The following is a 54,477-nucleotide window of genomic DNA, read 5'->3' as shown; positions in this document are numbered from 1 at the left end:
ATGTCACGATCGAGATCTCGTCCGGCGCCCCGTCGACGGAGGATCTGCTCCAGAAGCTGTCGTCGTCCTTCGCGGGCGGCACCTATCCCGACATCTCTTACGCATTCGGATCGTGGGCGAGCGAACTGGCGGGTTCGGGACGAACCCTCGACATCACGGATCAGGTGCAGGACGATGCGGAGGTGAAGTGGGACGAATTCTCCGGCGCGGCGCAGGCGACCGCGCAGCCAGAGGGCGGCCCGACGATCGGCTTCCCGGCGGTCGTCGACAACATCTCGCTGATCTACAACAAGACCGTCTTCGACGACGCCGGCGTCGACTATCCGACGGCCGACTGGACCTGGGAGGACTTCCGCGACGCGGCGGCCGACCTCACGGATCCCGCCACGAAGACGTACGGGTACGGATACTCCGTGTCCGGATCCGAAGAGACGACCTGGCAGTTCTGGCCGCATCTCTGGCAGCGCGGCGGCGAGATCCTCGACGGCAGGGAGGCGACGTTCGACTCGCCGGAAGGCGTCGAAGCGCTCACGCTCCTGCAGGAGATGGCCGTCGACGACGGGTCGGTCTACCTCGATCAGACCGATACGAAGTTCGGCACGTTCTTCGCCAGCGACCAGATCGGCATGATCACGTCGGGTCCGTGGATGCTCTACGACCTGCAGACGGCCGGCACCGACTACGGCGTCGTGCAGCTGCCGGGCGTCGACGGCAATCACACGACCATCTCCGGCGCCGACATCTGGGCGATGTTCGATCACGACGATCCGAACCGCGAGTACTGGTCGTACGAGTTCATGAAGTGGCTGACGGCCGCCGAGCAGGACGAGCGCTGGAACGTCGTCTACGGCAACCTCCCGCTGCGGGAGAGCGAGATCGACTCGCCCGAGTTCCAGAAGCAGATCGAGGCGATGCCGGGCATCGAGGTGATGGCCGAGAACACCGCGAACGCGACGATCCCGCGCCCCACGGTATCGGGCTACGTGCAGCTGTCCGAGGCGATCGGCACCGCCATCTCGCAGGTCCTGCAGGGCCAGGCTGAGCCGCAGGAAGCGCTCGGGCAGGCCGCCGACGAAGCGACAGCGGCTCTGGAGGACGAATGACCCCGGCCGCCATGTCGGAGCGCACGCGCAGGTTGCGCGTGCGCCGGATGTGGGACACGGCGACGGGGTGGGGTTTCATCGGGCCGGCGACCATCATCGTGTTGGGCCTGACGATCTTCCCAGCGGTGTGGGCCTTCCTCCTCTCGCTGCAGGAGTGGGACGGTTTCTCGACGCCCGAATGGGTGGGCGGCGCCAACTACGCCGAGATGGCCACGGATGCCGGGCTCGCCGACGCTGTCGTGCACACGATCGTCTACACGGCGATGTTCGTGCCGGCGTCGGTTCTGCTCGGGCTCGGGCTCGCCGTCGCCCTCAATCGAAAAGTCGTCCTCATCGGCGTGTATCGCACGCTCATCTTCCTCCCCTTCGTGGTGTCGGCCGCGGCCACCGGCATTCTCACGACCTACCTGTTCAACCCGCAGTTCGGTCTCGTGAACAACGTTCTGCGCGTCCTCCGCCTGCCGCAGCAGGGGTGGCTCGAAGATCCCTCGCAGGCGATGCTCGTCATCGCGATCATGTCGGTGTGGGGCCAAGCCGCGCTCACGACGGTGATCTACCTCGCGGCTCTCCAAGACATCCCCGCCGAGCTCACGGAGGCGGCGACGGTTGATGGCGCGACCAAATGGCAGGCGTTCTGGCGCGTGGTCTTCCCGCAGCTCGCGCCGATCACGGTGTTCGTCACGATCTGGCAGGGCATTCAAGCGATCCAACTCTTCGACGTGGTCTATACGACGACCAGGGGCGGGCCGCTCGGCGCGACCGAGACGATCGTGTACTACCTGTGGAACGCCGCGTTCCGAGAGTTGGAGTTCGGATACGCATCGGCCGTCGCATACGGGCTGTTCGCCGTCACTCTCGCCATCACCATCTTCGTCGTCGTGCAGCAGCGACGATCAGCCAAGGGAGGAGCGCTATGACGGCTCTCATCGGTCACCGACCGCCCCAACCGCCGCCGGCGCCGCTCGATGCGACGCGAACTCTCACCGTGCCGAATCGCAAGCGTCGCCGTCGCTCGTGGATCCACCTCCTTCTCGTGCCGGTCGCGCTCGTGTTCTCGATTCCGTTCCTTCAGATGTTCCTGACGTCTCTGACGCCGGAATCCGAGATCAATACCTTTCCGCCGTCGTTCATTCCATCGCGTCTGACTCTCGACGGATACGTGAAACTGTTCGAGCAGTCCGACATCCTCCTGTGGCTCGGTAACTCCGTGATCGTGTCCGCTGTCGGCATCGCGTCCCACATCGTGCTCTGCTCACTCGCCGGTTACGGCTTCGCACGCCTGACGTTCGCCGGACGGAACGTGAGCTTCCTCATGATCGTCGCGACGATCATGATCCCGACCCAGCTGCTCATGGTGCCGACGTACGTGATGTTCGCGCGCGTCGGAATCATCGACACCCTCATGGCCGCGATCGTGCCCTGGCTCGCAAGCGTCTTCGGGATCTTCTTGATGCGGCAGTTCTTCATGTCGCTGCCCGTCGAGCTCGAGGAGGCGGCGCTGCTCGACGGCTGTTCGCGGATCGGTACCTTCTGGCGGATCATCTTCCCGCTCGCGCGCCCGGCTCTCGCCACGCTCGCCATCTTCACGCTCCTCGGTTCCTGGAACGACCTCGTCTGGCCGCTCATCGCGATCAACGATCCGAGCGCGTTCACCGTGCAGCTCGGCATCACGAACTTCCAGGGTGCCAGGCGCACCGACTGGTCGCTCCTCATGGCGTCCAACGTCATCGCGACCCTGCCGCTCATCGTCTTCTTCGTCTTCGCGCAGCGCCAGTTCATCGCCACTATGTCATTCTCCGGGGTGAAATGATGACCGATACCGTTCGGCCGATCCTCGTCGTCGGCGACGCGAACGTCGACCTCGTACTCGGCGGCGACGTCGTGCCACGGTTCGGGCAGGCCGAACAGCTGCTCGACCGTGCGGATCTCGTGCTCGGCGGATCCGCGTCGATCGTCGCGTGCGGAACGGCGCACCTCGGCGCCCCGACGTCGCTCATCGCTCGCGTCGGCCGCGACGCCTTCGGCGAGGTCACCCTCGACGCACTCCGCTCGCGCAGCGTCGACGTCGCGGATGTGATCGTCGACGACGCAGCGGCCACCGGACTGTCCGTGATCCTGTCCGCGCCCGAAGATCGCGCGATCCTCACGTCGCTCGGGGCGATCCCCGCGCTCGTCGGCGCCGATGTGCTCGAGCGCCTCGAGGCGTGGGACGGGCCGCCCGGGGTGCTTCATGCGGCGAGCTACTTCCTCCAGCCGGCGCTCGCCGCGGATCTTCCCGACGTGTTCGCCCGCGGGCACAGCCTCGGCTGGACGACGTCGCTCGACACGAACTGGGATCCGGCCGAACGGTGGCGCGGCGTCGCCGACGTCCTGCCGCACCTCGACGTGCTGCTGCCCAACGGCAGCGAGCTTCGAGCCCTTGCGGCGGCGATCGGGGCGGTCGGCGGCGGCGATGAGGACCTCGCGCGCGCCGTGGCCCGACGCGGACCGCGAGTGGTCGTGAAGGACGGCGCTCGCGGCGGATGGTCGATCGGCGACGGCGGAGGCGTCGTGCGGGCGCCGGGACTGACGGTGGACGTCGTCGATACGACCGGGGCCGGGGACAGCTTCGACGCCGGCTACCTCGCCGCCATCGCGCACGGCGTCGACGACGAATCGCGACGGCTGCGCTGGGCAGCGACGTGCGGATCCCTGTCGACGACTCAGCCCGGCGGCACGGCCGCGCAGGCGTCGCTCGCCGAGCTGATGGGGGCGATGGAGGCGTGATCGCGGCGATCGCTCTCAGCCCCTCGCTCGATGTCACCTATGTTATCGAGCGACTTCACGGGATCCAGCGCCCGCTCGAGGTCGTGCGGGTCGCCGGCGGCAAATCGCTGAACGCCGCACGCGTCGCCGTGATGCTCGGCGCGGACCGGGTCGCCGCGTCCGCAGTGTTGGCCGGAGGTGCGGGAACGGACATCGCTGCGCACGCACGCGCCCAGGGACTGCATCTGCGGATCATCGACGGGCACGTCCCGACGCGCACCTGTGTGTCGGTGTTCGATCGCTCGTCGCGCGAGTTGACGGAGATCTATGAGCATGCCGTGGCGCTCGACGACATCGAGGTTGAACATGCGCTGGATGCGGCTGTCGAGGCGATGGGCTCCAAGCGCGGCCTGTACCTGTTGTCGGGCGGACTCTCGGAGGATCATGCTCGGCGAGCCGTGCGCCGCGTGCGCGCCGCGGGCGGCAGCATCGCGCTGGATACTCATGGCACCGCGCTGAGCGGCGGTATCGAAGAGGGACCCGACCTGGTGAAGGTGAACCGGGCGGAGGCCGTCGCACTGCTCGGATACGCGCCCGATGCGCCCCCGGATGAGCTCGTATCTGGCCTGCACGACCGTCTCGATTCGGCTACGGCGAGGGCGGTCGTCACCGACGGCGCCGATGGCGCCTGGTCGTGCGACGGCGCGCAGGTGCTTCATGCGCAGATGGCCGGGCCGATCGGTGGCTTCCCCGTGGGAAGTGGCGACGCATTCCTCGGCGGTCTCGCTAGGGCGTTCGATGCGGGGGAGTCGCTGTCGAACGCGCTCGCTCTGGCCACGGGCGCGGGCGTCGCCAACGCGCAGATACCGGGGGCGGGCCTGCTGGATCCGTCGCTCGCGCGCGAGATCGCGGCACGCGTCGAGGTGCGCGCCTACCGTGCGAACGCGCCGCTCTGACGCTCGCCGTGGGCCTCACGCAGGTAGGGCCGCGTCCGCCACGACCTGCACATCGACTCCAGCCGCGGCGATCGCCGTGAGCTCATCGGGGTCGGCGCTGGAATCGGTCACGAGAACGTCGATTTCGTCGAGGTCAGCGACCTTCGCAAGCGTTGCGCGACCGATCTTCGAGCCGTCCGCGACGACGACGACGCGATCGGCCTGCGCGACCATTGCGTGATTCGTGCGGGCCTCGATCTCGTTGTGCGTGGTGGCACCGCCCCGGGCACTAATGCCGTCGGTGCCGAGGAATGCGGTTCCGACGTTGATTGCGCTGAACGTCTTCTCCGCGAGCACACCGACGGCTTCGAGCGAGTTGAAGCGGATGAAACCGCCCGTCATGATCACCGTGAGGTTGCTGCCGGTCGCGAGCTCGGCGGCGGTCGTGAGGGCGTTGGTCGCCACCGACAGGTCGTCTCGGGACGTCAGCGCGCGCGCGACGGCGGCCGCCGTCGTGCCTCCGCTGATTGCGACCGAATACTGTCCCTCGGGCAGCAGTCTCGCGGCATGTTCGGCAATGCGCAGCTTGGCATCCTTGAAGCGCGAATCGCGGAGCTGGACGGAGACTTCCGTCGCCGGATCGAGGGCTCGCGCCCCGCCGTGCGAGCGGATGAGCAGCCCCTGATCGTCCATGTCCGCGAGATCGCGTCGCATCGTCGCGGTGGATACGCCGAGCTCGTCCGCGATCTCGGTGAGCCGCGCGGATCCGTGTTCGTTGATGTACCTGAGGATGCTCGACATGCGCTGCGCGCGGCGGCGCGACGTTGCGTGCGGTACGAGATCGTTGGTGACCGACATGCGGCGTCCTATCTGCTCGAATCTGGAGTGATGACGAGTTCATTCGATCATAAAACTGATCGAATTGACTCCATCCTACGGTAATTATTGCGCGGAATATGCGCAGTCCGCAATCATGGAGGAATGGTCAACATCGCATTCATTGGTGCAGGAAGTGTCGTTTTCACGCGTCAGCTGGTCGCCGACATCCTGCGCTACCCGGAGCTCGCGGACGTGCGCCTCGTGCTGCACGACATCGACGACGCCCGCCTGGCCGTCGCCGCCGGAACCGCGAAGCACGTGAACGACCGGTTCGGTACGAGTGCCGACGTCACGGCGACGACGGACCGACGGACAGCGCTTGAGGGTGCCGACTACGTCATCAACATGGTTCAAGTCGGCGGCATCGACGCCACGCTCGCGGATCTGCAGATTCCTGCAGCGCACGGTCTGCGGCAAACGATCGGCGACACGACCGGTATCGGCGGCGTCTTCCGGGCGCTTCGCACGTTCCCGGTGCTCACGGCGATCGCCGACGACATGCGCGAGCTGTGCCCCGATGCGTGGTTGCTGAGCTACACCAATCCGATGGCGATGAATCTCTGGTGGCTGTCGGTCGTGGCGCCGGACATCAAGGCAGTCGGGCTCTGTCACAGCGTGCACTGGACGGCGAACGATCTCGCCGAGCTCATCGACGTTCCGTTCGACGAAACGCACTACCGCGCAGCAGGCGTCAACCACCAAGCGTGGCTGCTCGAATGGACGCATCGCGGTGAGGACCTGTACCCGCAGCTGCGCGAGCGCATCCGTGGTGATGACGACCTCGCTCGCCGCGTGCGGGTCGAAATGTTCCAGCGACTCGGCTATTACCCGACTGAGACGAGCGAACATTCGTCTGAGTACCTGTCGTGGTTCCTCCGTTCCGACGAACAGGTCCAGCGCTTCCGGCTCGAACCCCTCGAATACGTCGGCATCAGCCGCGAGAACGTCGCGGAGTTTGAAGCGACGCGCGACGCGCTCGACGCCGGACGCGACCTCGAGCTGCCGGATGACGGGGCGAGCGAGTACGCACCGCAGATCATCCACTCCCTCGTAACCGGCACGCCGCGCGAGGTGCACGTGAATGTGCCGAACCGGGGCCTCATCGACAACCTCCCTGAGGATTGCGTCGTCGAAGTGCCCGCATCGGTCGACGCATCGGGGATCACACCGATCGCGATGGGGTCGATTCCCATCCAGTGCGCCGCGGTCAATATGCCGTACGTGTCGGTCGGCCGACTCGCGGTCGAGGCGGCGCGAACGGGCGACCCTCTGCTCGTGCGGCAGGCCGTGCTGATGGATCCGAACGCGCAATCGACGCTCACACCTGACGAGATCTGGCAGGTCTGCGACGAACTCACCGAGGCCCATGGCGAACTGCTTCCGGGTGCGCTTCGTCATCGCACAGCGGCCGGCGCACAATGACGCTTGCAACGACAGGCGCGCTCATCGCGGACGCCGTACGCGAACGCGGTGCGGTCATTGCCTTCAACGTCATCAGCCTCGAGCACGCGGAGGGGATCGTTGCGGGCCTGGAGAGTTCTGGCGCCCCCGGGATCCTGCAGATCAGCGAGAACGCTATCCGCTATCACGGCGGTCGACTGGCCCCGATCGTCGCCGCAAGTCGTGAGATCGCGGCGGCGTCGTCGTCATCCGTTGCGATCCATCTCGATCACGTGCAGGACCTGTCGCTTGCGCGAGCGGGCATCGCCGAAGCCTGGCCGCTGGGCGTCAGCTCGATCATGGTCGACGCCGCGCATCTCGACTACGCCGAGAACGTCGCTGTGACAGCCGAGCTCGTTGCCGAGGCACATCGCACGTCCCTGTGGGTCGAGGCGGAGCTGGGGGAGATCGGTGGCAAGAACGGTGCGCACGCGCCCGGAACGCGCACCGATCCGTACGAGGCAGCGGCCTTCGTCGCGGAAACCCGTGTGGACGGTCTCGCCGTCGCCGTCGGCAGTTCGCACGCGATGACCACCGCCACGGCCGACCTCGACCTCGACCTGATCGAACGTCTCGCGGAGACGGTGCCCGTGCCGCTCGTGCTGCATGGGTCGTCCGGCGTTCCCACCAAGGTCCTGCGAGATGCCGTCGCGCGGGGGATCCGGAAGATCAACGTGGGTACCGCACTGAACGTCGGGTACACGGATCGTGTTCGCGCCTCGCTCGCCGCAGACGCGCACGTCACGGATCCTCGCCGCTACCTCGCGCCCGCTCGTGAGGCCGTCACGGAGTCCGCAGCTCGGCTCAGCGCGCTGCTCGTTGCGCCCTGATCGGCAGTCTCGCACGATAACGTCGACGAAAGTGACCCCTGCCATGAAGAAACTCACGTCCCTCGGCGGCGCGATTATTGCCGCCTCACTGCTCGTCGCGTGCTCTGCCGGAGCGGCCGATGCTGTGACGCCCGCCAGCGAGAGCAGCGACGTCGCTTTACCGCCGACGAGCGGGGTGTTCGACTACCAGCTCGGCGGGTCGTACGACGAGCTGGATCTCGGGGGAGGTCCCACTGCGATCGACGTCGTCGTGCGCGACGCGACATCCGAGCCGCTCGACGGCGCCTACAGCGTCTGCTACGTCAATGGATTTCAGACGCAGCCCGACGATGCGGAGTTCTGGCTCGAGCGCGAGGACCTGTTGCTGCACGATTCGAACGGTGAGCTCGTCATCGACCCGGAATGGCCGGACGAGTATGTCTTGGATCCCAGCACTTCGGCCCAACGAGACGGCATCCTCGAGATCCTCGGCCCCGTTATCGATGGGTGCGAGGACGACGGGTTCGACGCGGTCGAGATCGACAACCTCGATACCTGGACGCGGTTCGACGAGATCGATGAATCAGGGGCGCACGCACTGGCGGAGGCGTACGTCACGCGCACACACGACGCGGGCATGGCCATTGCGCAGAAGAACTCCGCCGAGATCACGCAGGTCGCACACGACGAGATCGGCTTCGACTTCGCCGTCACGGAGGAGTGCGGTGTGTGGCAGGAATGCGCCGCATACACCGATGTCTACGGCGACCACGTCCTGCAGATCGAGTATCCCGAGGCGCTCGAGAAAGCGGGGATGACGTTCGATGAGGTGTGCGTGCTCGCAGATCGCGCGCCGCTGACGATCCTCCGGGACGTCGAGCTGGTGCCCGCGGGCAGCTCCGGATACGTCTACGACGCGTGCTGAGATGTCCGACAGCATGATCGAACCGTCTGATTCTGCGACGGAATCTGAACTGCTTCTGGCATGCTGGCGGCCGCGCGCGCAGGTGAGCCTGCCGGCGACGCACGTGCATCGTGCGATCGTGCCCGCGATCGACGTACATAATCACCTGGGGCGCTGGCTCACCGATGATTGGTGCGCCCCCGATGTCGCCCGCCTCGTCGATCTCATGGACGAGACCAACCTCGCGGCGATCGTGAACCTCGATGGGCGCTGGGGCGACGAGCTGGAAGCCAACCTCGATCGATACGACCGCGCTCATCCCGGACGTCTCGTCACCTTCTGCCAGCTCGACTGGGATCTGCTGGCCGAGCCCCACGGCGTCGAGGCCATCGAACGTCAGCTTCGAGAATCGGCGGCGCGGGGAGCGCGCGGGGTGAAGGTCTGGAAGAACCTCGGGTTGTCGGTGCGTGGCTCACACGGCGCCCTTGTGCTGCCGGACGCGCCGGAGGTCGTGCACATTCTCAACGTCGCCGGCGAACTCGGCCTGCCCGTGCTGATTCACGTCGCCGACCCGCGTGCGTTCTTCGATCCTCTCGATGAACGCAACGAGCGCATTGACGAGCTCTCCGCGATGCCGCAGTGGTCTTTCGCCGATCGCGCGAGGTTTCCACGATTCGACGATCTCATCGAATCATTCGAGCGGCTGCTGAGCGCGACGCCGGGCACGCAGTACATCGGTGCTCATGTCGGTTGTGTGGCGGAAGACCTTGATCGCGTCGAGCGGCTTCTGAACGGTGCGCCCAATCTGTCGATCGACATTGCGGGCCGCCTCGCCGAGTTGGGGCGTCAGCCGCGCCGATTTCGTCGGCTCGTGGAGAAGTATCCGGATCGCGTGCTGTTCGGCACAGACGCGTTCCCGCTCGACGAACAAGACCTGCACACGCATTTCCGATTCCTCGAGACCGACGACGAGAGCTTCGATTATGCGGCCGGGGAGGACATCCCTCCGCAGGGGCGGTGGGCGATCTCCGGAGCGGACATTCCTCGACGGCTGCTGTCAGGCCTGTATGCCGACAACGCTCGCCGAGTGCTGGGGCTTTGAGGCGGCCTCGTGAGTAGCGAGCACCGGTGATCGTTTCCGGTCGCTCTGTGCGCGTGTGCTCGTTAGGGCTCACGGATCGCGGCCGCGATGTCGACGGGTGAGCCGTGCCACGGCGCGCCGTGACCCGGAAGCACCCACGACGCGGACACCTGGGAGAGCTGGTCGATCGACGCGAGCGCACCAGCGCGGTCATCCGTGAAGGGCGCGAGCTGGGCGCCCGTATGTCCGGTCAGTACGTGCCTGGTCGTAAGCGCATCACCGACGAAGACAGCGTCGACGGCGGGCACGTGCACGGCGATGCTGCCGGGGGAGTGTCCGGGAAGGCCGACGATCCGGGGCGCGCCCGGGAGGTCGAGCGCGTGACCGTCATCGATTTCGACGAGCTCCTCGACATGCCGCGTACGCACTGCGTTCTTGCGCAAACCGTAGGCAAGGAATCCGAGTGTCGGACCGAGTCTCAACGGCCCCATCGCGGTCTTCGGTTTCTCGCTCGTGCGTGCACGGTGCGCGTCCGCAGCATGAATGAAGATCGGAACGCCGGTCTCTCGGCGCAGGCGCTCGGCGAAGCCGATGTGGTCGCTGTCGCCGTGGGTCAGGACGAGTCCGCGAACGTCGGCTAGCGGACGGCCGACCGCGTCAAGTTCCCGCAGAAGGTCGTTCCAGTGTCCCGGGAGGCCGGCGTCGATCAGCGTGATGCCGTCGGGCAGATCGAGCATGTAGCAGGCGACGATGTCGTTGCCGAGGCGGTGCAGGGAGGGGGCGAGCTTCACGGTGATCCCTTCGGTTGACATGCACACGGTATGCACCCATGATGGCTAATGTCAATAGCCAAGGAGAACGGATGCCCGCACCACCGCGCACCACGAATGAACAGGTCATCGCTGCGGCCGGCGCGATCCTCGAGGAGCATGGGATCGAGGGGCTCACGATGCAGGCCGTCGCCGCGCGCGTCGGTGTTCGCGCCCCATCGCTGTACAAGCGCTTCGCCGACAGGGCGGCTCTGGTGGCCGCCGTCGCAGAGGCGTCGGTCGATGCACTCGCGGCGCGATTGGTGGAGGCGGCTCCCGATCCGGTTCTCCTCGCGGAGGCGTATCGCGCATTCGGCCACGCGCATCCCGAGGCCTTCCACCTCATCTTCACTGGTGCGGCTCCCGAAGAAGCGCTGCGACGATCAGCGCAGCCGGTGATCCGCACTCTCGCGGAGATCGTCGGCGACGAACGTGCGCTCGATGCGGCGCGACTGTTCACCGCCTGGGCGACGGGCTTCCTGCAGATGGAGCTGTCGGGAGCGTTTCGACTCGGCGGAGACGTGTCGGGTGCGTTCGACTACGGCGTGCGCACGCTCGTCGCGGGACTCCGCGAATCCGTGTGAGGCATGGCGCCGTCGACCCCACTCCTTACTCGGCGTCCGGCCTCCGACGCGCTTTCTTCGTAAGGGCACGCTGACGTTTTCCCTCCAGGCGACGGCGCTTGGATCCCCGTGTCGGCTTCGTGCTCCGACGCGCGATCGCCGGCATTACGGCCTCCCGCAGCATGTCGGCGAGTCGCTGCCTGGCTGCCTGCCGGTTTCGCCGCTGGGCGCGCTCCTCGGATGCCGTGATCGTGACGATGCCTCCGCTCAGCCGCGGTTCGAGCCGTGCGAGCACGCGTGCGCGCTGTGCGTCGTCGAGAGCCGACGTTGCCGCAACGTCGAAGCTGAGCTGGACGCGCGAGTCCGTCGTGTTGACGCCCTGGCCGCCGGGGCCGGACGAACGGGAGAAATGCTCGACGAGTTCCGCCGCGGGCACACGGATCCCGCGCGGGGCGCCGGGGCCGGGCGGCACTCTCAAGTCATCCATACGTCGATTCTCTCGCGTCTCGCGGGTTCGCGATAATGAGTGGATGCCGCGACACGTGGGACCGATGACGACAATGATCTCCGCGATCCTCGTCGGCGTCGGCGGCGCGCTCGGAACGATTGTCCGCTTTCTGCTGAGCGCCGTGACTCCGAACGTCGCAGGCATCCCGCTCGGAACGCTGCTCATCAATCTCAGCGGCGCCCTCGCGCTCGGTTGGCTGCTGTCCGCGCTCGCCGCGCAGGGCACCGAGTCAGGCCGCCGCGCGCAACTCCGCCTCTTCTTCGGCACCGGCGTGCTCGGGGGGTACACGACGTACAGCGCGCTCGCCGTCGATTCTTTCGAGGCGATTGCCAGCGGATCCGTGGCAGCGGGAATCGTCTACGCGGCCGCATCGGTCGTGCTCGGCGTTGCCTGCGCGGCGTTCGGGATCCTGTTGGGACGACGGTGGCCCGTGATCCGAAGGGCGCGACGATGAGCGTCTTGCTCCTCGCGCTCGCCGTCGGCGCCGCGGGCGGCGTCGGATCTGTGCTGCGGTACCTCGTCGACAACGCGGTGCCGGAGAGGCTGCGTCGCCGGTATCCGTGGGGGATCTTCCTCGTGAACCTCACGGGGTCCTTCGCGCTTGGCGCCATGACGGGCGCCGTCTCGGGCGACTGGTCCACGATCCTCGGAGTCGGTTTGCTTGGCGGGTACACGACGTTCAGCACGGCGAGCGTCGATGCGGCGCGCCTTCTGCTCGAGCGGCGCCTCGCGGCGGGCGCACTCGGATCTGTCGCGACCCTCGCCGCCTGCGTCGCCGTCGCGGGCGGCGGATACGCGCTGTTCGCGTCCTGACCTCGTGGGGTGCGGGACGTTCGTTCCCTGCGTCGGAGCCGCCCGCACAGCACCCCCGAACTGCACGCGGCGCGCGTAGCATCTCTCTATGCAATCGCGCCACGTGAGTATCGTCGTCCCCGCATCCGTCGACGATGTGTACGGGTTCGCATCAGATCCCCGGAACCTGCCACAGTGGGCGGCGGGGCTCGCGCAGAGCGAGGTCGAACTGCGGGGTGAGGACCTCGTGGTGCAGTCGCCGATGGGGGAGGTCTTGGTGCGCTTCGCGCCGCGGAACGCGCTCGGGATCCTCGACCACGACGTGGTGCTCCCATCGGGCACCGTCGTCACGAACCCGCTGCGAGTCTTTTCCCATCCGGACGGCGCCGAGGTCGTGTTCACGGTTCGGCAGATCGAGCTGACCGACGAGGAGTTCGAGCGCGACTGCGGCATGGTCGCGGCCGATCTTGCACGCCTCCGGGAACTCGTGACACGCGGTGCCCCGACGGCGTGAGCGAATATCTGCTCCGTGGGAGTCTCACCATGATGCCCGGAATCGGCCGGGCACTGGTCTGAGATGATAACCGGGTGATGGATGTGGTCCGCGAACCAGGATGGCGACGGCAGGAGATCTCCGCCGGCATCGCCGCATCGCTCTCCGCTGGTCTGGGGCTGTTTCCCCTGGGGATCGCGTTCGGGCTGCTCGTGGCGCAATCCGGGTTACCGCTGTGGGCAGGGCCCGCGCTGTCGATCTTCGGATACGCCGGGTCGCTCGAGCTGCTGCTCGTCGGGCTGATGGCCACAGGAACGCCGCTTGCGACGATCGCACTCACGACGCTGCTCGTGAACTTCCGCCACGTCTTCTATGCGTTCTCGTTCCCGATCGGCGCGGTCCGTCATCCGATCGCGAAGGCATATTCGGTGTACGCGCTGACCGACGAGGCGTACGCGATCACGGCGTCGCACGACGGCCGTTGGACCTCGCCCCGCCTCATCACCCTTCAGCTCGCGCTCCAGGCGTACTGGGTCGGAGGAGGGCTCGCGGGACTGCTCATCGGATCCCTCATGACGACGCCCATCGAAGGGCTCGAGTTCGCGCTGTGTGCACTGTTCATCACCCTGACGCTCGACGCCTGCCGGAAATGGGACCAGGTGCCGTCGCTCCTGCTCGCGGCGTTGAGCTTCGCGGTCGCCGCCGTCGCGGTTCCGGATCAGGCGCTGTTCGCCGCGATGGTGCTCTTCCTTCTGCTTCTCGCGGGTCGTTTCCTGGTCGCGAAGAAGCGAGGAACGATCGCATGATTCCCGGCACCTGGTACATCGTGGCCGTGCTCGCGATCGCGTTCATCATCACCCTCGCGCTGCGCGCGATCCCGTTCGCGATTCTCAAGCCGCTGCGCGAGTCAAAGATCGTGCGGGCGCTCAGTGTCTGGATGCCGGTGGGAATTCTCGCGATCCTCGCGGCGTCGACTTTCCAATCCACGATCATCGACAACGCCCGCTACGTTATGCCAGCGATCGTTGCGGCCGCCGTGACGATCGCCGTGCACCTTGTGTTCGGACGCCGCACGCTGTTGAGCGTCGGTCTCGGCACCCTCACCTTTGTGGTTCTCGTGAACCTGCCGCTGTAGTCTCGGCGCATGAGCCGGATCCATGCGATGACGTTCGCGTCCGTATACCCGATGTACGTGGCGAAGCTCGAGCGCAAGGGCCGCACCGAGACCGAGCTGCGCGAGGTCATCAGATGGCTCACCGGCTTGGACGACGCGGCGATCGACGCCGAGCTCGCGTCCGAGAGCACGTTCCCAGATTTCTTCGGTGCCGCCACGCTGAACGAGAATGCGTCGTTGATCACGGGGTCGATCTGCGGAGTCAAGGTGCAGGAGATCGAGGACCCGCTGGTGCAGCAGGTCCGGTACCTCGACAAGCTCGTCGACGAACTCGCGAAAGGTCGCCCGATGGAGAAGGTGCTGCGGGGCTGATCCCGGATATCCTCTTGCCGTCGACGATCGGCGGCAACGACGAGTTCGACCTGATGGAGTTCCGCGCGGCGAGCGATCTCGCACGTCCCGAGACGCCGTACATGTACCACTGCCACATGTTGCTGCACGAAGACCAAGGAATGATGGGGCAGTTCGTCGTGATCGAGCCGGGTCAGGAGCACCTCGTCGGGGCAGCCCCCGGCCACGACCATCATGTAGACTGAACTGCTCGGGAGAGATCCCGAACACCCGTGCGAGAGCACGATGGTAACTCCACAGCGTGCGTACGCGGTTCCCTTCGAAAGAAGGATCAACGGGGCTGATCGGTTTCGACAGTGGCTGCTGATCTGAGAGAAGCGGGCCGAGGATGCAGGGTTGTCTCGTAAACGCCCCCTGCAAAACTAATAAGTGCCAACTCTAAGCGCACTGACTTCGCCCTCGCTGCTTAAGCGAGCCCGATAGTCCGTCAGGCCGTGGGTGATCCCGACACGGTTCCTGGCGTCATTTAGGGATCTTGCTGTGACGTGGCGTCGTGACGCGTTATGGGACTTTTCCGCGACTGGGCTCGTCGATCTATGTGTCTGTGCTAAAGATCGGAGCCGAGTAGAACGTCTTCACAGACTGCGCCCGGAGAAAACCCAGTGACCCAGTACTGGACGGGGGTTCGATTCCCCCCAGCTCCACCGGTCGCGTACGCACGCTGTGAACCCGCCCCGTGGGCACAGCGATACGGCCCCCGCCGAAGCAGGGGCCGCACATCGATCAGCTGCTCAGTCGAGCGCCTTCTTGATGTTGTCCTTGACGTCTTCGATCTTGCTCTTGATGTCGCCCTTGGTCTGATCTGCCTTGCCCTCGGCGACCTTTTCGTCGTCGTTGGTGGCCTTGCCAACGGCTTCCTTCGCGTTGCCCTTGGCCTTGTCAGCAGCGGCCGAGATCTTGTCATCCAGTCCCACGATTGCCTCCTTCGATCGACGGTCAGTTACCCCTCCGACACTTGCACGCATGCAGCCGCGACGCAAGCCTCTCGGGGTCAACCGCGCCAGGTGACGAGGTCGAGGCCCGACTTGGTGTCGGCCAGCGCGACCCACCCGTCCGCGAACTGGTAGGTGATGCCGTACTCGCCCTCTTCGAGGTACCCGATGAGGTTCGGATCCTCCGTGAGGTACACGTAGTGCTCGCCGTCTTCGCGCACCCAGCCGTTGTCCTCGAGGTAGTTCTGCAGCTCGGCGGCCTGGTCGGCATCGATCGGCGCCCACCCGTACATCTGGGCGAGGTCGGTGCCGCTCGAGAGGTCGCCCCAGACGCACTGCACGCCGCCCGCGACCTCGTGCTCGCCGATCTGGAACGGGCGCTCCTGGGCCGACCAGCCGAGCTCCGACAGCTCATCGACGAACGACGGGCGAAGGATCGACTCGCACGTCGGGGTGCTCGGCTCTTCCGACGCGGTCGGCTGCTGCGCATCCGCATCGGGGGATCCGCTGCACGCGACGAGCAGGGCGCCCGCGGCGAACAGCACGCTCGCCGTCGTCGTCGCTCGCCGCGTCAGTCTCACTCGGCGGCCTCGGCAAGTGCCTCGAGAACCGCGGTGTGCAGGTGGCCGTTCGTCGCGATCGCGGAGAGCGTGTCGAGCTGATCGGATCCCTCGAGGGAGGTGAAGCGACCCCCGGCCTCTCTCACGATCGCGGCCGCCGCGGCGATGTCGTACTCCTTGACGTCGAACTCGCCGACGATGTCGAGGCGGCCCTCGGCCAACAGCATGTAGGCCCAGACGTCGCCGTACGCGCGGTCGCGCCACACGCGGTCCTGCAGGCGCAGAAGTTCGTCGAGGTGCCCGGCGTCGCGCCACTGACCGATCGACTGGAAGCTGAGCGAGGCTTCGCCGAGCGTCTCAACGCCGGACACAGCGATCCGTCGCGGTTCGCTGCCGCCGCCGGTCCATGCGCCGAGTCCATCGGCCGCCCACCACCGGCGGCCGAGCGCCGGCATGCTCACGACGCCCAGCACGATGGATCCGTCGATCTCGAGCGCGATCATCGTGCCCCACGCCGGCACACCGCGCAGGAAGTTCGCGGTGCCGTCGATCGGGTCGAGGATCCAGCGGCGCGCCGCCTGCGCGGTCTGTCCGTACTCCTCGCCGAAGATCGCGTCGGATGGGCGCTCCTGCTCGAGGAGCGCCCGGATCGCGCGCTCGGACGCGAGGTCGGCCTCGGTGACGTGCGAGCGGTCGGCCTTCAGTCTGACCGCGAGATCGGCGCGATCGAAGCGGGCCATCGTCTCGGCATCGGCGGCGTCGGCGAGACGCAGAGCGAGCGAGAGATCGTGGGCGAGCGACGCGGCAACCGTGGGCATACGACCAGGCTACCCGCGGGACGGCCGGGCCACGGGTGAGCGCGCGGGCGGCGCCCCGATGGCGACAACGAAAGAAGGCCCGCCGTCCGCATTGCGCGGAGCGACGGGCCTTCTTCCGTGTGGTGCGCCCCCCGGGACTTGAACCCGGAACCCATTGATTAAGAGTCAATTGCTCTGCCTATTGAGCTAGAGGCGCATGATCGCGGAGAGAAAATAACTCGCCGGGAACGAGAATTTACATTACCCATTTTCGGCGCGCTGCGCCAATCCCTCGCACGTTCTGGCGTGTCTGAGCGCATGCTGGAAGCCGCGTTAGGGTGAGAATCATGTCGATCACGAGACCCCCGTCGATGGCCGACGTCGCCGCGGCGGCGGGCGTCTCGCACCAGACGGTGTCTCGCGTGCTCAACGGGCACGCCTACGTCAAGGACGATACGCGCGAGCGCGTGCAGGCCGCGATCCGTTCGCTCGGCTATCGGCGGAACCAGGCCGCGCGCACCCTCGTCACGACCCGCAGCGCCACGATCGGCGTCGTCGCGACGGGCATGGCGCACCACGGTCCCGCGAGCACCGTGCTCGCGATCGAACAGGCGGCGCGCCGTGCCGACCACTTCGTCTCGCTGGCCGCGATGACCTCCCGCGACGCGGACGCCGCGGCGCACGTGCTCGACCGCCTCATCGACCAGGGGGTCGATGGGATCGTCGTCGTCGCGCCGACCGCAGACGTCGCGCGCCGCGTGGATGAGGTGGCGCCGCAGATCCCGGTGGTCGTCGTCGCGGCACGACGCGATGCCCCGAGTCAGTCCGCGGCCGTGTACGTCGCGGTCGACCAGTACGCGGGATCGGCGCGAGTCGCCGAGCACCTCGCGGATCTCGGCCACGAGCGCGTCGTGCACATCGAGGGGCCGGCCGGCTGGTTCGACGCCATCGAGCGCTCGCGCGGGTTCGCCGATGCGGCCGAGTGCCGCGGGGTCGCCGCGCGCGTCGTGCACGCCGACGACTGGGGTGCGGAGCACGGGTACGCGGCCGGAACATCCCTCGTGCAGGGTGTGGAATCGGGACAGGTCACCGCGGTCTTCGCGGCGAGCGACCACCTCGCGCTGGGCGCGATCCGCGCGTTCTGGGAGGCAGGGATCCGGGTGCCCGACGACGTGTCGGTCGTCGGGTTCGACGACGTGGACGGCAGCGGTTTCTTCGTGCCGTCGCTGACGACGGTGCACCAGCCATTCGACAAGCTCGGCGACGCGGCCGTGCGTCGACTGCTCGCCCAGCGCGACGCGAGCGCGACGACGGGAGAGCCGATGATCGATCCCGAGGTCATCGTGCGGGGGAGCACGGCGCCCCCGCGCCGATGAAGGTTTCGCACACGACCTGTGAGCGCTAACATATGGTGAGTGCCCGCACCGCGGGACGCACACGACGAACGGAGACCGCGATGGGGCAGTTGCATACGGACGAGGTGCGGCGCGCGATCGCCGACGGGCGCACGGCCCTCGGCATCGAACTGGGATCGACACGCATCAAGGCGTGCCTCACGACGCTCGACGGCGACACGCTGGCCTCCGGCGGTCACGACTGGGAGAACTCGCTCGTCGACGGGCTCTGGAGCTACTCGCTCGATGACGTGCACGCGGGGCTGCGTGCGGCCTTCGCCGCGCTTGCGTCCGATGTGAGCGACAGGCACGGCGTCGCGCTCGACCACACGGGCGCCATCGGCGTATCAGCGATGATGCACGGCTATCTCGCCTTCGATGGTGCGGGCGAGCTGCTCGTCCCGTTCCGCACCTGGCGCAACGTCAACACGACCCGCGCCGCTGAGGCGCTCTCGGAAGCGCTCGACGTCAACATCCCGCTGCGCTGGTCGACCGCGCACCTCTATCAGGCCGTCCTCGACGGCGAGCAGCACGTCGCCGACATCGCGCGCATCACGACGCTCTCGGGCTACGTGCACGAGCTGCTCACAGGCGAGCGGGTGCTCGGCGTCGGTGATGCGTCCGGCATGTTCCCGATCGATCCCGCGACCGGCGACTACGACGCGGCGCGCCTCGAGACCGCTGACGCGATGTTGAGCGAAGCGGGGGCCGCCCACCTGCGCCTCACCGATGTGCTGCCGCGCGTGCTGACAGCGGGCGAATCAGCGGGCCGCCTCACCACGGACGGCGCGCGGGTGCTCGACGAGTCCGGCGCGCTCCAGCCCGGCGCCGTCGCCGCGCCGCCCGAGGGCGACGCCGGAACCGGCATGGTCGCGACCAACTCGATCACGCCGCGCACCGGCAATGTCAGCGCCGGCACGAGCTTCTTCAGCATGATCGTGCTCGAGCGCCCGCTCCGCGCGCGCCACGAGGAGATCGACGTCGTGACCACGCCGTCGGGCGATGCGGTCGCGATGGTGCACTGCAACAACGGCGCCAGCGAGATCGGCGAGTGGGCCGGCGTGTTCCGCGAGTTCGCGGACGCGATCGGCGCCGATGCGTCGGCGGACGACGTGTTCGCCGCGCTGCTGTCGGGCGCGCTCGAGCGCGGATCCGACGACGGGCTGCTCGCCTATAATCACCTGTCCGGCGAGCCGATCGCCGGCCTCGACGAGGGCCGCCCGATCATCGCGCGCACGCCGTCGTCGAAGCTCAGCCTCAACGGCCTCATGCGCGCGCAGGTGCGCGGATCCTTCGCGACGCTGAGCCTCGGCATGCGCACCCTCGCCGAGGAGAACGTGGAGATCGACGGGATCCGCGCACACGGCGGCATCTTCCGCACGGCCGGTGTGGCGCAGCGGCTCCTCGCCGACGCGCTCGCGGCACCGATCACGGTCGGGGCGACGGCCGGCGAGGGCGGCGCCTGGGGAATGGCGATCCTCGCCGCCTACGCGCACGCCGCGTCCGAATCGGCCCAGCCCGCGCTGACCGATTGGCTCGACCAGCACGTGTTCGCCGAGGAGCAGGCGACGACGATCGTCCCCGAACCTGCAGACGTCGCCGAGTACGCACAATTCCTTGACCGGTGGGAGGCAGGCCTCGACATCGAGCGCACCGCCGTCCACGCCATGAAGTGACTGAAGGAGCACGAATGACCTCCGCCGCACAGGTGCCCCCGGCGATGCGCGAGGCGGTCGACGCCGCCCGAGAGCGCGTCGCCGACCTGCACGCCGAACTGCCCCGATGGGATCTCGTGGCCTGGACCGCCGGCAACGTCTCCGAGCGGGTGCCGGGCGTCGACGGGCATCCCGACCTGCTCGTGATCAAGCCGTCCGGCGTGAGCTACGACGAGCTCGACGCCGCCTCGATCGTCGTCTGCGACCTCGACGGCGCGCTGGTCGAAGGGGAGCGCAAGCCGTCGTCCGACACGGCGGCGCACGCGTACGTCTACCGCCACATGCCGGACGTCAACGGCGTCGTGCACACGCACTCCACCTACGCGACGGCCTGGGCCGCGCGCGGCGAGGAGATCCCGTGCGTGCTCACGATGATGGGCGACGAGTTCGGCGGCCCCATCCCCGTCGGCCCGTTCGCGATCATCGGCGACGATTCGATCGGTCGCGGCATCGTCGAGACGCTGAAGGACCACCGCTCGACCGCCGTGCTCATGCAGAATCACGGGCCGTTCACGATCGGCGGCACGGCGAAGTCGGCCGTCAAGACGGCCGTGCTGCTCGAGGAGGTCGCCCGCACGGTGCACATCTCGCGCCAGCTCGGCGCGCCCCTGATGATTCCGCAGGACAAGATCGATTCGCTGTACGACCGCTACCAGAACGTTTACGGCCAGTAAGGCCCGAGGAGTGCCCACCATGACGAAGCCATACGCAGACAAGCAGATCTGGTTCCTCACCGGCAGCCAGGGGCTGTACGGCGAAGAGACGCTGCGCGAGGTCGCCGAGCAGTCGCAGGGCGTCGCCCAGCTGCTCGACGAGAACGAGCAGACCCCTGCCCCGATCGTCTGGCGCCCGGTTCTCACCGACGCCGACGCCATCCGCCGCGCCATGCTCGACGCGAACGCCGATGACAGCGTGCTGGGCGTCATCGTGTGGATGCACACGTTCAGCCCCGCGAAGATGTGGATCAAGGGCCTCGAAGAGCTGCGCAAGCCGATGCTGCACCTGCACACGCAGGCCAACGTCGAGCTGCCGTGGGGCGACATCGACTTCGACTTCATGAACCTGAACCAGGCCGCGCACGGCGACCGCGAGTTCGGCTACATCGCCACGCGGCTCGGCACCTCGCGCAAGACCGTCGTCGGCCACGCGAGCGACCCGCGCGTCGTCTCCGAAACCGAATCGTGGATCCGCGCCGCGGCCGGCATCGCCGAGGCGAAGAGTCTCAAGGTCGCGCGCTTCGGCGACAACATGCGCTTCGTCGCGGTCACCGAGGGCGACAAGACCGAGGTCGAGCAGCGTCTCGGCACCGAGGTCAACACCTGGGGCGTCAACGAGCTCGTCGAGAAGGTCGAGGCCGCCACTGCGGCACAGGTCGACGCCCTCGTCACCGAATACCTCGAGCAGTACGACGTCGCCGAGGAGCTTCTTCCGGGCGCTGACCGCCACGAGTCGCTGCGGGATGCCGCGGCGATCGAGGTCGGCCTGCGCGCCTTCCTCGATGAGGGCGGCTTCAAGGCGTTCACCGATAACTTCGAAGACCTCGGCGCGCTCAAACAGCTGCCGGGCATCGCCGTGCAGCGCCTCATGGCCGAGGGATACGGGTTCGGCGGCGAGGGCGACTGGAAGACCGCCATCCTCGTGCGCCTGTCGGCCGTCATGGGCGCGGGCCGCGCGGGAGGCGCGAGCCTGATGGAGGACTACACGTACGACCTCACGCCGGGCGATGGCAAGATCCTCGGCGCCCACATGCTCGAGGTGTCGCCGTCGCTGTCGAGCGCGAAGGCCCGTGTCGAGATCCACCCGCTGGGCATCGGCGGCAAGGCGGATCCCGTGCGCCTGGTCTTCACCGCGGACGCCGGCCCGGCCGTCGTCGTCGCGCTGAGCGACATCCGCACGCGCCTGCGCCTGACCGCGAACGTCGTCGAGAACATCACCCCGCCCGACCTGCCGAACCTGCCGGTCGGCCGCGCCGTGTGGCAGCCGAAGCCCGACCTGCCGACGTCGGCGGCCTGCTGGATGGCTGCGGGAGCCGCGCACCACACCGTCATGTCGACGGCCGTCGGTGTGGAGACCTACCGCGACTTCGCCGAGATGGCGGGCATCGAACTGCTCGCGATCGACGAAGACACGACGCTTCGCGGCTTCCGCAACGAGCTGAAGTGGAACCAGGTCTACTTCCACATCGCCGAGGGTCTCTGACCCGCGCGCCGGGATCGCCGCACCATGACGGACGAACGCAACTGGGCCGAGAACCTCACGTACTCGGCGCGCCGTCTGGTGCGCCCGCGCACACCGGATGAGCTCCGCGACGCGGTGAGCGGCTCGGAGCAGATCCGGGTGCTCGGGTCGCGGCACTGCTTCAACGACATCGCGGACACGACCGGCACCCTCATCTCGCTCGCGGACATGCCGCGCGAGATCGAGGTCGCCGGCGACACGGTGCGGATCTCCGGCGGCGTTCGCTACGGCGACGTCGCGCCCGAACTGGAGAAGAGTGGGAGGGCGCTGTCGAACCTGGCATCCCTCCCGCACATCTCGGTCGCCGGCGCGATCGCGACCGGAACCCACGGATCCGGCGACCGCCTCGGTTCGCTCGCCACGGCCGTGCGGTCGGTGACGCTGCTCACGACGTCGGGCGAGGAGAAGACGATCTCGCGCGGCGACGACGAGTTCGGCGGCGTGCCCGTGCACCTCGGCGCGCTCGGTGTGGTCACCTCCCTGGTGCTCGACACCGAGCCGACGTATCGCGTCGCCCAATACGCGTACGACGGTCCGCGCTGGGAAGCGATCCTTGCCGATTACGACGCGGTGACCTCCCTCGGCGACAGCGTGAGCATCTTCACGACCTGGGACGACGCGGAGCGTGCCGACCAGCTCTGGGTGAAAACGCGCGCGGAGGACGTGGACGAGAGGATCGTCGCCGGACTCGGGGCGCGACCCGCGGACGGCCCGCGCCACCCGATCCGCGGTGTCGACGCCGCGGCGTGCAACCCTCAGCAGGGCCTCGTCGGGCCCTGGTTCGAGCGGCTTCCGCACTTCCGCATGGACTTCACACCGAGCGTCGGTGCGGAGCTGCAGAGCGAGTTCCTGGTCGATCGCGCGCATGCTCCGGCCGCGATCGACGCGGTGCGGCAGCATGCGGGCCGGATCGCGCCGCTGCTGCACGTGTGCGAGATCCGGTCGGTGGCGGCCGATGACCTCTGGCTGAGCCCGTCGAACGGCCGCGACTCGGTCGCCCTGCACTTCACCTGGCATCGCGACGAGGCGCGGGTCCGCGAGGTGCTCGCCGTGCTCGAGGGCGCGCTTGAGCAGTTCGACGCCCGCCCGCACTGGGGCAAGGTCTTCACGCGCTCTGGGGGGGAGGTCGCCTCGCAGTACCCTCGCTTCGACGAGTTCCGCGAGCTGCGCGCGAGAATGGATCCGTCCGGGCGACTCGCGAACGCGTACACGGGCCGCCTCGGGGTCTGACGCGCTACTTCTTCTTGTTCTTCTTCTTGTCGTTCTTGCGCTTCTTCTTCAGTTCTTCGGCGTCGGCGCCCTTGGCGTACTTGTACTCGCTGCCCGCGATGGGGGAGTCGTCCGGCACCGCGCGACCGTGCGAAGCCTTGCGCACGTCGAGGATCATGCCGATCGAGAGCGAGAAGGTGATCGCCCAGCTGAGCCACGCGAGCGCGACGCGCCACGTGAATGCCTGCGATTCGGATCCGCGCAGCAGCGACCAGCCGCTCGTGATCGCGCCGATGATGCCGGTTCCCAACAGGTATTTCCGCATGGATACACCGTAACGCGAACGTGACCGCCGCGCCCGCCCGTGCCATAGGGTGGCATCAAAGAAGGAGTGCGAATATGACTCGAGCAGACCTCGTCATCGTCGCCAACCGCCTGCCCGTCGATCGGATCGAGGGACCCGACGGCGAACCGGCTTGGCGCAGATCCCCCGGAGGGCTCGTCACCGCTGTCGAGCAGGTGATGCAGGGCATGGACGGCGCTTGGGTCGGATGGGGCGGCCAGCCCGACCTCGACCTCGAGCCGTTCGTCTTCGACGACACGCTCCTCGTTCCGGTCTCGCTCAGCCGTGAGGACCTTCGCGACTACTACGAGGGGTTCTCGAACGGCACGATCTGGCCGCTCTATCACGACGTGATCGCGACGCCGGAGTTCAAGCGATCGTGGTGGGACGCGTACGTGCGGGTGAATCGGCGCTTCGCCGAGGCCGCCGCGGAACACGCCGCGGACGGCGGGTTCGTCTGGGTGCACGACTATCAGCTGCAGCTGGTGCCGCAGATGCTCCGCGAGCTGCGGCCCGACGTGACGATCGGCTACTTCCACCACATTCCCTTTCCGGCATACGCGCTGTTCGCCCAGCTGCCGTGGCGGCGCCAGGTGCTCGACGGCCTGCTCGGCGCCGACGTCATCGGCTTCCAGCGCGTCGCGGACGCGGGCAACTTCCAGCGCTCGATCCGCCGCCTGCTGCGGTACCCGACGAAGGGCGACACCGTCACGGTGCCGACGATCGATACGACGCCGCGCACGGTGATCTCGAAGGCCTATCCGATCTCGATCGACGCCGATCAGTTCCTCGAGCTCGCACGCCGCCCCGATGTCATCGCGCGCGCCGCGCGCCTGCGTGAACAGATCGGATCCGAGAAGATCATGCTCGGCGTCGACCGCCTCGACTATACGAAGGGCATCCGCCACCGGTTGAAGGCGTACGGCGAGCTGCTCGCCGACGGCCTGATCACGGGCGAGCACGTCACGCTGATCCAGGTCGCGAGCCCCTCGCGGCCCGGCGTCGAGGCGTACCAGGATCTGCGCGACGAGATCGAGATCACCGTCGGGCGCATCAACGGCGACTATTCGACCGTCGAGACGACCGCGATCCGGTACCTGCACCAAGGGTTTCCGCGCGAGGAGATGGTGGCGCTGTATCTCGCCGCCGACGTGATGCTCGTCACGGCGCTGCGCGACGGCATGAACCTCGTCGCGAAGGAGTACGTCGCCGTCCGCCAGGACAATACCGGCGTGCTGCTGCTGAGCGAGTTCGCGGGCGCCGCGGATGAGCTGGGAAGCGCCCTCCTCGTGAACCCGCACGACATCGAGGGCATGAAGGACACGATGATGCGCGCCGTGAGCATGCCCGTGGCCGAACAGACGCGGCGCATGAAGACCATGCGCCGCAAGGTGATCGAGAACGACGTCGCGAAGTGGGGCAAGAAATTCCTCGCCGACGTGAACGCGCTGCGACCGCGCGAGGTGGGGGAGTGACCCCGACGATCGACGAGCGGATCCGCGAGGTCGCGGCCGCCGAGAATCTGCTCGTCGCGCTCGATTTCGACGGCACGCTCTCGCCGCTCGTGGCGGATCCCATGGCGGCGCGCGCGACGCCCGACGCCAAGCGCGCGCTCGAGCGCCTCGCCTCGTGCCGCGGCGTGACGGTCGCGCTCGTCTCCGGGCGCAGCCTCGTCGACCTGCGCATCATCGCGGAGCACGATGACGACTCACCGTTCTGGCTCGCGGGATCGCACGGCGCCGAGCGGTGGCGACCGGCGGGCGCGCCGCCCGTCGATGAGGTAGTCGGCGACGCGGGGGACACCGGTGTCGCCGTCGCCGCCCGCGCGGCTGCCGACGGGTTCGAGGGGGCATGGATCGAAGACAAGCAGTTCGGTTTCGCGCTGCACACCCGCACGTCGCCCGACGGGGTCGAGCCGAGGGCCCAGCGCGCGGTCGATGAGGTCGTCGAGCGACTGGCGCCCGACTGGCGTCGCCGCGGGGGAAAGCACGTTCTGGAGTTCTCGTGGCGGCACGAGGGCAAGGACGGAGCCGTCGCGGAGCTGCGCGCCCAGACCGGCGCCGACGCCGTGATCTTCGCCGGCGACGACGTGACCGACGAGGACGCGCTCCGGTCACTCGAGCCGGGCGATCTCGGGATCCGCGTGGGCCCCGGCGACACCGCCGCGGCGCTCACGGTGGCCGACACGCCCGAGCTTGCCGCAGTGCTTACTCGCGTTGCGGAACTGCGCGCATCCTGACAGGTGGATTTCGGCTCGGTCAGCATAATGACGGCGAGTTCGGGGCGATCGCGCGCGGGGAATAGACTGCGATGGTGACTGATAATGCAGCGCCCGGAATCGACATCAAACCCCGCAGCCGTGTCGTTACGGACGGGATCGAGGCCACGACGTCGCGCGGAATGCTCCGCGCGGTCGGCATGGGCGATGACGACTGGGTGAAACCCCAGATCGGCATCGCATCGAGCTGGAACGAGATCACGCCGTGCAACCTCTCGCTCGACCGCCTCGCGCAGGGGTCGAAGGAGGGCGTGCACGCCGGCGGCGGGTACCCGCTGCAGTTCGGCACGGTCAGCGTCTCCGACGGCATCTCCATGGGCCACGAGGGCATGCACTTCTCGCTCGTGAGCCGCGAGGTCATCGCCGACAGCGTGGAGACCGTCGTGATGGGCGAACGGCTCGACGGCACGGTGCTCCTCGCCGGCTGCGACAAGTCGCTCCCCGGCATGCTGATGGCGGCCGCGCGTCTCGAGCTCGCGAGCGTCTTCCTGTACGCCGGATCGATCGCGCCCGGCTGGGTCAAGTTCGACGACGGCACCGAGAAGACGATCACGATCATCGACTCGTTCGAGGCCGTCGGCGCCTGCAAGGCCGGTCAGATGAGCGAGTCCGACCTCAAGAAGGTCGAGTGCGGGTTCGCGCCCGGCGAGGGCGCCTGCGGCGGCATGTACACGGCGAACACGATGGCCTGCGTCGCCGAAGCGCTCGGCATGAGCCTGCCCGGATCGTCGACGCCCCTCAGCTCGGACCGTCGCCGCGACATGTACGCGCACCGCTCGGGCGAGGCCGTCGTCGAGCTGCTGCGCAAGGGCATCACGACGAAAGACATCCTCACCAAGAAGGCGTTCGAGAACGCCGTGACCGTCGCGATGGTCCTCGGCGGTTCGACGAACGCCGTGCTGCACCTGCTCGCGATCGCGCACGAGGCGGGCGTCGAGCTCAGCCTCGATGACTTCACCCGCATCGGCCAGCGTTCGCCGCACCTCGCCGACGTCAAGCCGTTCGGCCAGTTCGTCGCGCAGGACTTCGACCGCGTCGGCGGAATGCCCGTCGTGATGAAGGCGCTTCTCGATGCCGGTCTGCTGCACGGCGACGCGATGACGGTGACCGGCAAGACTCTTGCCGAGAACCTCGCGGACATCGACCCGGCGCCGCTCGACGGCACCGTCGTGCGAGACCTCGACAACCCGATCCACGCGACCGGCGGCCTGACGATCCTCAGCGGATCCTTCGCGCCCGAGGGCGCCGTGGTCAAGACCGCGGGCTTCGACGCCGAGGTCTTCGAGGGCCCCGCTCGAGTCTTCGAGCGCGAGCGCGCCGCGATGGACGCGCTCACGAACGGCGAGATCCAGCCGGGCGATGTCGTCGTCATCCGGTACGAGGGCCCGAAGGGCGGCCCGGGCATGCGCGAGATGCTCGCCATCACGGCAGCCATCAAGGGCGCTGGGCTCGGCAAGGATGTACTACTCTTGACTGACGGTCGATTCTCCGGCGGCACAACTGGCCTGTGCATCGGCCACATCGCTCCCGAAGCTGTGGACGCAGGTCCGATTGCCTTCGTGCGCGATGGAGACCCGATCCGGGTCAACGTCTCCGCTCGCACTCTCGACCTACTCGTCGACGAAGCGGAGCTCACCTCCCGCCGTGAAGGCTGGGAGCCTCTGCCTCCGCGATACACCCGCGGCGTTCTCGCCAAGTACGCGAAGCTCGTGCGTTCCGCCGCACTGGGCGCCGTCACCGGCTGACCCAGTCCGTTGCTGAATAACGTTCGACCGAATCAGGGAAGCACTATGCCTGCAGAACCCACCGCCGTTCCCCGGCCGCCAGCCGCCTCCGCCTCCAGCACCCCGGTGCTGACCGGTGCCGAAGCCGTCGTCCGCTCACTCGAACTCCTCGGCGTCGAAGACGTCTTCGGACTGCCCGGAGGAGCCATCCTCCCGGCGTACGACGCGCTCATGGGCGCGAACTCTCTCAACCACATCCTCGTGCGCCACGAGCAGGGCGCCGGCCACGCGGCCGAGGGCTACGCCTCGGCCAGCGGCAAAGTCGGCGTCGCGATCGCGACGTCCGGACCCGGCGCCACCAACCTCGTGACGGCGATCGCCGACGCCCACATGGACTCGGTCCCGATCGTCGCGATCACGGGACAGGTCTTCTCCACCCTCATGGGCACGGACGCGTTCCAGGAGGCCGACATCGTCGGCATCACGATGCCCATCACGAAGCACTCCATCCTCGTCAAGCGCGCCGAGGACGTGCCGGGCGCGCTCGCGCAGGCGTTCGAGATCGCGTCCACCGGTCGCCCGGGCCCCGTGCTCGTCGACATCACGAAGGACGCCCAGCAGGCCGAGGCGCCGTTCGTCTGGCCGCCCAAGTACGACCTTCCCGGCTACCGGCCGGTCACGAAGGCGCACGGCAAGCAGATCCAGGCCGCCGCGACGCTCATCGCGGAGGCGGAGAAGCCGGTGCTCTACGTCGGCGGCGGCGTGATCCGCGGTCGCGCTTCGGCCCAGCTGAAGACGTTCGCCGAGACGACCGGAGCGCCCGTGGTGACGACGCTCATGGCGCGCGGGGCGTTCCCCGACTCGCACGAGCAGCACCTCGGCATGCCCGGCATGCACGGTGCCGTTCCGGCCGTGCTGGCGCTGCAGGAGAGCGACCTCATCGTTGCGCTCGGCGCCCGCTTCGACGACCGCGTGACGGGCAACACGTCGCTCTTCGCGCCGAACGCGAAGGTCGTGCACGTCGATATCGATCCGGCCGAGATCGGCAAGATCCGCGCCGCCGAGGTGCCGATCGTCGGCGACGTGGCAGAAGTGCTCGTCGACCTCGACACGGCGTTCCGCTCGACCGTCGGCGCCGAGGTTCCCGAGTACGCGGAGTGGTGGCAGTACCTCAATGGGCTGCGCGACCAGTTCCCGCTCGGCTACACGGCACCGACCGACGGCCTGCTCGCACCGCAGCAGATCATCTCGCGCATCGGCGAGCTGACCGGACCCGAGGGCGTCTACGTCGCCGGCGTCGGCCAGCACCAGATGTGGACGGCTCAGTTCATCAAGTATGAGCGCCCGAACTCATGGCTCAACTCCGGCGGCGCCGGAACGATGGGGTACTCGGTTCCCGCCGCGATGGGCGCGAAGGTCTCGCAGCCCGACCGCGTGGTGTGGGCGATCGACGGCGACGGCTGCTTCCAGATGACGAACCAGGAGCTCGCGACGTGCGTGCTCAACAACATCCCGATCAAGGTCGCGATCATCAACAACTCGTCGCTCGGCATGGTGCGCCAGTGGCAGACGCTGTTCTACGACGGTCGCTACTCGCACACCGACCTCAACACGGGTCACGACTCGAAGCGCATTCCCGACTTCGTGAAGCTCGCGGACGCCTATGGCGCCCTCGCGATCCGCGTCGAGAAAGAAGACGAGATCGACGACGCGATCAAGCTCGCGCTGGAGACGAACGATCGCCCCGTCGTGATCGATTTCGTGGTCTCGAGCGACGCGATGGTCTGGCCCATGGTTCCGCAGGGCGTCAGCAACAGCTACATCCAGTACGCCCGCGACAACTCGCCGGCATTCGATGAGGAGGCATAACATGTCGACGCACGTTCTGAGCCTTCTCGTCGAGGACACCCCCGGCCTGCTCACCCGCGTCTCGGGCCTGTTCGCTCGTCGCGGCTTCAACATCCACTCGCTCGCGGTGGGCGTGACCGAGGTCCCCGGCCTGTCGCGGATCACCGTCGTCGTGGACGTCGAGGCGCAGCCTCTCGAGCAGGTGACCAAGCAGCTGAACAAGCTGATCAACGTCGTCAAGATCGTCGAGCTCGACCCGTCGGCCTCGGTGCAGCGGCATCACATGCTCGTCAAGGTGCGCGCCGACAACTCGACCCGCACCAACGTGATCGAGGTCGTGAACCTGTTCCGCGCGAGCATCGTCGACTACGCACCCGACTCCGTCGTGATCGAGATCACGGGAGACCGAGGCAAGGTCGAGGCCTTTCAGCGCGCGGTCACGCCGTTCGGCATCAAGGAGATCTCGCAGTCGGGCCTGGTCGCACTCGGCCGCGGTGCGAAGTCGATCTCCGAGCGCGCGCTGCGCTGATCCGTCATATTTTTTGCAAACCCCGCCAATCTAAGGAGTAACCCCGTGGCAGAGATCCTCTACGACCAGGACGCAGACCTCTCGATCATCCAGTCGAAGAAGGTGGCCATCGTCGGCTATGGCTCGCAGGGCCACGCCCACGCGCAGAACCTTCGCGACTCGGGCGTCGAGGTCACCGTCGCACTGCGCGACGGTTCGAAGTCGGCGCAGAAGGCGACCGACGACGGCTTCGCCGTGAAGAACGTCGCCGACGCGACCGCGTGGGCCGACGTCATCATGATCCTCGCGCCGGACCAGAACCAGCGCTCGATCTACGCGGACAGCATCAAGCCGAACCTCACCGATGGCAAAGCCCTCGCGTTCGCGCACGGCTTCAACATCCGCTTCGGCCTGATCGAGGCGCCCGAGGGCGTCGACGTGATCCTCATCGCCCCGAAGGCTCCCGGCCACACGGTGCGCCGCGAGTTCGCCGCGGGCCGCGGCATCCCGGACATCATCGGTGTCGAGAAGGATGCCTCGGGCTCGGCCTGGGCTCTCGCGCTCAGCTACGCGGCCGGCATCGGCGGCACCCGTGCGGGCGTCATCAAGACGACCTTCACGGAGGAGACCGAGACCGACCTGTTCGGCGAGCAGGCCGTGCTCTGCGGTGGCATGAGCCACCTCGTGCAGGCCGGCTTCGAGACGCTGACCGAGGCGGGCTACCAGCCGCAGATCGCCTACTTCGAGGTGCTGCACGAGCTCAAGCTCATCGTCGACCTCATGTGGGAGGGCGGTATCGCCAAGCAGCGCTGGTCGATCTCGGACACGGCCGAGTACGGCGACTACGTCTCGGGCCCGCGCGTCGTCGACCAGCACGTCAAGGACAACATGAAGGCGATCCTCGCCGACATCCAGTCCGGTGCGTTCGCGAAGCGCTTCATCGAGGACCAGGACGCGGGCGCGCCCGAGTTCAAGAAGCTCCGCGCCGAGGAGGAGCAGCACCCGATCGAGACGACGGGCCGCGAGCTGCGCTCGCTCTTCTCCTGGCAGAACACGGATGACGATTACACGGAAGGCAGCGCCGCGCGCTGACCTCTCGCGAACGAAGAACCGCCCCCGCCATTCTGCGGGGGCGGTTCTTCGCGTCTAGGGTGTCGGCATGGACGATAAACGCAGTGCCGAGTTCCGGGATCTCCTGGAGGAGCATCGCGAGCGCGTGCTGCACGCGAAACGGCGCGGCGACGCAGACCTGAGCGACCTCGCGTCGGCACGGTCCGCGGCGACCGCGGACGACGAGCACGATCCCGAGGGCGCGACGCTCTCGGAGGAGTGGGCGCGGCTCGCCGGCCTCGACGCGGAGGCGGAGGCGGAACTGCTCGCCATCGACCGCTCGCTCGGGCGCATCGACGACGGAACGTACGGCGTGTGCGCCGACTGCGGCAAACGGATCCCCGTGGCGCGCCTGCGCGTGCGCCCGACGGCGACCAAGTGCGTCGACTGCGCGTCGAAGTCGTAGGCGGTTATCCACAGATCGCGCCGCGTCGCGATTTCTCTTCACAATCGGGGCCTTCCGCATCACGCGCGTCCGCCGTCTCGATCAGGCTTGCGGCATGACTGATGACGACACGATCTACGCCCTCGCCCACCGCCCGCTGACGAACGACCACGACCTCACACGCCTCGTGACCGCGCTGCTCGAGAAGGCGCGCGCTCGGCGGGTATGGCTCATGCTTCTCGACGACGAACTGCGTTCGACGGACGTGATCATCCCGATCGACGATCTGCCGCCCGACCCGTCAGAGCCCGTCGCGATGCCCATCGACGGCGCGGTGACCGCCTCGACCGGCTTCGGCGCGCGGGTCGCCCAGATCGTCGACCAGACGCCCGCCGAGGCGGTCGTGGTCGTGTGGGAGAGGCCAGGCGCGGCGGGAGCCGACCCGGACACCCTCGCATGGATCGACGGCATGCGCCGGGCGTTCACGGCCCATCCCGACGCGCTGCGCGCCCAGCTCATCCTCTCCGAGGACGGCGCCCACCTGATCGGCGAGCCGGCGCAACGGCGCGCGGCGTGAGGCCGATCAGATCCACCCGCGCTCTTCCGCGATGATCACTGCCTGCTGGCGGGTCTCGACGTGCAGCTTGCCGAGCGCCGACGACACGTGATTCCGCACGGTGCCGGGGGCGAGATGCAGGGCGCGCGCGATCTGAGTGTTGGTCTCGCCTCGGCGGCCGGCGTGCAGCACATCCCGCTCGCGCTGGGTGAGCGGGCAGCGTGCATCGGTGAGCGCATCGGCAGCGATCTCCGGGTCGACGTACCGTTCCCCAGCCGCGACTCGCCGGATCACCATCGCCACCTCGTCGGCACCGCGCGATTTCGGCAGAAACCCGGCGACGCCCGCGGCCAGTGCGCGTCGCAGAACCCCGGGACGCGCGTGCCGGGTGACGATCACGCACCGCGTGCCCTGGCCGCGGAGGCGCTCGGCGACGCCGACTCCGTCGAGGCCGGGCATCTCCAGATCGAGCAGGCAGACATCCGGCATCACCCGCTGCGCCTCGGCGACGGCCTCCGTGCCGTCGGCGCACTCTGCCACAACGTCGATGTCGTCCTCGAGGCGCAGCAGAGTCGCGAGCGCCGAACGGATCATGGCCTCGTCGTCTGCGAGCAGCACACGGATCATGCGGGGCCTCCAGTCGCGGGCACGGATACGGTCACGGCGAAACGGGCTCCGTCCTGGTCGACGTCGACGCCGCCGCCCGCCTCGGCGGCCCGCCGGGAGATCCCCTCGAGGCCGGATCCGTCGATCGCCGGGGCGCCCTGCGATGCGCGATCGTTCGCGATCTCGTAGCGCCAGACGCCGCCGTCCGAGAGGGCGAGCGACAGCGTCGCCCAGGATCCGCCGCCGTGACGCAGGACGTTGGTCGTCGTCTCGCGGATCACGGGGCCGAAGACGTCCACGGGCGCGTCAGAGGAGCGTGCGTCGACGTGCACCTCGGTGCGCACTCCCGCCGCCTGCAGCAGATCGGCCGCATTGGCGATCTCATCAGCGAGGGGCACGGTGCGGAACCCGCGTGCGAGGTCGCGCGTGCCCTGCCGCGCGTCGTCGACGCTCTCGCGGGCGATGCGCACGTGCTCGCGAGCGGCAGCGGGATCCCTCTCCCAGAGGCGATCGATGAGTTCGAGCTGCAGCGCGATGACCTGCAGGTGATGTCCCTGGAGGTCGTGCAGGTCGGTGGCGATCCGCAGCCTCTCCTGCGCGGCGCTGGTGCGCGACTCCGAGAGCCGAGCGGTGTCGAGCATGAGGAGGATGTCCCACCACCAGAGGGTGAGCACCGTCATCGCGGGCGTTGCCACGGTGAAGAACGCGAACGTCGCGGAATTGGTATCGACGTGCCGCTGCACGTCGATGAACCACAGCGCGGCGAGCAGGATCGTGATCGCGATGACGATCCTGACGCGCACGCCGCGCGGCCAGTCGAGCATCACGATCGGCTGAGCGATCGCGAACACGGTCGCGACCCACATCCCGGTGACGAGCCATGCCCCGGCGCCGCACAGGGCGCACACGAGCAGCAGGGCCAGCGTGCGTCCGCGCACCGGATCCGTCTCGTCGCGGCCGCGATAGGCGATCAGGAGCGGCACCGTCGCGGCGACCCAGATCGCGCTTCCGATCGCGACGAGGGCGACCTCGAGCCCGGAGTCGGTCAGCGACGCGGACACGCTGACGATCAGCAGCGCCATGATCACCTCGAACGCGAGTACGCCCGCCACCGTGTACCACCATGCGGCCGTGATGCGTCCGCGCATGCGGCGGCCCCCTGTCGCGAATCTCGCCGCATCGAGCGTCGTCATGAACTCAAGCTTAGGTCCGTGACAGATGTCACCCACCGCCATGCGCAACGTCCGGTGAGCGGTGACAGGGCGCCACTTCTGCGGGCGGCCGGACTCGAGTGAACTGGTCAAATCAGGCGGGGATCCCGCCCGAAACGATCGGAGCCACTCCATGAACCTCATCGAGACCTTCCAGAACCTGGTCGCACAGGTGCCGGATCTCATTCAGCCGCTGATCGTCGCCGCCGCGGCGGCTGTGCCGTTCATCGAGGGGGAGGGCGCGGCCGCGATCGGCATCGTCGGCGGGATCCACCCGGTCATCGCCGCCATCGCCGCCGTCGCGGGCAACTTCCTGTGCGTGGCGCTCGTCGTCCTCCTCGGCGCGGGTGCGCGGCAGGCCGTCGTTGCCCGCGCCGGGGCGCGCGGGGGAGAGCCGGAGTCGGTGGACGTCGCTCCTCGGTCGGAGGCCCGGCGCGAGAAGTTCGCCCGCGCCTTCGCACGATACGGCGTGCCCGGGGTGAGCCTGCTCGGCCCGTTACTGATCCCCACCCAGTTCACGGCGGCGATGCTCGCCGCGTCCGGCATTGGCAGGACCCGCATCCTGATCTGGCAGCTCATCGCCATCATCGGGTGGACGACGGCTGTCACCCTGATCCTCACGGGCGTCATCACCGCATTCTCGTGAGCAAGCGGCGGTACCGTGGAGGCGTGAAAAGACTCCTCTCCGGTGCCGCCGTTGTCCTGTCGATCGCGGCTGTGACCGCCTGCTCCTCCGAGCCCGACGTGACGCCCACCGGCGAGACGACGACCGTCACCGTACAGGTCAACGGCATGCACTACACGCCCTCGGAGATCGAGGTGCAGGTCGGCGACGAGCTCGTCGTCGAGTTCGAGAACACGGGCACCGACCTGCACGATATGGCGTTCGGCAACGGCGAGACGTCAGAGCGGATCAACCCGGGACAGACCACGGCGATCGAGGTCGGCGTGGTGGGCGAGGACATGGAGTTCTGGTGCTCGGTCTCGAACCACCGCGAGATGGGGATGGAAGGAACGATCGTCGCCACCTCGTGACACGAAAAAGACCCGGATCCGATCGGATCCGGGTCTTTCCACTTGGTTGCGGGAGCAGGATTTGAACCTACGACCTCTGGGTTATGAGCCCAGCGAGCTACCGAACTGCTCCATCCCGCGCTACATCAATTACTTTACCAGCCGTTCACGCAGAGGCAAATTCAGGCGGCCCGGAACCCGGTGCCGGGCGTGTCTGTGGAGGAGCTGTATGGGTGGCATGATGGCGTCATGACGACTCATGCTCCGGTTGGCATCGCGGTTGTGCAGTTCGTTCCGACTGCGGATACCGACGCGAATCTCACGGCCATCGCCGAGCTCGTGGCGACGGCGGCCGAGCGCGGAGCGCGCGTGGTCGTCGCCCCCGAGTACTCGAGCTACTTCGTGAACCCGTTCGACGCCTCGCTCCTCGACAACGCACAGGATCTCGACGGCCCGTTCGCGCTCGCTCTCGCGACGATCGCGGCGCAGCACGATCTGACGATCGTTGCGGGCCTCGTCGAGCGCGGCACGGGCGATCGCGTGCGCAACGCCGCCGTCGCCGTCGACGGAACGGGCGTGATCGCCGCGTACCGCAAGCAGCACCTGTACGACGCCTTCGGACAGACCGAGAGCGACTGGATCGAGCCGGGGCCGCTCGGCGAGCCCGAGACGTTCGTCGTCGACGGGCTGAGATTCGGCATGATGACGTGCTACGACCTGCGTTTCCCCGAGGCCGCGCGCACGCTCGTCGATGCCGGCACGGATATCATCCTCGTTCCGGCGGAATGGGTGCGCGGTCCGCTCAAGGAGCACCACTGGGAGACCCTCATCACGGCCCGAGCGATCGAGAACACCGTGTACATCGCGGCGGCCGACCACGCGCCGCCCATCGGGGTCGGCCGATCGATGATCGTGGATCCTCAGGGCGTGCCGATCGCCTCGCTCGGAACGGCGGCGGGCGATCTCGCCATCGGGTGGGCGAGCCACGAGCAGATCACGGGAGTGCGCCGTGTGAACCCCGCGCTCGACCTGCGCCGGTACCGCGTGGCGCCGCGGGACTGAGAGCTCCGGCTCAGCGCGTGATCGCGGCGAGCCTGTCCGCCGCCTGTTCGAGCACCTCGCGCTTCTTACACGCCGCGAAGCGCACGAACGGGCGGTACTCGTCGTGGTGTTCGGCCGTCACGAACGCGGTGAGCGGCACGGCGACGACGCCGGCGAGGCCGGGGAGCGCCCGGCAGAACTCCGCCGCGTCGTCGAACCCGAGCGCGGAGGTATCCGCGACCGTGAAGTAGGTCGCGGCAGGCGATGAGACATCGAACCCGGCAGCGGTCAGCCCCGCGCCGAGCACGGCCGATTTCTGCCGCATGTCCGCCGCGAGGCCCGCGAAGAACTCATCGGGCATTCTGAGGCCGCGGGCGATCGCCGGTTGGAACGGCGAACCGTTCGCATAGGTGAGGTACTGCTTCACCGCGAGGATCGCCGTCGTGAGGCGCTCGGGCGCCGTCACCCACCCGATCTTCCACCCCGTCGTGCGGAACGTCTTTCCGCCCGACGAGATCGACACGGTGCGATCCGCAGCGCCCGGAACAGTCGCGATCGGCACATGCGGATCCCCGAACACGAGGTGCTCGTACACCTCATCGGTCACGATCACCGCGTCGTGGCGCTCGGCGAGCTCGACGATCCGCGCGCGCACGTCGGGGGAGAAGACCGTGCCGGTGGGGTTGTGCGGGTCGTTCACGAGGATGACGCGCGTGCGATCCGTCACCGCCGCCGAGAGCTCATCGAGATCTGGCTGGAAGTCGGGCCAGCGCAGCCGCACGGGGACGATCCGCGCGCCCGCCAGCCCGATGACGGCGGCGTACGCGTCGTAGAACGGCTCGAAGACGACGACCTCATCGTCGGGGCCGTCGAGCAGGGCGAGCAGCGTGGCAGCGATGGCCTCCGTGGCGCCCGCGGTCGCGATGATGTCCGTCTCCGGATCCCACGAGAGACCGTAGAACCGCTCCTGATGCTCGGCGATGGCCTCGCGCAGAACGGGCGCGCCTCGCCCCGGCGGGTACTGGTTCTGCCCCGACAAGATCGCCTCGCGCGCGGTCTCCAGGACCTCGGCCGGCCCCTCGTCGTCGGGGAACCCCTGGCCCAGGTTGATCGCGCCGGTCGCGTCGGCGAGGGCGGACATCTCCGCGAAGATCGTCGGGGCGACGGCGCCGTCCGCGCCGAGCAGGCGGGCGGCGTCCGCGGCCCGCAGCCATGAACCGTGCACATGCGTCATGACGAGAAGGGTATCCGCACCACCCTCACAACAACGACGTACCCTGGACATAGACGCGTCATAGGTTTCGCGCGCATGCTGAGGGAACCAGGCAGAAGGAGTCAGCCATGAGCAATGACATCGGATCCCCGATTCCCCCGCTTCCCGAGCGGTCGGCGCAGGACGCGGCGGCCGAGGGCGCCTACCCGCCTCCGACCGCGACGTACCAGTCGCCGAACCCCGGCCCCACGTCCCAGCCGTCGTACCAGTGGGCACCGCAGCCCCAGAACGAGCCGAAGAAGAAGGAGCGCTCGACCGGCGGCGCGAAGCTGGCCGGCCTGGTCGTGGTCGCGGCCCTGATCGGCGGCGGCGTCGGTTTCGGCGGCGCCTGGCTCGGTCTGGCCGCGTTCGACGGATCCGACGAGCCGGCGGCCGTCGCCTCGAACACCGGTCAGGGCATCACGATCAACAACCCCGACGACGTCAACGAGACGGCCGCGGTGGCGGCGTCGGCGCTCCCGAGCGTCGTGACGATCGAGGCGCAGTCGTCGAGCGCGGGCGGCAGCGGATCCGGTGTGGTGCTGAGCGAGGACGGCTACGTGCTCACGAACACGCACGTCGTGACGCTCGGCGGCGCGACCTCAGACGCTCAGATTCGCGTGACGGGATCCGACGGCACGCTCTACGACGCGACGATCGTCGGCACCGACCCCATTTACGACCTCGCGGTGATCAAGCTCGAGGGCGCCAGCGGCATGACGCCGATGGACTTCGCCGACTCGTCGAAGGTCAACATCGGCGACAACTCCGTGGCGATCGGCGCGCCGATGGGGCTGCCCAACACCGTGACGACGGGTGTGATCAGCAACACCAACCGTTCGATCGAGATTCAGTCCTCCGCGGCTCCGGAGGGTGATGACACCGGGGGCGGTCAGGGCGGCGAGGGCGAGGACGACAACAGCCAGAGCCCTTGGTTCTTCGACCTTCCCGGTCAGGAGGAGCAACAGCGGCAGTCGGCGGAGTCGATCAAGATCGCCGTGCTCCAGACCGACGCGGCCATCAACCCCGGCAACTCTGGCGGCGCACTGGTCGACGACGAGGGCAAGCTCATCGGCATCAACGTCGCGATCGCGACGGGCAGCAGCTCGAGCGAGGAGGGCGGGTCGATTGGCCTCGGCTTCGCGATCCCGTCGAACATCGCCGAGCGCGTGGCGAACGAGATCATCGAGGACGGCCAGGCCACCCACGGACTGCTCGGCGCGAGCGTCACGCCGTCGTCCTCCGTAGAGGGCACGACGACGACCGGTGCGTACATCGCGGAGGTCGTCGGCGACGGTGCCGCCGAGGAGGCGGGCCTGAAGAAGGGCGACGTCATCACGCAGTTCAACGGCGTGCGCGTCAACGACTCCGTCGATCTCACGGCGCAGGTGCGCGCCGCCGCGGCCGGCAGCGAGGCGACGTTCGTCTATGTGCGCGACGGCGAAGAGCACGAGGCGACGGCGACCCTCGGCACGCTCGAATAATCCCCCAGGCGAGAAGGACGCCGCCCGCGGGCCGCTAGGCTCGATGGGTGGCGTCCTTCTCGTTCGGCGCGGGCAATGCTCAGAAGCTCGCGCGCATTCCGCTCTACGGTCTCGGACGCCTCGTCACGCTCGTCACCCCCCGCACGGGTCGGTGGGTCTTCGGCTGCGGCGCGGGAATCGCGGACGGCGCGCTCGCGCTCTGGCGCGAGGCGGAGAAGCGCGGGATCGACGCGGTCTGGCTGACGACGACGCCGCACGAGCGCGCCGACGCGGAAGGGGCGGGGATCCCCACGCTCCCGAAGATGTCGTGGCGCGGGTTCTGGGCGACGGCGCGCGCTCGCGTCGCGGTCGTGACGCACGGATTCGGCGACGTCAATCCCTACGCGGTGACGGGGGCCTTCGTCGCGCAGCTGTGGCACGGGATCCCGCTGAAGCGCATCGGGCTCGATGCGCCAGAGCTCGTGCGCAGCGCGTTCCTGCCGAACTCGGCGCTCGTGCGCCGCCTCATCGGGTGGATGTACGCCCGGTCGGCGCAGCGCATCGGCGTGCTCCCCGCGGCCAGCCACCTCGTGCGCGGCCGGCTCGAGTCGGCCTTCGGCATCGACCACCGCCGGATCGCCGTCACGGGCGAACCGCGCGTCGACGTTCTCGCGTCCGAGACGCCCGACGGTGCCCGCAGGGTCGTTGCGGGACTGATTCCGGAGGCGGGCGCGGAACGCACGCTGCTGCTGTACGCGCCGACTTGGCGCGACGGCGACGCGGATCCGGGCATCCCGAGCGCGGAGGAATGGGGCGCGATCATCGAGGTGCTCGCGCGCCGCGATGCCGTGCTCGTGATCCGCTCGCACCGGCTGGGCGAGGGCGACTACACGCCTCCGGTCGACACCGATCGCGTCGTGCTGCTCGGCGCGGACCTGCTGCCGGACGTCACCCCCGCGATCCCCGCGTTCGCGGCGCTGATCACCGACTATTCGTCGCTCGTGTACGACGCGGCGCTGGCGGGGGTGCCGTCGCTGTTCCTCGCGCCTGACCTCGAGGACTATTCGGGCCGGCGCGGCTTCTACGGTTCGTATTCCGACATCGCGGGGGAGGAACCCGCGACGACGTGGCGGGCGCTTCTTCCCGAGATCGATCGGTTTCTCGGGCAGGATGAGGAGCGTGAGCGCCGAGCGGGCGCGGCGCGCGCCCTCAGCGCGCGGGTCCACACATTTCGAGACGGACGCAACACGCGTCGTGTGCTCGACGAGATCCTTCAGCGGATCGGGGAGATCAGGTCATGAGCGAGGCGACCGTCACACAGATCGATCACGCATCGGGCGACCTCGTCGTCGTGGGGGAGGGACCCCGGCCGGCCAGCGCCGAGCTCATCGGGCCTCGGGCGAGCGTATCCGCACGGCTGACCGGCGACGACGCGACCTGGCGGGCGGAGTTCCCGCTCGTCTCGTCCCGCTGGGGCGGCAAGCAGCTGCCGCTTCCGTCGGGCGAGTACCGCATCGAGATCGCGGGCGCCACGGTCGGCGGCACCATGCCGATGACGATCGACGATCGGCTGCGTATCGCGGCCGTCGGGGCGATGGTGACGATCGGTCCGCCGATGGATCCGTCGATCGAGTCCGCCGAGGCGCGCGCCGCGCTCGAGCGCCGCCACTCGACGCCGACGACTCCTCTCCAGGACGCCGTGTTCTTCGAGAGCTTCTACGGGCGCGTCGCCGGCGATAATCCGCTCGCTCTTGACCGCGAGATCGCACGCGTGCGCCCGGACATCACGCGCTACTGGAGCGTCGTCGACCTCTCCGTCGAGGTGCCCGACGGCGCGATCCCTGTCGTCGAGCGCTCGGCCGACTGGTGGCGCGCCCGCGGCGAGGCGCGACTGCTGATCGTCAATGACTGGCTGCGGCACCGCTTCGTGAAGCGCGAGAGTCAGAAGGTGCTGCAGACCTGGCACGGCACGCCGCTCAAGCGGCTCGCGCTGCACCGCCGCGGTTTCCAGCCCCGCCGGTGGGGCGCGGTGCTGAAGGAATCGCGACGCTGGGACGTGATGTTGGCGCAGAACCCCTACGCCGCGCGGATCCTGTCGAAGGCGTACGCGTTCTTCACCCGGCCGGTGTGGGTCGAAGGCTATCCGCGCAATGACGTGCTGACAACCGGATCGAGCGCCGAGGTGCGACGATCGCTCGGCATCGCGGACGGCGAGCGCGTGCTCCTCTACGCCCCGACGTGGCGCGATGACCGCGACGAGATGGTCGATTTCGTCGATCCCTCCGAGCTCGCCGAGCGCACCTCGTCGGTCGTGCTCGTGCGCGGACACAGCCGCACGCTGATCCCCGGGCAGAGCGTGACGGGGCCCCGCGTCATCGACGTGACCGGCTTCGCCGACGCCTCACGGCTGATGCTCGCCGCCGACGCGCTCATCACGGACTATTCATCGGTGATGTTCGATTTTTCCGGCACCGGCAAGCCGATGTACTTCCTGGTACCCGATATCGATCACTACCGAGGAACCCTGCGCGGATTCTACTTCGACCTCGAGAAGCGCGTTCCCGGCCCCGTCGTGCGCACGCAGGACGAGCTGATCGAGGCGCTCGAGATGGATCCGTCCGCGTACGCCGACGCGTACGCCGAGTGGCGGTCGGTGTTCAACGCCCGCGACGACGGCCACGCGGCCGAGCGCGTCGTCGCGCGCCTGATCGACCAGCGCATGATCTGACGGGTTCAGTGCGTCAGGGGAGCGGCGTGTTCCGCCCGGACAGTCGCGACGTGTCGACCGTTTCGCTCGCGCCGCGGGCGACTCCCGCGAGGAACCCGGCGCCCCAGGCGATGTGCATCGTCGGGACGACGGCGAGGATCCACGCGCGCTCGGACAGGGTGGCGCCGCTGCGTGCCGCGGCGAACACCGTCACGATCGCGGCATACAGCGCCACCGGAACGTAGACGAGGTTCGCGATCGCGCCGATGACGCCCGTGAGCGCGCCGGATCCGCGCAGCACGCGCACGAGGAGCGCGGTGGCGAGCGTGACGACGAGCGCGGGCGGCGCGAAGAAACGCATCGAATTGCGAGATCCGTAGCGGCGCACGAGCTCTCCGCGCCAGCGCCCCGTCGCGAGGAACTGCCGCGCGAGTCGCGGCCAGCTCTCGCGGGGACGGTAGGTGACCGAGAGCGCGGGATCGAACATCACGCGGTAGCCGGCGCGGCGGATCCTGAGGTTCAGCTCCCAGTCCTCGCCGCGGCGGATGGACTCATCGAAGTAGCCGACCTCGTCGAGCACCTCGCGGCGCATGACGCCCAAGTACGCCGACTCCGCCTCGGACTCGGTTCCGCCGCCGTGATAGGCACCGCCGCCGAGGCCGATCCGCGAGTTGTAGGCGGCGGCCGCCGCGCGCTGGAACGCGGACGTTCCCTCGGCGCGCATCACGCCGCCGACGTTCGCAGCGCCCGTGCGCTCGAGCGTCTCGAGGGCGCGCCTGGTGTATCCGGGAGTGAGTTCGGAGTGCGCGTCGACGCGCACGATCGTCGGGTGATGCGACGCGCGGATGGCGAGGTTCAACCCGACCGGGATGTCGGCCGCCGCGTTGTCGACGAGCACGATGCGGGGATCGTTCGCGGCCAGCTCGCGCGCCAGCTCGGTCGTGCCGTCGGTGGACGGGCCGAGGGCGAGCACGAGCTCGATGGGCGCGTCGACCTCCTGCGCGAGCGTGGAGGCGACGGCGCGCGACAGGTAATCGCGTTCGTTGAGCACGGGCATGACGAAGGACACGCCGGATCCGCGCGGCACCGCGGGAGCGTCCCTCGAGATGCGTGCAGCGGAGATCGAGCCGGGATCGTTACGCATTTTTCGATCATCGCACGGGGTCATGACAGGACGCCTGGATACCGTGGAACGCGTGAAGCTGGTGAATGACGCGAAGAAGGCCGTGGCACTCGTGAAGAAGGCGCGGCGCTCCCGCGCGGCTTATCGCGAGGTCACCGGCGCGATGAGGCAACAGGGCCCGCTCGAGCGCGGACGCTTCCAGATCGCGGTGTACTTCGCCGACGGCGACGTGAACATGTACCAGATCCGGCAGTGGTACCGGCCGCTCCAGGAGCTCGCGAAGACGTGGCCGGTCGTCGTGATCGCGCGCAACGCGACGGGGGCGAAGGCGATCGTGAACGATGGCGCGCTGCCGGTCGCGTTCGTTCCCGAGGTGCGGGGGGTCGAGCGCTTCATCGAGCGGCAGGACATCCGCATCGTGCTGTACGTGAACCAGAACACGCGCAACTTCCAGATGTTCCGGTACGGCCGTCGGTGGCACGTCTTCATCAACCACGGCGAGTCGGACAAGATGTACATGACGACGAACCAGTACAAGGCGTACGACTATGCGCTGATCGCCGGGCAGGCAGCGCGCGACCGCCTCGCCCGCACCCTGTGGGACTTCGACCTCGACAACAAGACGCTCGATATCGGGCGTCCGCAGGCCGATCACTATTCGGGGGTGACGCCGTTCGCAGACGATGGGCGCACCGTCGTGCTCTACGCGCCGACGTGGGAGGGTGACCGCCCCGCTGCCGCGTACGGATCGATCGCTACCCATGGGGAGGCGCTCGTGGCGACGCTGCTGGCCGATCCGCGCTACCGCGTGATCTACCGCCCGCATCCGCGCAGCGGCGTCGTGGATGCGGCATACGGCGAGGCGAACCGGCGCATCATCGCAGCCGTAGCCGCGGCGAACGCCGCCGATCCTTCGGCGCAGCACGTGTTCGACGACAAGCCGGAACTCGGCTGGCAGCTCGCCGCGGCGGATGTCGCGATCGTCGACATCTCCGCCATGGTCTACGACCGTCTCGCGGTGGGCAAGCCGCTGATGGTCACGCGGCCCGTCGATCCGTCTGCCGACGTCGACGAGAGCGGGTACCTCGGGGCGTGCGACTGGCTGACGACGGCGGGGTCGGCGGACATCGTGCCCGAGCTGACGCGGGTGCTCGAGGACCCGGACACCACATCGCGCCTCGCGGTCTGGGTGCAGCACTACTTCGGCGACACGGCGCCCGGTGCGCCGACGGCCCGCTTCCACGCTGCGATCACGCAACTGATGACGAAATGGGAGAGATTCGCCTCGGAATGAGGTGGGCCTCCGGCTCATCGAGGGGTGGCATAGAAGCTACGGCGTGAATGCTTAGGCGTTTGCGCGGTGGCCTCGAGACCATCGATTCATGCCCGCCACTCATTCGCCCGCCTCCGCGGAGGTCGGGCGTCGCATCGCGGCGTTCCGCGCCAAGGCGGGCGTGAGTGCTCGCGCTCTCGCCGAGAGCGCCGACATGGACCTGACCAATTACCAGCGCATCGAGCGCGGGCGCGGAAACCCGACGATCTCGACGCTGCTGCAGATCGCCGTGGCGCTCGAGGTCGACGTGGGAGAGCTCGTCACCGGGCTCGGCGTGGACGACCTGCAGAACGGGCGGCTGCCCTACGGATACACCGAGCTGCCGCAGCGCCGCCGCAGCACGCGCGTCGTGTACTAGAACACGAACTGCCACAGCAGCTCCTCGTCGACGCCGGCGCGGCGCCAGCTGAGCGTGATCGCCATGTCGGCGACGTCGATGTTGCACAGGCAGATCTCGTTCTCGTCGCCCGGCAGGATCGTGCCCCAGTGCTCGGTCGTCACCCGATCGCCCGCGCGGATCAGGGCGCGCCCGTATTCCAAAGGCTCGACCGACGCGTTGGCGACGATCGGGTGCGGCAGGTCGCGCTGCACGCGCCACGGGGTAGGGCGGGGAAGGGAATCGACGTTCTGCGTCATGCCCTCAACATACGAAGAACCCCTGACATTCGAACAGATGATCGAATGTCAGGGGTTCTCGACGCGGATGCGTCAGGCCAGAACCTCGTTGGCCCGCACGAGGTCTTCCGCGAAGTCGACCTCCACGGCGTAGAGGTCGCTGATGTCCATGGCGGCGATGCGCACACCGTTCTCGCTGATGGCGAGCTCGAGGCCGCGCTCGAAGTAGTCCTGGTCATCGACGCGCTGCAGCTGTGCGAGGAGCGCGCGCTTGTCCTGGCGGGCGATGTAGTTGATGCCGACCGCCTCGCCGATGCCTCCGACGACGGTCTTGGACAGTTCGTCGACGAAGCCGTTGCGGTCGAGCGTGTACTTGACCTCTTCGTCGCTCACCTGCGAGGTGTTGACGGTCACGAACGACTGCTCGTTCTCGATGAGCTCGACGGCGCGGCCGAGAACGCGCGGGTCGAAGACGACGTCGCCGTTCATCCAGAGCACGCCGCCGCGGCCGGTTGCGGCGAGGGCGCGCATCAGGCTCTTCGACGTGTTCGTCTGGTCGTACGCCTCGTTGTGGACGTAGCTGGCGTCCGGGAAAGCGTCGATGATCGTCTCGGCGCGGTAGCCGACGACGCTCGTGATGTGGGCATCGGATCCGAATGCGGCGCGAATGTTCTCATGCTGCTGCTGCATGATGGTGCGGCCGTCGGACAGCATCGTCAGCGACTTGGGCAGCTCGCGCCCGAGGCGCGTGCCCATACCTGCTGCGAGGATGACGGTCTGGAGGGTCATGCGGTTACTCCTTGATCTGGGGGAGGGGCTTGCCCGTGAATCCGAGAACCCCGCGGTGGCGGTCGGTTCATCAGGAATTCATCCCTTGTCTGTTGCCAGGATACCAACCGATGCTGAAAAACGCAGGATTGTGCGGCGGATCTGGAGGATTCCCGCCGCCCGCCGCCGTGGCGCGGAGGCTGTTCGCGATCCGATTGCTAGATTGGGGCGGTGACGAGATCGCCGGGGCAGAAGGGGACAGCCGTGCGCGAAGAGCCCGCGTCCGACGCGGAAGTCGCGGACCTGGTGCCCGCGCCGCCGAAACCGGCAGAGACCGCCGGAGACGCTGCGCGTCGGCTCGAGGATGACCGCGTCGCAGAGGCGTCGTCCGACGCCGACGATGCATCCGAGGCCCCAGCCGATGACGCTGCCGAGATCGACGCCGCCGAGACTGACGCGGCCCCGTCCGGCGCACCGCACGCGGTGAGCGAGTCAGAACCCGCGCTCGCCCTCGAACTGCGCGGCGTCGTGAAGACGTACCGGGGCGAGCCCGCGGTCGCGGGCATCGACCTGAGCGTTCCGGCGGGATCCTTCTACGGGCTCGTCGGACCGAACGGCGCGGGCAAGACGACGACGCTGTCGATGATCTCCGGGCTGCTGCGCGCGGATCGCGGGGAGATCCGCGTGTTCGGCGAGGACGCTCGCGCGAATCCCCGCGCGGCCAAGCGCCTCATGGGCGTGCTGCCCGACCGCATGCGCACGTTCGACCGCCTGTCGGGTCGTCAGCTGCTGCACTACGTCGGCTCGCTGCGCGGGCTGTCGGCGCGCTCGGCGCGAGAGCGCGCGAACGAGCTCGCCGAGGCCTTCGACCTGGCGCCCGCGCTCGGCCGTGCCGTATCCGACTACTCCACCGGCATGACGAAGAAGCTCATGCTCGCGTGCGCCATGATCCATGCACCGCGCCTGCTCGTGCTCGACGAGCCGTTCGAATCGGTCGACCCGATCTCGTCCCAGAAGCTTCTCGACGTGCTCCGCACCTACGTCGCGGGCGGCGGCACCGTGATCCTCTCGGGGCACAGCATGAGCCTGATCGAGCGCATGTGTTCGCGCATCTCAGTCCTCGTGACCGGCCAGGTGCTCGCCGAGGGCACGGTTGACGAAGTGCGCGGCGAGATGACGCTCGAGCAGCGGTTCATCGACCTCAGCGGAAGCGGCACGGAAGGGGGCGGGCTCGAGTGGTTGCACACGTCCTCCGCCTGAGGGCTGTCGAAGCGCTTGCGCCGTACCGATCGCACCGGTTGCTCCGCGCCGTCGTCGTGCTCGTCTGCGTCGTCATCGCGACGGGCCTCGGTGTCTGGGGCGCCCTCGCCCTCGCCAGCCTGCCGGTCGACACCGCGCGGGTCGTCACCGTCGTTGCCGGATCCCTCCTCGCGCTCGCGTTCTTCATCGCGCCGGCCGGGTCCGCGCGCCCGGATCCCCTCGATCCCGCGTCGTTCGCGCTGCTGCCCGTTCCGCGATCGGGCGTCGCCCTCGGCGGGGCGCTCGCGAGCGTGATCAGCGTGCCGATCCTCGCGGTTGTCGCGTTCGACATCGGGCTCGCGACCGCGAGCATCGCGCACGGCGCACCCGCCTGGATCGCCGTCGCCGGCGTCGCGTGCCACGTCTTCACCTGCGCGCTGTTCGCACGCCTCGGCTACGCCGCGCTCGTGCGGATCCGCCTCGGCGGGCGCACCCGGGAGGGTGCCGTGCTCGCCGTGCTCATCGGCATCGCCGTGGTCGTGCCGGCCGTCAGCTACGCGCTCTCCGCGTCGTGGCAGCTCGGGGCGCCGGCGCTCGCGATCCGGGTCGCCGATGTGCTCGCTGTCACCCCGATCGGCGCGGCGGCCGGCCTGATCACCGGCGGATCGACCGCGATCTCCATCGTCGCGATCGCGACGCTCGTCGCCGCCGCGGCCGGATGGGCGCTCATCGTGCGCCGCGCGTTCTCGTCCCTCCCTCAGGCGCCGGGCGCGCAGCGCTCCGGGCTGGGGTGGCTCGGCGTGTTCCCGCGCACGGCGACCGGCGCGATCGGCGCGCGCGGCGTCATCTACTGGGCGGCCGACGTGCGATACCTCGCGAACCTCGTGATCATCCCCGTGGCGGGCCTGTTGCCGATCGTTCCGCTGCTCATCGCCGGCGTTCCCGCGGACATCGTCGCTCTCGTGCCGTTGCCGATCATCGCCGCGTTCATCGGCTGGATCGCGCACAACGACCTCGCGTACGACTCGGAAGCGCTGTGGCTGCACCTCGTGACCGGTGTGCGCGGAATCGCGGATCGCCTCGGGCGCCTCGTACCGGTCACGCTGTTCGCGATTCCCGTCCTATCGGCGACCATCGCGCTCACGGCCTCGTTCGCGGATGCGTGGGATCACCTGCCCGCCCTGATCGGGGTCGCCCTCGCGCTGACGCTCACCGGGTTCGGGCTGTCGAGCATCTCCTCGGCGGCCGCGCCGTACGCCGTGGCGCGCCCGGGCGACAGCCCCTTCCGGCAGCCGCAGCGCCTCGGGGCCCGCGGGGCGATCGCCCCGACGCTGGTCCTGATCCTCACCGTCGCCGCCGCCGTGCCGACGATGATCCCCGCCGTCGAGACGCTGCTCGGCGGCGCGCAGCTCGACGATGACGTGCTTCTGCGCGGCGCGGTCACCGGAGTCGGCGCGCTCGTCGTCGGCGTGCTCATCGGCGCACTCGTGTTCCAGCGCCGCGGGCACCTGCTCGTCGATGTCGGGCGCGCGCTCTGACGAGCCACGCCCTCGAATTCCCTCTACAATCGAGAACATGAGCACGCCACTCGACAGCCCCGATGGGGGCGGCACCGCACTTCTTGACCGGGAACTGAGAGAGCTCATCGAAGAGCAGACTCAGGATCCGGGCGACCACGAACGCTTCAGCCATTACGTGCAGAAGGACAAGATCATGGAGTCGGCGATCACGGGCAAGCCCGTGCGCGCCCTCTGTGGGAAGAAGTGGACCCCCGGGCGCGATCCCGAGAAGTTTCCGGTCTGTCCGACCTGCAAAGAGATCTACGAGGACCTTCGGAAGTAGCGGCGCCCGGTTCCGCCTCAGGCGGAGACGGTCGGGATCGCCGGATCCGACTTGCTGAGCGCGAGCGCGCGCACGGGCAGCTCCTGGCGTGCGCGCGCGTGGTGCGCCCGCGCGGCGACGACACCGGCCGGGCCCTCGTGGCTCGAATCGAACTCGCCTCCGTCGACGAACGGCACGACGAGGGGGCGCGAGCCCTCCGGCACGGTCGCATCCATCGTGAGACGCACGATCTCCTCGGTCGCGGTGCCGCGCTCGACGCGGCGGAAGGCCTGCTTGCGCCCACCCGTCGATCCCTTGTCCTGCGCCTTCTTCGCCACCGGGATCCATGCGCCCGACGCGTCCTGGCGGGCCACGAGCTTGTAGACGAGGCCGGCCGTCGGGTATCCGGATCCCGTCACGAGCGAGGTGCCGACGCCGTACGAGTCGACCGGCGACGCCGCGAGCGCCGCGATCGCGTACTCGTCGAGATCACTCGTGACGGTGATGCGCGTGCCGGTCGCTCCGAGCCGGTCGAGGTGATCGCGAACGTCCGCCGCGACCAGCGGCAGATCGCCGGAGTCGATGCGAACGCCGCCCAGCTGCGGCCCCGCGATCTCGACCGCCGTGCGCACGCCCTCCGAGATGTCGTAGGTGTCGACCAGCAGGGCAGTGCCGGTTCCGTGGGCGTCGATCTGCGCGCGGAACGCGTCCTCCTCCGTGTCGTGCAGGAGGGTCCAGGCGTGCGCCGCCGTGCCCATGGTGGGCACGCCCCAGGTGCGCCCCGCCTCGAGATTGCTCGTCGACGTGAACCCGGCAATATAGGCCGCGCGCGCGGCGGCGACGGCGCCGTACTCGTGGGCCCGACGGGATCCCATCTCGGCGATCGGGCGATCGCCCGCGGCGATCGACATGCGCGCCGCGGCGGTCGCGACCGCCGAGTCGAAGTTCAGCACGCTCAGCGCGAGCGTTTCGAGGATCACGGCGTCGGCGAACGTGGCCTCGACCGTCAGCAGCGGCGACTCCGGGAAATACAGCTCGCCTTCGCGGTAGCCCGCGATGGATCCGGAGAAGCGGTAGTTCTCGAGGTACGTCAGCGTCTCGGGGCCCACGACCCGCTGGTCGCGGAGGAATCGCAGGTCGTCGTCGGAGAAGCGGAAGTCTCGCAGCAGCGACATCAGGCGCCCCTGGCCCGCCGCGACGCCGAATCGACGGCCGCCCGATAGCCGCCTGCCGAACAGCTCGAACACGCATCGACGATGCGCCGTGCCGTCGCGCAGCGACGCGTCGAGCATCGTGAGTTCGTAACGATCCGTCAAGAGCGCGGTCGACTGAAGCATGATCGCCACTCTACTGGCGTGCGGCGGCGGTCATCGGCAGGCGTGCGTCCGGGGCTTTCGAGGGCACGGCCGTGTAGATTTGACCGCTATGGGAATCGCATTCTCCGAGGCACGTTCGGCCGTCACTCGGTTCGAGGTGAGGCAGCCGGAGACACGGGGAAACCTGATCCGGCTGCGGTACGCGGCCGCGGGCGACGACGGGCCGATCTACGAGTTCGTCGAGGAGGTCGAGATCCCCGGCGAGATCCCGGATTCGCCCCTGACCGAGGGCCTCGCGCGACTGCTCGCCCTCGCGGCGTCCCTGAGCTACTTCAAGGCCTTCGCGCCGACGACCTTCGCCGTTCCGGGCGGCCTGACGTCCGCCGAACGCCGGTTCGTCACGGAGCTGATCACGGGCGGTCTCGGCGAGTTCGCGATCGTCAACGACCTGCCCGAGGTCCTCGATCCCGTCGTCCTCGCGCCGTCGCTCGCGGATCCGGTGCCGGCAGGCCGGGAGCGAACCGGAGCGCGTTCGCTCGTGGCGGTCGGCGGCGGCAAGGACTCGGTCGTGTCGATCGAGGCGCTGAAGGCCTCAGGCATCGAGGTCGGGCTGTTCGCGATCAATCCGCGCGGGCCCATCGAGGCCACGGCCGAGGTCGCGGGCATCGGCCTCGAGCGCGCGAAGCGCCGGATCGCCCCGCTGCTGCTGCGGCTCAACGGCGAGGGCGCGCCCAACGGCCACGTGCCGGTGACGGCCATCAACTCCCTCATCGCGCTGATCACCGCCGCGGCGAACGGGTACGGCACCGTCGTGTTCAGCAACGAGGCGAGCGCGTCCTACGGCAACCAGCGATGGGCGGGCCGCGACATCAACCACCAGTGGTCGAAGAGCAGCGAGTTCGAGGCGCTGCTGCGCCAGAGCCTCCCTCACGGCGCGCCCGACTACGTCTCGCTCCTGCGCCCGATCACCGAGATCCGCATCGCGCGCCGGTTCGCACAGCACCCGGCGTACCACTCGGTCTTCACGAGCTGCAACCGCGCGTTCCGCATGAGCGCGGCCGCCGACGCCACCTGGTGCGGCGAGTGCCCGAAGTGCCGGTTCGTCTTCCTCATCCTCGCGCCCTTCCTCAGCCGCGACGCGCTGCTTCAGATCTTCGCCGGACGCGACCTGTTCGCGGACGAGCAGCAGACCGAGGGCTTCCTCGAGCTGCTCGGCGTGGACGGCCTGTTCAAGCCGTTTGAGTGCGTCGGAGAGCCCGACGAGTGCCGCGTCGCGCTCGACATGCTGCGGGACCGCGACGACTGGGCCGGTCATCCGTTCCTCGCCCGGCCCGAGGTCCGGGCCGTGTCGTCGACGGATGCCGAGCGCGACAGCGTGTTCGCGTGGCGCGGATCCGAGCACTTCCTCTCGCCCGAGCTCGAGGCGGTCGCGCGTGAGATTTGACGAGCTGGCGGCACGCGATGTCGTCATCTGGGGCGCCGGGCGCGAGGGCATGGCCGCGCACCGCGAGCTCGCGGGCCGCGGAATCGGATCCGTGATCGCGGTCACCGGGACCGGACCCGCGCCGGACGGCGTCGTCACGGGCGACGCGGCGTGGGCGCTGCTCCAGAGCGCCGGCGCCATCGTGAAGTCGCCGGGGATCCCGCACACGTCCGGCGAGTACATCGCGCTGCGAGACGCGGGCGTTCCGATCACGTCGCTCATGGACCTCTGGCTGACGGAGAACCGCGACCGGGTCATCGCCGTCACGGGCACGAAGGGGAAGAGCACGACTTCGGCGCTCGTGCAGCACATCCTCACCGCGCTCGGCCGCACCGCCGAGCTGGCCGGAAACATCGGCATCCCGGTCGGCGCGCACGTCGGCGACGACATCGACTGCGCCGTGACCGAAGTCTCGAGCTACCAGGCCGCAGAGCTCACGGCGTCGCCGCGCGTGGCCGTGATCACCTCCCTGTACCCGGAGCACCTGCCGTGGCACGGCGGGTTCGAGAACTACGTCGCCGACAAGCTGCGCCTCGCGGCGTTCGGCCCCGACACCGTCGTCGTGCCGGATCCGTCGGACGACCTCGGCCGCCGCGTGCGCGCGGTCGCGGGCGACGCGCGGATGCTCTCGCCCGCGAGCCTCGGCATCGCGGTGACCGAGCGCGCGATCTCGTGGGACGGCGCCGGATCGCTCGCCCTTGCGGACATGAATCTCGTGGGCACGCACAATCTCACGAACGCCGCGCTCGCGCTGGCCGCCGTCGATGCCTATCTCGGCGCGTCGGACCGCTCGCGCGCGCTCGAGGCGGTCGCGACGTTCGTCCCGCTCGCGCACCGGCTCGAGGTCGTGCCGTCGGGCGACGGCCGCACCTGGATCGACGATGGGCTCGCCACGGCGCCGCAGGCGGTCGCCGCCGCGCTCACGAGCGTTGTCGCGCCCCGCATCGCGCTGATCGCGGGCGGTTCGGAGCGCGACCTCGACTTCTCGCCGATCGTCGACGCCCTCGCGGGGCGCGACGACGTCGAGCTCGTGTGCACGGGACCCGCCGGGGCGCGCCTCGCCCGCGAGGCGCAGGGCCGCGCCGCGCGGATCCATGTCGCGAGCGGCTTCGCCGACGCCGTTGCCATCGCGCGCTCGCTGACGGCGTCCGGCGACGCGATCCTGCTCTCGCCGGGCGCGCCGAGTTTCGATGAGTTCGCCGACTACGAGGCGCGCGCGGCCGCGTTCCGCGGCTTCGCGGCCGAACACGCACAGTAGGGTCGAACGTGGTGCGCGGGGCCCATCGCGCCCGCGCTGACAAGCATCGCTCTGAGAGGATCCCCATGACAACTCGCGCCGACGGTCGCGCACTCGACCAGCTCCGCCCCGTCACAATCGAACGAGGCTGGAGCAGCCAGGCGGAGGGATCCGCCCTGATCAGCTTCGGCGGCACGAAGGTGTTGTGCACGGCGAGCTTCACGAACGGCGTGCCCCGCTGGCTCACCGGCAAGGGCAAGGGCTGGGTCACGGCGGAGTATGCGATGCTGCCCCGCGCCACGAACGATCGCTCGACGCGCGAGAGCGTGAAGGGCAAGATCGGCGGACGCACGCACGAGATCTCGCGCCTGATCGGCCGTGCCCTGCGCGCCGTCGTCGACACGAAGTCGCTCGGCGAGAACACGATCGTCATCGACTGCGACGTGCTGCAGGCCGATGGCGGCACCCGCACGGCGTCGATCACGGGCGCATACGTCGCCCTCGTCGACGCAATCGAGTGGGGCCGGGAGAAGGGCTTCGTCGCGAAGAAGGCCACGCCGCTCAGTGACTCGATCGCCGCGATCTCGGTGGGCATCATCGACAAAACCCCCATGCTCGACCTGCCGTACGAGGAGGACTCGCGCGCCGACACCGACATGAACATCGTCATGACCGGTTCGGGCAAGTTCGTCGAGGTGCAGGGGACCGCGGAGGCCGCGCCGTTCGACAAGGCCGAGTTGGATCAGCTGCTCGAGCTGGGCGCGAAGGGCTGCGCCGACCTCACCCAGCTGCAGCAGGCGGCGCTCGGCCGATGATCCGAGTCGTACTGGCGACGCACAACGCGCACAAGGTCGCCGAGCTGCAGTCGATCGTCTCGCGCGTGCGCCCCGACATCGAGGTCGTCTCCTACGACGGCCCCGAGCCGGTCGAGGACGGCACGTCGTTCCAGGCGAACGCGCTCATCAAGGCCCGCGCGGCGGCCGCGCACACGGGCCTCGTCGCACTCGCGGACGACTCCGGAATCTGCGTCGACGTGCTCGGCGGATCGCCGGGCGTCTTCTCGGCGTACTGGGCGGGGCACGACAAAGACGACTCGGCGAACCTCGCGCTGCTGCTCGACCAGATCTCCGACCTCGCGCGCGACGAGGACCGCACAGCGCATTACACCTCGGTGATCGCGCTCGTGACACCCGAGGGCGAGGAGCACACGGTCGAGGGGATCTGGCCGGGGCGCGTGGCCCGCGAGCCGCGCGGCGAGGGCGGGTTCGGATACGACCCGATCTTCGTTCCCGACGGCGACGACCGTTCGGCGGCCGAGCTGACGGCGTCGGAGAAGAACGCCGTCTCGCACCGCTCCCGCGCGCTCGAGGCGATCGTGCCGCTGCTCGAGGCGCTCTGACGCGAGCGCTCGGATCCGCGCCTTCTCGCCCGGCCTCAGCCGGCGAGCGAGGCGCGGCTCGTGCCCACCGCGTCGAGCACGACGCCGTCGGGCACGAAGAGCGAGAGCATGATCGGATGCCACGTCGTGGCGACGACGGCGCGGGCGGTCGACGGATCGGGGGTCGTGATCTCGGCGAGGTGCGCATCGACGGGGGAGACCGCGAGCACCTCCTCGGCTTGACGGCGCGCGAGAGCGGGGTCGAGCCGGATCCGCGCCCCGCCCGCGTCCGCGACGATCTCGAACCCATCGGAGGCCGCGAGCGCCGCGGCGTCCGCCAGGGCATCCGTGCGCTTCTGCGCGGTGAAGAGCGAGACCGCGTTCGCGCACACCAGCGTCAGCGCGATTCCGAGCAGCATGTACACGAGGATGAGGGGCAGCACGCTGCCGCGCTCGTCGTCCCCGACCTCGTCCGCGCCGATCATTCGGTCAGCCTCTCCACGCGGTACGTGCCGGTCGCGTCGACCGGGATCGCCGTGGCGTCCGCGAGCCCGAAGAGGTCGGGCATGAAGGGGAGCGAGACGGTGTCGGAGACCGTGACGAGAACCGTCGCGCCCGCCGCCGGGCAGTGCGCGCCCGCGGGAACGCACTCGACGCGGATCGCCAGGGATGCGGGATCGAGCCCGT

Annotated in this window: 61 protein-coding genes, 2 tRNA genes and 1 other RNA gene (2 of these 64 running past the window's edge); 46 read left to right on the top strand and 18 right to left on the bottom strand. The window is 68.7% G+C overall.

What is annotated here, in order from left to right; all coding sequences use genetic code 11:
* The 5 genes in view from G510_RS0101465 to G510_RS0101445 are tightly spaced (each overlapping or abutting the next) and all read left to right on the top strand, a layout consistent with a single transcriptional unit that may run on beyond the window.
* Nucleotides 1–1,103, top strand: partial view of an ABC transporter substrate-binding protein gene (locus G510_RS0101465; RefSeq protein ID WP_051216137.1) — the 3' portion only. The gene continues 235 nt to the left of window position 1, outside the view; the window shows 1,103 of its 1,338 coding nt (coding positions 236–1,338); the start codon falls outside the window, past its left edge; it ends in the stop codon at nt 1,101–1,103.
* On the top strand, nt 1,100–2,020 hold the full coding sequence (locus G510_RS0101460) for a carbohydrate ABC transporter permease (RefSeq protein ID WP_029152140.1): 921 nt from the start codon (nt 1,100–1,102) through the stop codon (nt 2,018–2,020). The genes G510_RS0101465 and G510_RS0101460 overlap by 4 nt, the downstream gene beginning before the upstream one ends.
* Complete coding sequence (locus G510_RS0101455) at nt 2,017–2,913, top strand: carbohydrate ABC transporter permease (protein ID WP_084644137.1); 897 nt, start codon at nt 2,017–2,019, stop codon at nt 2,911–2,913. Before G510_RS0101460 ends, G510_RS0101455 begins: the two co-directional genes overlap by 4 nt.
* Entirely contained in the window at nt 2,913–3,869 is a 957-nt protein-coding gene (locus tag G510_RS0101450; RefSeq protein ID WP_029152138.1) for a carbohydrate kinase family protein, read from the top strand. The genes G510_RS0101455 and G510_RS0101450 overlap by 1 nt, the downstream gene beginning before the upstream one ends.
* Entirely contained in the window at nt 3,866–4,804 is a 939-nt protein-coding gene (locus G510_RS0101445) for a 1-phosphofructokinase family hexose kinase (protein WP_029152137.1), read from the top strand. The genes G510_RS0101450 and G510_RS0101445 overlap by 4 nt, the downstream gene beginning before the upstream one ends.
* Nucleotides 4,805–4,819: 15 nt before the next feature.
* On the opposite strand, the gene G510_RS0101440 is transcribed toward G510_RS0101445, so the two are convergent.
* Nucleotides 4,820–5,641, bottom strand: a complete 822-nt coding sequence (locus tag G510_RS0101440) for a DeoR/GlpR family DNA-binding transcription regulator (RefSeq protein ID WP_029152136.1) — start codon at nt 5,639–5,641, stop codon at nt 4,820–4,822.
* Nucleotides 5,642–5,764: 123 nt separating this feature from the next.
* Between G510_RS0101440 and melA the strand changes: the two genes are divergently transcribed.
* The 4 genes from melA to G510_RS0101420 all read left to right on the top strand — a co-directional run bounded on the left by melA (nt 5,765) and on the right by G510_RS0101420 (nt 9,917).
* Complete coding sequence (gene melA / locus G510_RS0101435) at nt 5,765–7,084, top strand: alpha-glucosidase/alpha-galactosidase (RefSeq protein WP_029152135.1); 1,320 nt, start codon at nt 5,765–5,767, stop codon at nt 7,082–7,084.
* Complete coding sequence (locus G510_RS0101430; protein WP_029152134.1) at nt 7,081–7,932, top strand: class II fructose-bisphosphate aldolase; 852 nt, start codon at nt 7,081–7,083, stop codon at nt 7,930–7,932. Before melA ends, G510_RS0101430 begins: the two co-directional genes overlap by 4 nt.
* A 43-nt stretch (nt 7,933–7,975) precedes the next feature.
* On the top strand, nt 7,976–8,836 hold the full coding sequence (locus G510_RS14950) for an endo alpha-1,4 polygalactosaminidase (RefSeq protein WP_084644135.1): 861 nt from the start codon (nt 7,976–7,978) through the stop codon (nt 8,834–8,836).
* A gap of 118 nt (nt 8,837–8,954) precedes the next feature.
* Nucleotides 8,955–9,917 (top strand): amidohydrolase family protein, encoded by a 963-nt coding sequence (locus G510_RS0101420; RefSeq protein ID WP_245563205.1) that lies wholly within the window; start codon nt 8,955–8,957, stop codon nt 9,915–9,917.
* A 62-nt stretch (nt 9,918–9,979) separates the two neighbouring features.
* On the opposite strand, the gene G510_RS0101415 is transcribed toward G510_RS0101420, so the two are convergent.
* Nucleotides 9,980–10,708 carry an MBL fold metallo-hydrolase gene (locus tag G510_RS0101415; protein WP_245563204.1) on the bottom strand — a complete coding sequence of 243 codons (729 nt, stop codon included), beginning with the start codon at nt 10,706–10,708 and terminating at the stop codon, nt 9,980–9,982.
* Nucleotides 10,709–10,758: 50 nt separating this feature from the next.
* On the opposite strand from G510_RS0101415, the gene G510_RS0101410 reads away from it, so the two are divergent.
* Complete coding sequence (locus G510_RS0101410) at nt 10,759–11,289, top strand: TetR/AcrR family transcriptional regulator (protein WP_029152131.1); 531 nt, start codon at nt 10,759–10,761, stop codon at nt 11,287–11,289.
* A 25-nt stretch (nt 11,290–11,314) separates the two neighbouring features.
* Here G510_RS0101410 and arfB read toward each other — a convergent pair whose 3' ends face one another.
* Nucleotides 11,315–11,755 carry an alternative ribosome rescue aminoacyl-tRNA hydrolase ArfB gene (gene arfB, locus G510_RS0101405; protein ID WP_029152130.1) on the bottom strand — a complete coding sequence of 147 codons (441 nt, stop codon included), beginning with the start codon at nt 11,753–11,755 and terminating at the stop codon, nt 11,315–11,317.
* Nucleotides 11,756–11,819: 64 nt separating this feature from the next.
* Between arfB and G510_RS0101400 the strand changes: the two genes are divergently transcribed.
* The 8 genes from G510_RS0101400 (at nt 11,820) to ssrA (ending at nt 15,233) form a co-directional block, all read left to right on the top strand.
* On the top strand, nt 11,820–12,230 hold the full coding sequence (locus G510_RS0101400; protein WP_036321453.1) for a fluoride efflux transporter FluC: 411 nt from the start codon (nt 11,820–11,822) through the stop codon (nt 12,228–12,230).
* Nucleotides 12,227–12,589: a fluoride efflux transporter FluC gene (locus G510_RS0101395; RefSeq protein ID WP_029152128.1), complete on the top strand. Its 363-nt coding sequence runs from the start codon at nt 12,227–12,229 to the stop codon at nt 12,587–12,589. Before G510_RS0101400 ends, G510_RS0101395 begins: the two co-directional genes overlap by 4 nt.
* A gap of 88 nt (nt 12,590–12,677) precedes the next feature.
* Nucleotides 12,678–13,082 carry an SRPBCC family protein gene (locus G510_RS0101390; protein WP_029152127.1) on the top strand — a complete coding sequence of 135 codons (405 nt, stop codon included), beginning with the start codon at nt 12,678–12,680 and terminating at the stop codon, nt 13,080–13,082.
* A 77-nt stretch (nt 13,083–13,159) separates the two neighbouring features.
* Entirely contained in the window at nt 13,160–13,867 is a 708-nt protein-coding gene (locus tag G510_RS0101385; RefSeq protein ID WP_029152126.1) for an AzlC family ABC transporter permease, read from the top strand.
* Nucleotides 13,864–14,196: a branched-chain amino acid transporter permease gene (locus G510_RS0101380; protein ID WP_211219135.1), complete on the top strand. Its 333-nt coding sequence runs from the start codon at nt 13,864–13,866 to the stop codon at nt 14,194–14,196. The genes G510_RS0101385 and G510_RS0101380 overlap by 4 nt, the downstream gene beginning before the upstream one ends.
* Before the next feature lie 9 nt (nt 14,197–14,205).
* Nucleotides 14,206–14,547 carry a DUF2200 domain-containing protein gene (locus G510_RS0101375; RefSeq protein WP_029152124.1) on the top strand — a complete coding sequence of 114 codons (342 nt, stop codon included), beginning with the start codon at nt 14,206–14,208 and terminating at the stop codon, nt 14,545–14,547.
* 14 nt (nt 14,548–14,561) lie between these two features.
* Nucleotides 14,562–14,771 carry a multicopper oxidase domain-containing protein gene (locus tag G510_RS0101370; RefSeq protein ID WP_029152123.1) on the top strand — a complete coding sequence of 70 codons (210 nt, stop codon included), beginning with the start codon at nt 14,562–14,564 and terminating at the stop codon, nt 14,769–14,771.
* Between the two features lie 91 nt (nt 14,772–14,862).
* Nucleotides 14,863–15,233: a transfer-messenger RNA gene (ssrA, locus tag G510_RS17750) on the top strand.
* A gap of 84 nt (nt 15,234–15,317) precedes the next feature.
* Here the strand turns inward: ssrA and G510_RS0101365 are convergent.
* The 4 genes from G510_RS0101365 to G510_RS0101350 all read right to left on the bottom strand — a co-directional run bounded on the left by G510_RS0101365 (nt 15,318) and on the right by G510_RS0101350 (nt 17,092).
* Nucleotides 15,318–15,500, bottom strand: coding sequence for a CsbD family protein (locus G510_RS0101365; protein WP_029152122.1), 183 nt, complete (start codon nt 15,498–15,500; stop codon nt 15,318–15,320).
* A gap of 77 nt (nt 15,501–15,577) precedes the next feature.
* Entirely contained in the window at nt 15,578–16,099 is a 522-nt protein-coding gene (locus tag G510_RS14945; RefSeq protein ID WP_051216128.1) for a hypothetical protein, read from the bottom strand.
* Nucleotides 16,096–16,896: an inositol monophosphatase family protein gene (locus G510_RS0101355; RefSeq protein ID WP_029152121.1), complete on the bottom strand. Its 801-nt coding sequence runs from the start codon at nt 16,894–16,896 to the stop codon at nt 16,096–16,098. The genes G510_RS14945 and G510_RS0101355 overlap by 4 nt, the downstream gene beginning before the upstream one ends.
* 120 nt (nt 16,897–17,016) lie before the next feature.
* A tRNA-Lys gene (locus G510_RS0101350) sits at nt 17,017–17,092 on the bottom strand.
* Between the two features lie 130 nt (nt 17,093–17,222).
* Between G510_RS0101350 and G510_RS0101345 the strand changes: the two genes are divergently transcribed.
* The 5 genes from G510_RS0101345 (at nt 17,223) to G510_RS0101325 (ending at nt 23,452) form a co-directional block, all read left to right on the top strand.
* Entirely contained in the window at nt 17,223–18,251 is a 1,029-nt protein-coding gene (locus tag G510_RS0101345; protein ID WP_029152120.1) for a LacI family DNA-binding transcriptional regulator, read from the top strand.
* Nucleotides 18,252–18,331: 80 nt separating this feature from the next.
* On the top strand, nt 18,332–19,945 hold the full coding sequence (locus G510_RS0101340; protein ID WP_029152119.1) for an FGGY-family carbohydrate kinase: 1,614 nt from the start codon (nt 18,332–18,334) through the stop codon (nt 19,943–19,945).
* A 14-nt stretch (nt 19,946–19,959) separates the two neighbouring features.
* Nucleotides 19,960–20,658 carry an L-ribulose-5-phosphate 4-epimerase gene (locus G510_RS0101335; RefSeq protein ID WP_029152118.1) on the top strand — a complete coding sequence of 233 codons (699 nt, stop codon included), beginning with the start codon at nt 19,960–19,962 and terminating at the stop codon, nt 20,656–20,658.
* A gap of 19 nt (nt 20,659–20,677) precedes the next feature.
* The gene (gene araA / locus G510_RS0101330; protein ID WP_029152117.1) at nt 20,678–22,183 is read left to right on the top strand and encodes an L-arabinose isomerase; all 1,506 of its coding nucleotides are present in this window, start codon (nt 20,678–20,680) and stop codon (nt 22,181–22,183) included.
* Between the two features lie 24 nt (nt 22,184–22,207).
* Nucleotides 22,208–23,452, top strand: coding sequence for a D-arabinono-1,4-lactone oxidase (locus G510_RS0101325; RefSeq protein WP_029152116.1), 1,245 nt, complete (start codon nt 22,208–22,210; stop codon nt 23,450–23,452).
* Between the two features lie 4 nt (nt 23,453–23,456).
* Here the strand turns inward: G510_RS0101325 and G510_RS14940 are convergent, their stop codons facing one another.
* Entirely contained in the window at nt 23,457–23,756 is a 300-nt protein-coding gene (locus tag G510_RS14940) for a hypothetical protein (protein ID WP_245563203.1), read from the bottom strand.
* 74 nt (nt 23,757–23,830) lie between these two features.
* Between G510_RS14940 and G510_RS0101315 the strand changes: the two genes are divergently transcribed.
* The 8 genes from G510_RS0101315 to G510_RS0101280 all read left to right on the top strand — a co-directional run bounded on the left by G510_RS0101315 (nt 23,831) and on the right by G510_RS0101280 (nt 32,204).
* Nucleotides 23,831–25,249 (top strand): alpha,alpha-trehalose-phosphate synthase (UDP-forming), encoded by a 1,419-nt coding sequence (locus G510_RS0101315; RefSeq protein ID WP_029152115.1) that lies wholly within the window; start codon nt 23,831–23,833, stop codon nt 25,247–25,249.
* Nucleotides 25,246–26,013: a trehalose-phosphatase gene (gene otsB, locus G510_RS0101310; protein ID WP_029152114.1), complete on the top strand. Its 768-nt coding sequence runs from the start codon at nt 25,246–25,248 to the stop codon at nt 26,011–26,013. The genes G510_RS0101315 and otsB overlap by 4 nt, the downstream gene beginning before the upstream one ends.
* A 74-nt stretch (nt 26,014–26,087) precedes the next feature.
* The gene (ilvD, locus tag G510_RS0101305; RefSeq protein WP_245563202.1) at nt 26,088–27,797 is read left to right on the top strand and encodes a dihydroxy-acid dehydratase; all 1,710 of its coding nucleotides are present in this window, start codon (nt 26,088–26,090) and stop codon (nt 27,795–27,797) included.
* 45 nt (nt 27,798–27,842) lie between these two features.
* Entirely contained in the window at nt 27,843–29,645 is a 1,803-nt protein-coding gene (locus tag G510_RS0101300; protein ID WP_029152112.1) for an acetolactate synthase large subunit, read from the top strand.
* Between the two features lies 1 nt (nt 29,646).
* Nucleotides 29,647–30,153: an acetolactate synthase small subunit gene (ilvN, locus tag G510_RS0101295; RefSeq protein WP_029152111.1), complete on the top strand. Its 507-nt coding sequence runs from the start codon at nt 29,647–29,649 to the stop codon at nt 30,151–30,153.
* A 45-nt stretch (nt 30,154–30,198) separates the two neighbouring features.
* Nucleotides 30,199–31,224 carry a ketol-acid reductoisomerase gene (ilvC, locus tag G510_RS0101290; protein ID WP_029152110.1) on the top strand — a complete coding sequence of 342 codons (1,026 nt, stop codon included), beginning with the start codon at nt 30,199–30,201 and terminating at the stop codon, nt 31,222–31,224.
* Between the two features lie 67 nt (nt 31,225–31,291).
* Nucleotides 31,292–31,648, top strand: a complete 357-nt coding sequence (locus G510_RS0101285; protein ID WP_051216125.1) for a TraR/DksA family transcriptional regulator — start codon at nt 31,292–31,294, stop codon at nt 31,646–31,648.
* A gap of 94 nt (nt 31,649–31,742) precedes the next feature.
* The gene (locus G510_RS0101280) at nt 31,743–32,204 is read left to right on the top strand and encodes a hypothetical protein (protein ID WP_029152108.1); all 462 of its coding nucleotides are present in this window, start codon (nt 31,743–31,745) and stop codon (nt 32,202–32,204) included.
* A gap of 6 nt (nt 32,205–32,210) precedes the next feature.
* Here G510_RS0101280 and G510_RS0101275 read toward each other — a convergent pair whose 3' ends face one another.
* Together G510_RS0101275 and G510_RS0101270 are read right to left on the bottom strand one after the other, a co-directional pair.
* Nucleotides 32,211–32,810 carry a response regulator transcription factor gene (locus G510_RS0101275; RefSeq protein WP_029152107.1) on the bottom strand — a complete coding sequence of 200 codons (600 nt, stop codon included), beginning with the start codon at nt 32,808–32,810 and terminating at the stop codon, nt 32,211–32,213.
* Nucleotides 32,807–33,982, bottom strand: coding sequence for a sensor histidine kinase (locus G510_RS0101270; protein ID WP_029152106.1), 1,176 nt, complete (start codon nt 33,980–33,982; stop codon nt 32,807–32,809). Before G510_RS0101270 ends, G510_RS0101275 begins: the two co-directional genes overlap by 4 nt.
* A gap of 151 nt (nt 33,983–34,133) precedes the next feature.
* Between G510_RS0101270 and G510_RS0101265 the strand changes: the two genes are divergently transcribed.
* Together G510_RS0101265 and G510_RS0101260 are read left to right on the top strand one after the other, a co-directional pair.
* Nucleotides 34,134–34,646: a hypothetical protein gene (locus tag G510_RS0101265; RefSeq protein WP_029152105.1), complete on the top strand. Its 513-nt coding sequence runs from the start codon at nt 34,134–34,136 to the stop codon at nt 34,644–34,646.
* Between the two features lie 23 nt (nt 34,647–34,669).
* Entirely contained in the window at nt 34,670–35,035 is a 366-nt protein-coding gene (locus G510_RS0101260) for a cupredoxin domain-containing protein (RefSeq protein WP_169562540.1), read from the top strand.
* A 43-nt stretch (nt 35,036–35,078) separates the two neighbouring features.
* On the opposite strand, the gene G510_RS0101255 is transcribed toward G510_RS0101260, so the two are convergent.
* Nucleotides 35,079–35,155, bottom strand: a tRNA-Met gene (locus G510_RS0101255).
* A gap of 108 nt (nt 35,156–35,263) precedes the next feature.
* On the opposite strand from G510_RS0101255, the gene G510_RS0101250 reads away from it, so the two are divergent.
* On the top strand, nt 35,264–36,076 hold the full coding sequence (locus tag G510_RS0101250; RefSeq protein WP_029152103.1) for a carbon-nitrogen hydrolase family protein: 813 nt from the start codon (nt 35,264–35,266) through the stop codon (nt 36,074–36,076).
* Between the two features lie 10 nt (nt 36,077–36,086).
* Here G510_RS0101250 and G510_RS0101245 read toward each other — a convergent pair whose 3' ends face one another.
* Nucleotides 36,087–37,289 carry an aminotransferase class I/II-fold pyridoxal phosphate-dependent enzyme gene (locus G510_RS0101245; RefSeq protein WP_029152102.1) on the bottom strand — a complete coding sequence of 401 codons (1,203 nt, stop codon included), beginning with the start codon at nt 37,287–37,289 and terminating at the stop codon, nt 36,087–36,089.
* 107 nt (nt 37,290–37,396) lie between these two features.
* Between G510_RS0101245 and G510_RS14935 the strand changes: the two genes are divergently transcribed.
* From G510_RS14935 to G510_RS0101230, 3 genes are read left to right on the top strand one after another with little or no spacing between them, the layout of a single operon-like run.
* Nucleotides 37,397–38,791: a S1C family serine protease gene (locus tag G510_RS14935; protein WP_051216122.1), complete on the top strand. Its 1,395-nt coding sequence runs from the start codon at nt 37,397–37,399 to the stop codon at nt 38,789–38,791.
* A gap of 47 nt (nt 38,792–38,838) precedes the next feature.
* Nucleotides 38,839–40,071: a CDP-glycerol glycerophosphotransferase family protein gene (locus G510_RS14930; protein ID WP_036321447.1), complete on the top strand. Its 1,233-nt coding sequence runs from the start codon at nt 38,839–38,841 to the stop codon at nt 40,069–40,071.
* The gene (locus tag G510_RS0101230) at nt 40,068–41,498 is read left to right on the top strand and encodes a CDP-glycerol glycerophosphotransferase family protein (protein WP_029152101.1); all 1,431 of its coding nucleotides are present in this window, start codon (nt 40,068–40,070) and stop codon (nt 41,496–41,498) included. The genes G510_RS14930 and G510_RS0101230 overlap by 4 nt, the downstream gene beginning before the upstream one ends.
* 13 nt (nt 41,499–41,511) lie before the next feature.
* On the opposite strand, the gene G510_RS0101225 is transcribed toward G510_RS0101230, so the two are convergent.
* The gene (locus G510_RS0101225; RefSeq protein WP_211219134.1) at nt 41,512–42,621 is read right to left on the bottom strand and encodes a glycosyltransferase family 2 protein; all 1,110 of its coding nucleotides are present in this window, start codon (nt 42,619–42,621) and stop codon (nt 41,512–41,514) included.
* Nucleotides 42,622–42,673: 52 nt separating this feature from the next.
* On the opposite strand from G510_RS0101225, the gene G510_RS0101220 reads away from it, so the two are divergent.
* Complete coding sequence (locus tag G510_RS0101220; protein WP_029152099.1) at nt 42,674–43,894, top strand: CDP-glycerol glycerophosphotransferase family protein; 1,221 nt, start codon at nt 42,674–42,676, stop codon at nt 43,892–43,894.
* An 88-nt stretch (nt 43,895–43,982) separates the two neighbouring features.
* Nucleotides 43,983–44,291 (top strand): helix-turn-helix domain-containing protein, encoded by a 309-nt coding sequence (locus G510_RS14925; protein ID WP_051216119.1) that lies wholly within the window; start codon nt 43,983–43,985, stop codon nt 44,289–44,291.
* Here G510_RS14925 and G510_RS14920 read toward each other — a convergent pair.
* Both G510_RS14920 and G510_RS0101205 read right to left on the bottom strand, forming a co-directional pair.
* Entirely contained in the window at nt 44,288–44,569 is a 282-nt protein-coding gene (locus G510_RS14920) for a hypothetical protein (protein ID WP_036321444.1), read from the bottom strand. The two genes, G510_RS14925 and G510_RS14920, sit on opposite strands and share 4 nt — an antisense overlap.
* 72 nt (nt 44,570–44,641) lie before the next feature.
* Entirely contained in the window at nt 44,642–45,337 is a 696-nt protein-coding gene (locus G510_RS0101205) for a phosphocholine cytidylyltransferase family protein (RefSeq protein WP_029152098.1), read from the bottom strand.
* Nucleotides 45,338–45,547: 210 nt separating this feature from the next.
* On the opposite strand from G510_RS0101205, the gene G510_RS0101200 reads away from it, so the two are divergent.
* From G510_RS0101200 to G510_RS0101190, 3 genes are read left to right on the top strand one after another with little or no spacing between them, the layout of a single operon-like run.
* The gene (locus tag G510_RS0101200) at nt 45,548–46,576 is read left to right on the top strand and encodes an ABC transporter ATP-binding protein (RefSeq protein ID WP_245563201.1); all 1,029 of its coding nucleotides are present in this window, start codon (nt 45,548–45,550) and stop codon (nt 46,574–46,576) included.
* 38 nt (nt 46,577–46,614) lie between these two features.
* Entirely contained in the window at nt 46,615–48,093 is a 1,479-nt protein-coding gene (locus G510_RS0101195) for a hypothetical protein (protein WP_051216117.1), read from the top strand.
* Nucleotides 48,094–48,130: 37 nt separating this feature from the next.
* On the top strand, nt 48,131–48,397 hold the full coding sequence (locus G510_RS0101190; RefSeq protein WP_029152095.1) for a DUF3039 domain-containing protein: 267 nt from the start codon (nt 48,131–48,133) through the stop codon (nt 48,395–48,397).
* Between the two features lie 17 nt (nt 48,398–48,414).
* Here G510_RS0101190 and G510_RS0101185 read toward each other — a convergent pair whose 3' ends face one another.
* On the bottom strand, nt 48,415–49,713 hold the full coding sequence (locus G510_RS0101185) for a nicotinate phosphoribosyltransferase (RefSeq protein WP_029152094.1): 1,299 nt from the start codon (nt 49,711–49,713) through the stop codon (nt 48,415–48,417).
* Nucleotides 49,714–49,801: 88 nt separating this feature from the next.
* Here G510_RS0101185 and G510_RS14915 point away from each other — a divergent pair, with 88 nt between their 5' ends.
* The 4 genes from G510_RS14915 (at nt 49,802) to rdgB (ending at nt 53,811) form a co-directional block, all read left to right on the top strand.
* Nucleotides 49,802–51,136, top strand: coding sequence for a MurL-like N-terminal domain-containing (locus G510_RS14915; RefSeq protein ID WP_051216115.1), 1,335 nt, complete (start codon nt 49,802–49,804; stop codon nt 51,134–51,136).
* The gene (gene murD, locus G510_RS14910; RefSeq protein WP_051216113.1) at nt 51,126–52,433 is read left to right on the top strand and encodes a UDP-N-acetylmuramoyl-L-alanine--D-glutamate ligase; all 1,308 of its coding nucleotides are present in this window, start codon (nt 51,126–51,128) and stop codon (nt 52,431–52,433) included. Before G510_RS14915 ends, murD begins: the two co-directional genes overlap by 11 nt.
* 65 nt (nt 52,434–52,498) lie before the next feature.
* The gene (rph, locus tag G510_RS0101170) at nt 52,499–53,227 is read left to right on the top strand and encodes a ribonuclease PH (protein WP_029152093.1); all 729 of its coding nucleotides are present in this window, start codon (nt 52,499–52,501) and stop codon (nt 53,225–53,227) included.
* Nucleotides 53,224–53,811, top strand: coding sequence for an RdgB/HAM1 family non-canonical purine NTP pyrophosphatase (rdgB, locus tag G510_RS0101165; RefSeq protein WP_029152092.1), 588 nt, complete (start codon nt 53,224–53,226; stop codon nt 53,809–53,811). The genes rph and rdgB overlap by 4 nt, the downstream gene beginning before the upstream one ends.
* A 35-nt stretch (nt 53,812–53,846) precedes the next feature.
* Here the strand turns inward: rdgB and G510_RS0101160 are convergent, their stop codons facing one another.
* Nucleotides 53,847–54,275: a hypothetical protein gene (locus tag G510_RS0101160; protein WP_029152091.1), complete on the bottom strand. Its 429-nt coding sequence runs from the start codon at nt 54,273–54,275 to the stop codon at nt 53,847–53,849.
* A protein-coding gene (locus tag G510_RS0101155; protein WP_029152090.1) for a hypothetical protein crosses the window boundary here: on the bottom strand, nt 54,272–54,477 show its 3' end. It continues 226 nt past the right edge of the window; 206 of the gene's 432 nt are visible here — the last part of the coding sequence; the start codon falls outside the window, past its right edge — the gene reads right to left on this strand; the stop codon is at nt 54,272–54,274. Before G510_RS0101155 ends, G510_RS0101160 begins: the two co-directional genes overlap by 4 nt.

Source organism: Microbacterium gubbeenense DSM 15944 (assembly GCF_000422745.1).
GTDB classification, from domain to species: Bacteria; Actinomycetota; Actinomycetes; order Actinomycetales; family Microbacteriaceae; genus Microbacterium; species Microbacterium gubbeenense.
This window is presented reverse-complemented; position numbering and strand designations above follow the sequence as displayed.

Excerpts from the sequence above, each read along its gene's own strand:
- G510_RS0101245 (WP_029152102.1), bottom strand. The coding sequence starts at position 37,289 with ATGACGCATGTGCACGGTTCATGGCTGCGGGCCGCGGACGCCGCCCGC.
- G510_RS14950 (WP_084644135.1), top strand. The coding sequence starts at position 7,976 with ATGAAGAAACTCACGTCCCTCGGCGGCGCGATTATTGCCGCCTCACTG.
- G510_RS0101325 (WP_029152116.1), top strand. The coding sequence starts at position 22,208 with ATGACGGACGAACGCAACTGGGCCGAGAACCTCACGTACTCGGCGCGC.
- G510_RS0101280 (WP_029152108.1), top strand. The coding sequence starts at position 31,743 with ATGACTGATGACGACACGATCTACGCCCTCGCCCACCGCCCGCTGACG.
- rdgB (WP_029152092.1), top strand. The coding sequence starts at position 53,224 with ATGATCCGAGTCGTACTGGCGACGCACAACGCGCACAAGGTCGCCGAG.
- G510_RS0101265 (WP_029152105.1), top strand. The coding sequence starts at position 34,134 with ATGAACCTCATCGAGACCTTCCAGAACCTGGTCGCACAGGTGCCGGAT.
- G510_RS0101375 (WP_029152124.1), top strand. The coding sequence starts at position 14,206 with ATGAGCCGGATCCATGCGATGACGTTCGCGTCCGTATACCCGATGTAC.
- G510_RS0101460 (WP_029152140.1), top strand. The coding sequence starts at position 1,100 with ATGACCCCGGCCGCCATGTCGGAGCGCACGCGCAGGTTGCGCGTGCGC.
- G510_RS0101455 (WP_084644137.1), top strand. The coding sequence starts at position 2,017 with ATGACGGCTCTCATCGGTCACCGACCGCCCCAACCGCCGCCGGCGCCG.
- G510_RS0101395 (WP_029152128.1), top strand. The coding sequence starts at position 12,227 with ATGAGCGTCTTGCTCCTCGCGCTCGCCGTCGGCGCCGCGGGCGGCGTC.
- G510_RS14915 (WP_051216115.1), top strand. The coding sequence starts at position 49,802 with ATGGGAATCGCATTCTCCGAGGCACGTTCGGCCGTCACTCGGTTCGAG.
- araA (WP_029152117.1), top strand. The coding sequence starts at position 20,678 with ATGACGAAGCCATACGCAGACAAGCAGATCTGGTTCCTCACCGGCAGC.
- G510_RS0101225 (WP_211219134.1), bottom strand. The coding sequence starts at position 42,621 with ATGCGTAACGATCCCGGCTCGATCTCCGCTGCACGCATCTCGAGGGAC.
- G510_RS0101190 (WP_029152095.1), top strand. The coding sequence starts at position 48,131 with ATGAGCACGCCACTCGACAGCCCCGATGGGGGCGGCACCGCACTTCTT.
- G510_RS0101185 (WP_029152094.1), bottom strand. The coding sequence starts at position 49,713 with ATGCTTCAGTCGACCGCGCTCTTGACGGATCGTTACGAACTCACGATG.
- G510_RS0101450 (WP_029152138.1), top strand. The coding sequence starts at position 2,913 with ATGACCGATACCGTTCGGCCGATCCTCGTCGTCGGCGACGCGAACGTC.
- G510_RS14935 (WP_051216122.1), top strand. The coding sequence starts at position 37,397 with ATGAGCAATGACATCGGATCCCCGATTCCCCCGCTTCCCGAGCGGTCG.
- G510_RS0101205 (WP_029152098.1), bottom strand. The coding sequence starts at position 45,337 with ATGACCCTCCAGACCGTCATCCTCGCAGCAGGTATGGGCACGCGCCTC.
- G510_RS0101385 (WP_029152126.1), top strand. The coding sequence starts at position 13,160 with ATGGATGTGGTCCGCGAACCAGGATGGCGACGGCAGGAGATCTCCGCC.
- G510_RS0101345 (WP_029152120.1), top strand. The coding sequence starts at position 17,223 with ATGTCGATCACGAGACCCCCGTCGATGGCCGACGTCGCCGCGGCGGCG.
- ilvN (WP_029152111.1), top strand. The coding sequence starts at position 29,647 with ATGTCGACGCACGTTCTGAGCCTTCTCGTCGAGGACACCCCCGGCCTG.
- G510_RS0101400 (WP_036321453.1), top strand. The coding sequence starts at position 11,820 with ATGACGACAATGATCTCCGCGATCCTCGTCGGCGTCGGCGGCGCGCTC.
- G510_RS0101315 (WP_029152115.1), top strand. The coding sequence starts at position 23,831 with ATGACTCGAGCAGACCTCGTCATCGTCGCCAACCGCCTGCCCGTCGAT.
- G510_RS0101430 (WP_029152134.1), top strand. The coding sequence starts at position 7,081 with ATGACGCTTGCAACGACAGGCGCGCTCATCGCGGACGCCGTACGCGAA.
- G510_RS14920 (WP_036321444.1), bottom strand. The coding sequence starts at position 44,569 with ATGACGCAGAACGTCGATTCCCTTCCCCGCCCTACCCCGTGGCGCGTG.
- G510_RS0101355 (WP_029152121.1), bottom strand. The coding sequence starts at position 16,896 with ATGCCCACGGTTGCCGCGTCGCTCGCCCACGATCTCTCGCTCGCTCTG.
- arfB (WP_029152130.1), bottom strand. The coding sequence starts at position 11,755 with ATGGATGACTTGAGAGTGCCGCCCGGCCCCGGCGCCCCGCGCGGGATC.
- G510_RS0101160 (WP_029152091.1), bottom strand. The coding sequence starts at position 54,275 with ATGATCGGCGCGGACGAGGTCGGGGACGACGAGCGCGGCAGCGTGCTG.
- G510_RS0101270 (WP_029152106.1), bottom strand. The coding sequence starts at position 33,982 with ATGACGACGCTCGATGCGGCGAGATTCGCGACAGGGGGCCGCCGCATG.
- G510_RS14925 (WP_051216119.1), top strand. The coding sequence starts at position 43,983 with ATGCCCGCCACTCATTCGCCCGCCTCCGCGGAGGTCGGGCGTCGCATC.
- G510_RS0101380 (WP_211219135.1), top strand. The coding sequence starts at position 13,864 with ATGATTCCCGGCACCTGGTACATCGTGGCCGTGCTCGCGATCGCGTTC.
- rph (WP_029152093.1), top strand. The coding sequence starts at position 52,499 with ATGACAACTCGCGCCGACGGTCGCGCACTCGACCAGCTCCGCCCCGTC.
- G510_RS0101410 (WP_029152131.1), top strand. The coding sequence starts at position 10,759 with ATGCCCGCACCACCGCGCACCACGAATGAACAGGTCATCGCTGCGGCC.
- G510_RS0101335 (WP_029152118.1), top strand. The coding sequence starts at position 19,960 with ATGACCTCCGCCGCACAGGTGCCCCCGGCGATGCGCGAGGCGGTCGAC.
- G510_RS14940 (WP_245563203.1), bottom strand. The coding sequence starts at position 23,756 with ATGCGGAAATACCTGTTGGGAACCGGCATCATCGGCGCGATCACGAGC.
- G510_RS0101275 (WP_029152107.1), bottom strand. The coding sequence starts at position 32,810 with ATGATCCGTGTGCTGCTCGCAGACGACGAGGCCATGATCCGTTCGGCG.
- G510_RS0101300 (WP_029152112.1), top strand. The coding sequence starts at position 27,843 with ATGCCTGCAGAACCCACCGCCGTTCCCCGGCCGCCAGCCGCCTCCGCC.
- melA (WP_029152135.1), top strand. The coding sequence starts at position 5,765 with ATGGTCAACATCGCATTCATTGGTGCAGGAAGTGTCGTTTTCACGCGT.
- G510_RS0101440 (WP_029152136.1), bottom strand. The coding sequence starts at position 5,641 with ATGTCGGTCACCAACGATCTCGTACCGCACGCAACGTCGCGCCGCCGC.
- G510_RS0101415 (WP_245563204.1), bottom strand. The coding sequence starts at position 10,708 with ATGTCAACCGAAGGGATCACCGTGAAGCTCGCCCCCTCCCTGCACCGC.
- G510_RS0101390 (WP_029152127.1), top strand. The coding sequence starts at position 12,678 with ATGCAATCGCGCCACGTGAGTATCGTCGTCCCCGCATCCGTCGACGAT.
- G510_RS0101250 (WP_029152103.1), top strand. The coding sequence starts at position 35,264 with ATGACGACTCATGCTCCGGTTGGCATCGCGGTTGTGCAGTTCGTTCCG.
- G510_RS0101230 (WP_029152101.1), top strand. The coding sequence starts at position 40,068 with ATGAGCGAGGCGACCGTCACACAGATCGATCACGCATCGGGCGACCTC.
- G510_RS0101340 (WP_029152119.1), top strand. The coding sequence starts at position 18,332 with ATGGGGCAGTTGCATACGGACGAGGTGCGGCGCGCGATCGCCGACGGG.
- G510_RS0101285 (WP_051216125.1), top strand. The coding sequence starts at position 31,292 with ATGGACGATAAACGCAGTGCCGAGTTCCGGGATCTCCTGGAGGAGCAT.